The sequence below is a fragment of the Photobacterium chitinilyticum genome, assembly GCF_004104355.1.
Taxonomy (GTDB): Bacteria; Pseudomonadota; Gammaproteobacteria; order Enterobacterales; family Vibrionaceae; genus Photobacterium; species Photobacterium chitinilyticum.
The window spans coordinates 1-57671 of the sequence record NZ_RJLM01000004.1 but is presented as its reverse complement, the minus strand read 5'-3'; the positions used below and the strand labels follow the sequence as shown (position 1 = coordinate 57671).

Here is a 57671-nt window from a genome sequence, read left to right as displayed (position 1 = left end):
TCGACAAATCAGAAAACGATGAACTTACTCGACTAGGCAGTAATGAAAGCCGTGCATTAAGCCTGCTTATTGTCGATCCTGGTGCGATCATTACCCGTACCCGGCTACATGACTATGTATGGCGAGAGCAAGGCTTTGAAGTTGATGACTCTAGCCTGACTCAGGCAATATCCACGCTTCGCAAAGCGCTGAAAGACTCTACAAAATCACCAGAATTTATCAAGACAGTGCCAAAGCGCGGCTATCAGATGATTGCCAATGTCAACGAATTTGCTGACAACCCTATACTTGTCGAAGCACCAATAAACAACATCGATACTGACGCGGTTACCTCAGAACCTGGCGGTAGTGATCTTGCGCTGGACAGTCTTAATACGGCTTCCAATATCAGCCAATTTAAAGCAGAAAACATCTCTGCTGTAAGTAAAAAAGGGTCAAAAACAGCCATCTTGAAACTGCTGGCTTTGGTGGTTGCCTGTCTCTTACCGCTGCTGGTTAACATGAGCTTCCCACCTAAGTCTGAGGCATTTAAGCCCTTGTTGACCGTTAATGGCGTTCAGGTGCTGACACCGATAAAGCATCCTGACATTGTGCTGTGGAAAACGATGATTTCTAGCTGTGTGGAAACCTATCTTGAGCATCATCAAGGCGATGCCCGCCCGCTCGAAGTAATTGCAACAGGTGGCCAAAGCAACCAGTTATGGTTGAACTATATCCACGCGACCTCGGTGCCGGGCGAAAATGTCACTCTACGTTTACTCACTAGCCATGAGGATAATACCAAGCTATGTCAGTAAAAAATAAAAACAGCCATTTGCCGACCTTTTTTAAGCAATATTGGGCGCTTATCATTTTGACAATGTCGGCCATTTTCAGCTCCTGGCTTTATTTCTCCAGTGACTACAAGCAAGAGCAGCTGCTGATGTCCCGTGAATGGCAATCAACCTCTGTTAGTCGTATTGAATCCATGCAATTGGATCAACTAGGTATGTTACGCCGTGTCGAACAGAGCAGCCATGTCGTCTACCTGCCGAATAAGACCTATTCGCGTATTACCTTGCTGAAGCTGTTTAGCGACAGTGACAAACCTCTTACCCTGCATATCTCCGAATCAGGCAATTGGGATATCAGCGGCGGCTATCTGCTCACTGAGCCGCTCGAGTTCAAGGATATTACCTCCGGACAAAACGAAGACTTCCAAAATCACCACTTGACGATTGTAAAGCAGGTATTCCGCATGGATGCCCAGCAAAGCCGCCGTATTGATATCATTAATAAAAAATCACTACTGCTTACCAGCCTCACTTACGGCTCGAATATTCTTTATTCGCTGTAAAACCTTGGCAGTGAGTACCCAGATTCAAATTGAGAGTTTCAAAGAAAAAAGGGGAAGCGCAAGCTTCCCCAAAAAAACAATGAACATTCCTTGCGATAAAATTACTTAAAAATACACTCTCATACCGATGGTGAATGCACTGTCATCACTTCCAGCCGTTTCATCATCAAAACTCTGATCGGCATATTCCGCATAAGAAACGACGCTGTCATTTAGCCAGTAGTCAGCACCAATAGTGTACTGGTTCAGCTTGTCGTCTTGGGTATCAAAGTCTACGTAGTCATAGACGCCGTACAGACCGATCCCGACAGGCAGATCGTAGCGGGCCATCGCACCGATACCGGTTTGCTCGTCTCCCGCAAAATCATAGTCTGAGTACATTGCCGCTAGTGACAAACCTTGAACCTGGTAGGTTGCGTTCAGGGTCCAAGAAGTATCGTCGTCACCTCCGTAAGTCACATCCCTCTCGGTACGCTCGGAGTACGTGTAGGTAGCCGACAAACCAAGACCAAAATCAGACTCCCAGGCAACACCTGCGGCGTATGCCTGATCAATTTCAACGTCGCCAATCGCTGGTTCGTCATCGAATTCCTGACCGGTATGGTACTGCGCCATCACTGTCAGCCCATTGACATCAATTTTGTACTGAATACCGTTAGTCAACCGATCGGTTGCAGACCAGTCATTCTTGATATTGGCAGTACCGCCGTATTCCCAAGTGATATCGTACTGACCAGCGATTGAATCCTGGATCGCTGACATGCGGCCGATACGAACCTCACCGAAATTGCCGCCAACAGCTACCGAGCCGAACTTCAGAAAGTTGTCATCGTCGTTGCCGTCACCATCTTCCGGGATAAGATTCATTTCATACAGTACATCTCCATTGACGTACATGTTATTGTCCAGGAAGTAAGTCAATCCCAGACCTAGCTCCGTCCCCTCTCCAGTGAACGTACTGTCCGCTCCCATATGACCATTATCAGTTGTTTCATAACGGGCACGGAGGTTACCGTATGCATTAACTGAAAGCTCATCTGATTTATAGACTTCTGCCGCCATTGCCGATGCGCTCGCGACAATGGAACCAATTACTGCTGCTACTACTGTCTTTTTCATATCAACTCCTAATAACCTGCATATGCTTTTGGGCATGAATGTCAGGTGATGGTATTTGTATTTTTATTCCATGCCTTGATTACCTAATCGCAGCCTGTTCACCACTCGGCGTGATGAAATCGGTACGTTCAAATAACCTCCCTGGCATTTCTGCTCTATCCGAGATGACAATATTAAATACCGAATAACAATGAGTTATGAAGAAAAACAGCCTTAAATGTTATTTATATAGTTATTGTTAGAAAATAACCTGAGGTAAAAACTAAAATCGACTACAAATAACTCAAGCAGCTAAAAGTAAAGATATAACCTATTGAATTTAATGAGTTTGATTTATTATAAACAAAAAAATACCAACTAACGGTTATAACCGTCAGTTGGTATTGATCTCGCTTGATTAATATATAATCACACGAGTACTTTAATAAAGCTTATGCCGCCCGGCAATCGAATGAGACAGTGTCGTGCCATCCACGAGCTCCAACTCACCGCCAACGGGAACACCGTGTGCAATGCGGGTCGCTGGGATATCATACTCGCTGCAAAGTTCGGCAATATAATGTGCAGTTGCCTCCCCTTCGACTGTCGGGTTCGTCGCCAAGATAAGCTCGGTTATCGGTTCGTTCTGCAATCGAAATTCCAGGGTGTCCAAGCCAATATCTGACGGACCAATACCGTCAAGCGGTGACAGATGCCCCATCAACACAAAATAGCGACCTGAAAACTGTCCAGTCGATTCAACGGCTACAATATCCGCCGGACTTTCAACCACGCAGATTTGACCGTTTTCCTGACGGCGAGGGTTCGCGCAGATCGCACATACATCCTCTTCCGTGAATGTACGACAGCTCTGGCAATGACCGATTTCCGTCATTGCCTTGCCAAGGGCATCAGCTAACTGCAAACCACCCTGGCGATTACGCTGCAACAAACTAAAGGCCATACGCTGTGCTGACTTGGGGCCAACCCCAGGCAGACAACGCAAGGCCTCCATTAGCTGTTCCAGTAGTGGACTGGTACGCATTTGATTAGAATGGCATCTTGAAGCCAGCAGGTAGATTCATACCACCTGTTACACCGGCCATTTTCTCTTTCTGTGCTTCTTCGATACGACGTGCTGCATCATTAAATGCCGCCGCAATCAAATCTTCCAACATATCTTTGTCGTCTTCCATCAAGCTGTCATCCAGCTCAACACGACGTACACTGTGGCTACCAGTCAGAGTCACTTTCACCAGGCCAGCACCAGACTCGCCAGTTACTTCCATGTTTGCGATTTCTTCTTGCATCTTTTGCATGCGCTCTTGCATTTGCTGCGCCTGCTTCATCATGTTGCCCATACCACCTTTACCAAACATATACTCTCTCTCTATTGGTCTGGTTGAAATATATTTGCTTATGTGTAATACAAATCTAGTGTATTACAATGGTCTAATACTCTCTTCATCAAGTACAGCAGCAAAGCGCTGGCAGATAAAGGTTACATTAGGATCACTCATTAAGCTTTGTTTTGCCTGATCAAGCTTTTGATGATAAAGCCCTTCCCGCCACTCTAAAGGCGAGCGGCCTTTGTCACCGAGCTCAATCGATAATTCGATTTCCGTGCCAAGCAATTCGCTTATTGCCTGTGCCAGCTGCTCCCTGGCTTTCGGGTTATCCAAATGACTCTGAGACTGGCGTAAGAACAAAGTCACTTGTTGATTGTCTTGTTCAAACGCTGAATTTAATGCTAATTGTTGGACCATTCGCCCTACATTTAGCTTAGTCACTAAATCTGACCAACTATCCTGATTTGCTGCTTCTTTGACAAGCAATTTCGCCATCTCGGGCGTTTTTTCATGCTCCAACGCCCGCTTTAGCGTGCCCGGCGCAACTTCCTGCTTCACGGTTTCTGGCTCAGGTTGAGCCATCGGCTTCCAGCGGTATTCATCGTCCGGTTTTTTACTCATCTGCATATCAGCAGTTCCCGACGCTGGCATCGCAGAGGCTCCGGCCACCGGAGCTGGCCGACCTTTATGCTTGGTAGCAATTCGGTCTAGCACATTAGTTGCGACTTTTTTAGCTGGCGCCGATTCAGTCTTTTTTACAGTAGGGTGTTCCTCGTGACTGCGCTTGCTCTGGCTTCGCAGCTTGTTTCTTGCTGCTAGCAACCCAGAAGCGGCCGATGACGGCTGAGACAGTGGCATTGACTGAGGTGCTAGCTGAGCCAACTCCTGTGACGAGGGCTGATAGCTACTTTGTTGAGGATGGCTACTCTGTTGGGAATGGCCACCTTGTGAATAGCTATCCTGCGGAGACTGTTCTTGTGGTACAGGCTGTTCAGCAATACGCTGACGTTGTGCTGGCTGCTGTACAGGAGCGGCAGGCTGAGACTGCACCGGCACATGCTGTTGTTGCCCGCCATTCATCTGCGCTTTTAGTGCCTGCACACGTTGCATGCCTTGTTGGCCTTGCAGCAGTGCACCGCTCTGAGGTTGAGATTGATGAGCAGGCTCTGCTGCAGGAACATTAATCGCCTGGGGGCTAATTCCCTGACCGGAGACTGGACGGAAAGCCAACATTCTCAGCAATACCATTTCCAGTCCTGTACGACCATCCGGCGCATAGGTCAGATCCTGGCGCCCTTGCAATGCTATCTGATAACACAGCTGTACTTCCTGCGGCGACACTCGCTTACTTAGCACAATAACACGTTCCGCATCAGGGGCTGCATCATCCAGAGAAGCTGGCAATGCCTGATACATAGCAACACGGTGCAGCTGAGCGGCAAGCTCACGCAATAGGCTGTCCCACTCGACACCGACACCCGCCAGTTCTTCCAGGCATGCCATAGCAGCTTGTGCTTCGCTCTCAGCCATTGCCTCGAGCAAATATAACGCTTGTTCGGTATTTAAGGTGCCAAGCATGGCAGAAACAGAATCAGCCTGAACCTGGCCGTTGCCCAAGGCGATAGCCTGATCGGCAAGGCTCAGCGCATCGCGCATACTGCCTTCCGCGGCACGGGCCAACAAGCTTAATGCTTTAGTTTCATATTCAACTTGTTCCTGCGTTAGCACCTTCTCCAGCTGAGACTGGATCTGGGTATTGTCCAGATGCTTCAAATGGAACTGTAAGCAACGCGATAGAATAGTAACCGGCAGCTTTTGAGGATCGGTTGTTGCCAGAATAAACTTAACGTATTCCGGAGGCTCTTCAAGCGTCTTCAGCAAGGCATTAAAACTATGACGAGACAACATATGTACTTCGTCAATCAGATAAACCTTATAACGCCCACGGGCAGGTTTGTACTGAACGTTATCAAGCAACTCACGGGTATCTTCTACTTTGGTCCGTGATGCCGCATCGATCTCCAGCAAATCGACAAAGCGGCCTTCGTCAATCTCGCGGCAGGTCTCGCACTGGCCACACGGGGTTGCTGTCACCCCCTGTTCGCAGTTCAGCCCTTTGGCAAAAATACGCGCGATGGTTGTTTTACCTACCCCACGAGTACCGCTAAACAGATAGGCGTGATGAAGACGGTTATGGGCAAGTGCATTGGCCAACGCCGTCAGGACATGGGACTGGCCAACAACATCCTCAAATTGATGTGGTCGCCATTTCCGTGCCAGAACCTGATAACTCATGTTAACTAACCTTACAGAATCAAGAACTCAATGCTAGCACAGGGAGGATTTTTGAGCGAGAGGGCGCCGCTGCGAGCGCCCAATGATTAGCCAGATAGAATTCCGGCCAAGAAAATTAATGACCGTCGAAGTCACAAATACTGAATACATTGAGGCCAATAGCTTCCAAACGTTCTTCCCCACCCAGTTCTGGCAGGTTGATTACGAATGCGGCATCTTCGACCACACCGCCAAGGCGGCGAACCAGCTTCGTCGTCGCTTCAATTGTGCCGCCCGTTGCCAGCAAGTCATCAACCAAAAGCACCTTGTCACCTTCGTTAATCGCATCAACATGGATCTCTAGGGTATCTTGGCCGTATTCAAGCTCATAGCTTTCGCCAATCACTTCACGAGGCAATTTGCCAGGCTTACGAACCGGAACGAACCCAACACCCAGTTCCAGTGCTAGTGGCGCACCAAACAAAAAGCCACGGGCTTCGGTGCCAATCACTTTAGTAATACCTTTGTTCTGGTATTTCTCGATCAGAACTTGCATGGTAGCACTATAGGCCGCTGGGTCTTCCATAAGACTAGTAATGTCGCGGAACAAAATTCCAGGCTTAGGGTAATCAGGGATAGATTTAATGCTGCGCTTGATCAAAGCTAGTTTTTCTTGAGTCATAATCGTTTTCCGTGCACCATCTTACGCAAGTGCTGTAGCGCTAATTAAAAAGCCTGTCGCAGAGGTATACCTCAGCAGCAGGCAAATAAATTCCGGAGCAAATAGTATTGATTTTCACAGGCAGGAGCAACTAATACCAAAGGTTCTTTGTCATGAATCAATAGATATCGTTTACATAACGCCACGCTAGGTTACTCGTCGCTTACCTGTTATTTGTTGAAGCTTCCGATAAGCCCGAGTTATCAACCACGGGCAGCCGATTAAACCAAACCAGCAACAGAGTTGCCATTGTAATCAGCATCGCTTTATGCCAAAGCAACGGTACCAAGTAAATTGACAAAATGAAGCTAATCACCATCGTGATATTCGCCCGACGCTTAACAATTCGAGATACAGCCCCGTGCTCATGCCAGTTTTGTAAAATAGGGCCAAAATGCGGATGTTGATGTAGCCAGCGGCTGAGACGAGGAGAACCACGCATAAAACAGGCGCTGGCTAGCAATAAGAAAGGAGTCGTCGGTAGCAGAGGCAAAAAAATGCCAACGACACCCAGAACAACACACAGCCAGCCACAACTTAATAAAATAGCTCGCTTGATGATGTTTTTCATATCCCCTTCCTTACTGGTTGGGATAAGATACCAATCAAAGTAACAATCGTTGGTACTATAGGCTTAGTATCCCTAACCAGGTTAAACTTGCCGGTAGTGTTGGTAGTCCCAATGCAACCAGAAAACCGACGAAATACTTAAAACTATACGGGTCTTTAAAACCGTGCTCCATGGTACGCTTCCTTTATAGGGTATAAATACAACTGACTTGCTTATTGTCCGTAGCTTCTTTGACCACGGCTCGTGAGCGAGCACCACTATATCGGATCAGGAAAGCGACAAAAACCGAGGGAATTTAGGGGTATTCCGCCCATTACTCTATAAAGGTTTGATTCAAATCACAATCAAACAATCAAACCGTCTTAGACTAAATTTATCACTTATAAACATAATACAAAAATATGACAACGTCAGAACGCACCTACCAAGAACTTAAAGATCATTTGGAACAAGAACATACCTTGCTAGCCAAAGAGCTCAAGCATGAAATGTTGCTCAACACCCTCGTTCCATCAGCCACGGCGATAAAGCAGGCCGATCTCAATGAACTGATTATGATGGCAAAATCAGCCTTCATCCCTAACTTATTCGATTTGGCAATGAGAATGGAAAAAGTCGATGCCGCGGTCTGCTCGATCAAGCTGGGCATGTATGGACTATGTGTGGATTGTGAAGAAGAAATTGAACTCAATGAACTGAAGGCGGATCCGGCTCAGCCACGATGCCACTCATGCCGGGCCCATAGCCGTTACCACCATGACTAGTACCATGAATTAGCGGGATATAAAACAAGACTACAGCATATATCTACAGTCTCGTATTCCCGCTATCTCATCGTCCCACCGCATCTATGTTAGCCATGCGCGAACAGTCATCACTCACAGCGCATCCTGGGCTTTCGACCACTGATGGAAAGCAGCCTTTTCTTCTGCATTTGCTTTGCTATACCAAAGTTTTAGCTGTGCCAGTGCATCGCCGGAGATCGTCACTTCGCCCTGTTCGCTGACTTCGACAGTGGCTTGCTCAAGGTCAACGGCATAGCCTTGCTCAAAGGTGATCCCATGCTGGCGGTTATAGTCGGCAACCAGCTCTTCCATATTTTTAAATGCCGCCATGCCTTTACCCTGTAACTCTACATACGGTAAAGCAGATGTCGTCCCATCGCTCAATTCAAGCTGCCATTGTGCACCACGGCCAAAGTGTGCTTTCGCCTGGGAAAGTGTCGTCAAGCGGGGCAATATGATCGTGGCATCGTCATCTGGTACATCCATCTCAAACAAATATGGGCGAGTGGTATACATTGTATTTTTAGAGCCATTTTTCAGTTCGCCGTCATAACGCACCACAACCTGGTGTCTTCCCGGCTGCAGCTCTACCTTTTCAGTTGGTGACCAAAACGATGACTGTACTTTTTTGCCATCAATAACAAGCAGCTCAACATTCTTACTGCTCGATATAGTTGCAGCCTGAAGTCCGCCAGATAGCAGTACGAGCGATAATCCAATTAACTTATTCATTTCACCCCTTGAATTTATAACAAGTATCTCTATAGCGATAAGATAGCAAAAAGCCGCCCTATAAAGGCGGCTTTTTCAAGAAGATTTCTTAGATTGAATCAATCTTAGAAAGAAACTTCCATACCAGCTAGGTAACCGAACTCTGTGTTATCAACATCAGTAGTACCGATTTCGCCGTATACTTTCACGTTAGCGTGCATTTGCTGAGTCACGTTCGCGTAGAAAGTGTTAGCATCTGCGTTTGCACCAGCTACATCGAAATCTAGGTAAGTATAACCAAGAGCAAATGTAGTCTTATCCATTGTGTAAGAACCCGCAAGTGCAGCAGTATCAGCTTCAAGCTTGTCAGCAGAGTTTACAGCATTTTCATACTCAACCTGGCCGAAAGATGCAGCGAAAGCAAATGCACCCATGATGTACTCACCTTCAAGGTTGTAGCCATCAACATCAACAACGCCACCAGTAAATGCGTTACCAAAAATCTTCTCAGCTTTAACGTCAGAGCCAGAGTATAGGTATACACGTGCGTCCAAATCACCGAAACGCGCACCGATACGACCGTCGATGATGCTAGTTTCGTCAGCATTGCCTGCTGGGTTAGTTTCTTTTAGCAGTGCAGAAAGACCTGCGTAGAACTGGCCGTTGTCGAATACGTACTTAACAGTTTGGTCGCCTTGTGCCTGAACAAAGTCAAGACCGTCACCGCCTAGCTCTACATCTTTACCGATGCCAGAGTCATCAGCGATTAGGTACTGACGACCGAAAGTAATCGTACCGAAATCATTGCTGCTGAAACCAACCCATAGTTCGTCGTTCTTAACTGCGCCTTCATCTTTTTCAGCATCTTCAAAGTTAAAAGCTAGGCCAGAAACTGCATTTAGATTATTTGAAACTGGAACAGTTACGTTGAATGCTAGGTCACCGTCATCTAGACGGAACTTTGAATCGCTGTTTTCTGCATAACCTTGGATGTACTGAACTTCAGCGGCACCTGCCACGTCAACTACAACGCCATCTTGGTCATATAGGTTAACGCCTGCTTGTGCAGAACCTGCTGCTAGTACTGCTAGTGCTAGAAGTGTCTTTTTCATGATATCCACTGCCTTTTCTTATTTAGACGGGAATTCCTGTTTCCAGAATTCCTTTTCTTTATAATCCCCCGACTTCTAATCCTCTCTTAACATAAAGAAAGATAAAAACCGAAGGTAAGTAACTTGTGGGGCTCATCCTGACAGATGATTTATCCCTATGTCAAATCATCTAAAGACAACATCAAAAAACCTCAAAACACTTTACTTTCAATAACATACAACCAATACCAATTATTTCATTATCATTAATATGCACCACAGCATGCTATTGCCACATTTCTCACTAACAACAAAATCAACACAAAAAACCTAAAAAGAGCAAAAAAATACAATAGTGCAGAATAAAACACTACCCTAGGTCGGGTTATGTGGTTAATCCCTTGTTTATAAACAACTAGCTTAGCCGTTCAGGTTAGGTTCAATCTTATTTCGTGACCAAGATCTCATTTTTTTTATAAATTTCTCCAGAACACGCTACCGCTCACATTTAGAGGTTCGTGCTATAATGCAGCTCCCTGCCCTTATGAAGTTTCAGTTATGTTACACAGCCAGATAAAAAGTGATATCAAACAATGCTATGAGAACCTGGGAGCCCAGCTTGATAACTTTATTCCCAGACGCGCGCAAAACTATCTGGTCGCTGAAATCGCCAAGACCCTAGCCGGAGAATACCACCCCAAACATCGCATGCTGGTCGCAGAAGCAGGGACGGGGATCGGTAAATCCCTCGCATATCTGCTGGGCGGGATCCCCTTTGCTCTGTTCAATAACAAAAAAATACTGATATCAACGGCAACCGTGGCACTGCAGGAACAGCTCATCAACAAAGATTTACCTTTGTTCAATCAAATTTTTCCTAAAGAATTCAGTTTTATCCTCGCCAAGGGCAGGCAGCGATACTGCTGCACACATAAACTGGAAGCTTGCTGTATTACAGATAAAGATCAACAGGTTGTGCTTTGGGAAGAAAAACCTAAAAAGTCGGATTTAGAACTTTTAAAGCGCATGCTGAAGGCCAGTGAAGCCCAGAAATGGGACGGAGACCGTGATAGCTGGCCAACCGCTATACCCAATCATATCTGGCAACAAATCGTGGCGGATAAGCACAGCTGCCATGCCGGACTGCCCAAACACCGTAGCTGCCCGTTTGCCAAGGCCCGAGAACACCTCGAGAAAGCCGATGTCATCGTGGCCAACCATGCATTGCTGATGGCTGATATTGAACTTGGTGGCGGTATTATCCTACCGGAACCTGAGCAAACAATTTACGTCATCGACGAAGCGCACCACCTGCCCCAGGTAGCGCGAGATTTCTCGTCAGCAGCCGCCAGCCTAAAAGGTGCAGCCAACTGGTTAGAAAAACTGAACCAGTCCGTCGGTAAACTGGCAGAATTAGCGGATTATAAAAAATCGGGCCGTTTTCAAACGGCCCTTAATGAAACTATCGCCCATTTAATACCGTCACTGCGACAAATTGCAGCCAATATTGACCCTGCCCAGTTTAATAAAGATGGCATCTATCGGTTTGAACATGGTGAGCTTCCTGAATGGTTAGTAGAGGAAGCAAAAAGCTGTAAAGAAGCCAGTAAAAAGACCTTGCAGTCACTGGGAAAGGTTCATGATCTTATTGCCGAGCGAACCAAGGATAATGAAATCTTGCCTCGGCTGGGAGAGCAAGCACTTGCTGAGTCCGGTTTTTATCTACAACGACTAGAAAACCTGGAAAAAGTCTGGACGTTAATGGCGCAGCCCAATAAAGATAAAGGCGCACCACTCGCCCGATGGATTGAAAAGAATCCCGAGCGTGAAGGCGACTACATCATAGAGGTTTCTCCGCTCGAGGTGGGTTATCGACTGGATCAGCTGCTTTGGAGCCGTGCAGCAGGGTCTATTTTGGTCTCCGCCACCCTCAGAGCGCTAAATCAGTTTGACTATTTCTGCCGTCAAGCCGGTATCTTTGAAAAGGACAGTACTAGGTTTCTGGCTTTGGCTTCACCGTTTGACTACCCAAACAATGCCCGTTTGGTGATCCCTGCCATGCAGCTTGAACCGCAGGCCGACAAATTTACCGATCTACTGATCAAAACCTTGCCTGAATACCTCGAAGGCGAGAAATCCAGCTTGGTGTTGTTTTCTTCTTACTGGCAGATGAACAAGGTTGCTGAAGAATTACGTCCGCTAATGAAGAAAAACAAGTGGGAACTGTTGATACAAGGGGAAGAATCAAGAAACCTCACCCTAAAAAAACATAAAGAGAATTGCCAAAAAGGTAAAGCCAGCATTCTGTTCGGAACCGGAAGCTTTTCAGAAGGTCTTGATTTACCCGGTGATTTATTAACAAACCTGATTATTACCAAAATCCCTTTCGCAGTTCCGACCTCGCCGGTAGAGGAAGCTCATGCCGAATATATCGAGAGCCGTGGCGGAAATCCGTTTATGCAAATTTCGGTACCAGAGGCCAGTAAAAAACTGATCCAATCAGCGGGACGCCTACTGCGCAAGGAACAAGATTCTGGTAGAGTCGTGCTGCTTGACCGCCGGGTGATCAGCCGACGCTACGGCAAGGCGCTACTCGATTCATTACCACCTTTTAAACGTGTCATTGAATACTCCTAAACAAAACCGATAATCAAGAATAACGATAAATGATAGAAATGATTGAACCGAGTATGCTAATCATACTTGGTCTTGTTGCTTTAGCTGCCGGGTTTATTGATGCCGTCGCCGGAGGAGGAGGAATGCTAACCGTTCCTGCTCTGCTCTCTATCGGGCTACCACCGCATATCGCACTGGGAACCAACAAACTGGCAGCAACATTTGCGTCATCAACTGCCGCCTGGACCTACTATAGAAAACAGTTATTTTCTCCCGCTTTTTGGCGCTTGTCGTTCGTCGCAACCCTCATCGGCGCCATTAGCGGCACCTTAGTCGTTGATCTAATCAGTACCGCCTGGCTGGAAAAAGTACTCCCCCTGATCATTTTGACGGTCGCGGTGTACACCATTTGGCACCCGCAGCCAAAAGGGAGTTCTCAACGCCTTCCCACGCCATGTAAAAAGCTTACGCGAAAGCAATGGAGCCAAGGCACCACGCTAGGCTTTTATGACGGTGTTGCTGGGCCGGGAACCGGTGCATTCTGGACTGTCTCCAATATGGCGCTATATCGGTTAGATATCCTGAGGGCGTCAGGACTGGCCAAAGCAATGAACTTCACCAGTAACGTGACTTCACTGATCACCTTTATCGTTCTTGGTCATATTAATTTCGCCCTTGGCCTTACTATGGGCGTATGCTTGATGTTAGGTGCCTATATCGGTGCCCATTCTGCAATTCGGTTTGGCGCTAAGTTTATTCGCCCGGTTTTTGTCACCGTGGTTATTGTGCTAGCGGTTAAACTTGCCTGGCAAGCCTGGTTCTAACCCGAGAAAAGATGATGCCTGATTTAAAACGTCTAGAAAACATACTCGAGCAACTGGCCCATGATGCCGCTCAAATTGACCGTAAGCGAGGTGAGGCATCGCGTCCGCTATTTGACGAACAACTTTTTTTCTGCCGCAGCAAACTGCTGACTCCTTGCGTAACAGAAGTACGCAGCGAGATTACCGCACTAAGAAACGAACGAAAAGCCGGTAAACTGCAAGCATCACGGACTCAGCATATCTGTGAAAAGGTTGTCGCTCAAATCCAGGCAATCCAGCGCGAGCTCGCCACTTTGCAAATTCGAAAAAACGAACCCAAGCGCAGGCAAGGTTGGCGACGCCCGATCCATGAAATGTATCAGGATCTAGCCCAGCACCAAGACTGGGAACGAAGACTTGCTGCTATGCAGAGGGACAAGGAAATGATGTTAAACCGTTGTTCTACCCTTGCCGAGCAGCAAAAACTGCAAAAAGAAATACTGGCTCTTGAAGGACGCCTAACTCGCTGCCGTGCATCGCTGGCCAAGATAGAAAAGGACATAAGCCTTCGGGAACGAAAAGGATAACTGATGCTGCCCCTGGTCTACCACCCCATCTATTCTCAGCTTGAACTACCAGCCGAACATCGCTACCCCATCTCGAAATATCGTCGGCTGTATCAATACCTGATCGACGAGATGAAGCTAGATCAACAAGACGGGATCCTGTTCTACCAACCCGAGGCCATTGGCGCCGACGAACTAAAGAGCCTCCATCACCCCGATTATATTGAAGCTCTGTTTAACAATACCCTGCCCGCAGCAAAGATGCGCCGTATTGGCTTTCCGTGGAGCCACCAATTAATCAAACGTACGCTCATGTCTACTGCAGGCACCCGGCTAACCGTCGATCTGGCAAGCCAGCATGGAATCGGAATCCACCTCAGTGGCGGGTATCATCATGCACACCACGATTTTGGCAGTGGCTTTTGCCTCGTCAACGATCTGGCTTTTGCTGCCAAATATGCCCTAACGCTTGATAACATCGATAAAGTAATGATCGTCGACTGTGATGTTCATCAGGGCGATGGTACGGCAACCCTGCTCAGTGATGATGACAGCATCATTACTTTCTCGGTTCACTGCGACAAGAACTTCCCGGCACGCAAACCGGCTTCCGATATCGATTTGGCCTTGCCCAAACATACAACAACAAACGATTACCTAGAAACGTTTGAGATCATATTAAATTTAGCCCTAGCCCAGCACCAACCTGATTTCATCATCTATGATGCAGGTGTCGATATCCACCAGCATGACGAGCTAGGCTATTTTGATGTCTGCCTCGATGGCATCTATCGACGTGATCACCTGGTTCTTAGTCGCTGCAAGCAAGCCGAGATACCAATTGCGGCAGTTGTGGGCGGCGGGTATAGGCAAGATCACCAACAACTGGTTGAATTACACGCCCAGTTAATTCAAGCGGCTATAACTGTTTATCGTTCTGAGTAATTCGTTCTCGGACAGACTATGCTAAACTTCGCAGTTCAATCGTCAGCCCAAAATAAAAAGTGATAAAATAATAATGAAAAACGATAATTCAACTCCGTCACTAGATGATGCACCAAAAGATATTAAACTCGCGGTTGATCTTATTTATCTATTTGAAAGTAATGAAATACCACCTGACGTTGCACTGTCGGCGCTAAAAATTGTGGCTCAGGATCTCAAAGCCCAAATGAATAAAGAGAACCCAGAAAAACAAGATGAATAACGGTTAAATTTCAACCGCTTTACTCCTCGAATTCTGCCGCTATCAACAACAGGCCAGCCTCATGATATAAAGGCACTTTCGTATATATCCATTGCATATATCCGTCCTGCATCAGCCTCCTCTTGCACCGTCATATAAATGACGGCCCAACCAAATATCGTCAATTAAATATCAAACTCCGACTTTAAAAAAATAATAATCATATATTAGAGCTATGAGATTTAATTTATGTATAAATATACCTAGAATACGGACTGCTTATATTATTATTAGATCTCTAACTACTTATTTGATTATTAATTCCACCGCCAAGGAGTATCTCATGAAGAGGGAATTTAAAGTTGCTGCACTTGCCGCAGCAATTACACTGTCAGGCTGTGCATCCGATTCAGATTCAACGGCTAGCCTCCCTTTGGAAACAAACCAGTCTCAAACTGCAATACAAATTGATGGAATGAAGCAATCAATTGATTTAGCTGAAGAAACACTTAGTTCATCTTATAAAGCAGAACTCGATTGGTTTGCTTCAATTCAAATCCGTGATGCAAAAAAAGCCTTGGCCGAGGCCAAAGAATATTATGCAGAATTTGAACTAGACCCATCCGAAGCCAACAGCAGCAGCGGCTTCTTTAGTTCCAAGACAAACCTTCAGGCCGCAGAAGAAGGCATTGCTCAATTTAAGGTGCATATCAGCAAGGCTGAATCCATTCGTACCGAGGTATTAACCATTTTAGAAGATGCTTTTGGTTACCGAGAGCAACTAGCAGCCATCAATGCAGCAAAATACTACCCAAAAACAGCCAAACAGCTCGAGCAAAATATTAAAAGGCTTGTTGACTATGTAGCCAATGAAGCTGCGGATAAAGCCATTAATGCTCAACCGGAGTTAATCCGGAAACAACGAGCACTGGAAGTCAAAACAGTGACTCGTATCTACTTATCTGATGCACAAAAAGAACTTAAACGCCTTAAAATAGCGAACGTAAGTATGCATGCGCCTGAAACCTTAGCCCGTGCTGCTGCAGCCGTGACAGCAGCCCAGGCCTTCATTGCTGCAGAGCCGCGTGCTACTGCACAGATCATCGACAAAGCCGATGAAGCAATGTTCTCGCTTAAGCACGCTCAGCAAATTTCGAACGTTGTGAAAAAACTAAAGGCAATGCCTGAAAAAGATTACGAACGCCATGTATTGAGCTACGAGAAGATTTTATTAGAGATCACCCTCGCTCTTGGTGCTGAAGATATGCGAGATCAAGCCATCAGCAAACAGGGTAAGAACCTCGTCAACCACATTAAAGGCAACCTTCAGGGCGAACAAGAAACAATGCTTGCCCAGCAAAAAGTCCGCAGCGAACTCATTGATGAAAAAGCCCATACCGCGATGCTAGAAAAAGAAATCGCCAAACTATCGGCCCAACTTCTTGCGACTAAGCAGGCACCAGCTGCTACGGTTGAAAAAGTCGCACCGATAAAAAATGCAACCGTTGCAGAAGAAGCCGATACGACTACGGTGACAACTGCCACAACAAATGAAGCAAGTTAGTCATACTGCCTAACCAGATAAACATTGGTCGGGAAAGACAATCCCCACAACGCCCCTTCATACCTAGGGGCGTTTCTTTTATAACCATTAATACTCATGCATTTAAGATTATGGCTATAATTCAACAAAGAGCCTTGACCTTCCCCCTAGGGAAGAGTTTACAGTTTTCCCCGTAACCCCAATGTAATCGTAATGGTTTTAATGGCATATCGAAATAGCACATACAATTTGCTAGCTCTAATTCTGGTATTGATGATCAGCCTGATCACCAAGCCAGTACTCGGTATATCTGTACATAAAATGAACATGGTTACAACGCCATCCACAACATCTCAGATGCCTCTGATGTCTCACCAACACCCCGTTACAGCCAGTGAAGAAGTCGCGAGCAATAACTGCCACCAGCCTGCCCATTTGCTATCCGAAGCACCGTCCGAATGCTGCGCTAATACCGATTCAGTAACATCGTCCTGCTCTGACTGTGATCTGACACATTGCCAGCCTTACAGTAGCTATTTGCCAATCGGCAATGAGGCATTTTCTGATTTTCCGCATGACCGCCTTATACCTCAACTGACACCTGTCCATCCTGTATCCCGAACAGAAACCTTGTTCCGTCCACCGATCCTGTAAATACCTCTCCGCCAATTAATACACGCAACTATCTGATCAGTGATATAGGCGATTTATCGCCGCTTACTGCCAGTTAGCCAGCCTATTAACTCTTACTCTTTGTAGTGGATGTATTTATGCAAAAACGCATACTGCCCCGTGTACTGGGTGTAGCGCTGATTGCGGCATGGGCACCAACTGCCGCCGCAACACCAAAGCTAAACAGCCTCATTGACTGGGCTCTCGAAAACGACACCGGCAAACAACAGCTCCAATACCAAGCCGATGCTATGGTCGATATGGGTATCGCCTCCAGCCAATGGATGGATCCCAAGCTCAAGGTCGGCGTCGGCGGACTGCCGGTTGACAGCTTTACCTTCGACGACGATCCCATGACCAATATTTCTGTCGGGCTGATGCAGCAATTCGGTCGTGGCAACACCTTGGCGCTGCAACAAAAACAAAGCTCGCAGCAAGCCAATAGCCTGCGCGAGAAAATGGGAGTTCGCGAGCTAGATGTCAAAAGTGCCATAACCACCCGATGGATAGAGCTAGCCTATCAGCAGCAGGCCCATCAGCTATTGCGCCAGAACCAGGCGCTATTTAAAGAACTGGAACATTTCCTTGGTACCAACTACGGGGTCGGTGCAAATCAGGCTCAGGATATCATTCAGGCACAGTTACAAATCAGCCGAATGGATGAAAAGCTGCAAGCCAACGAACAAATGCAACAACGACTCCGAGCACAGCTTTCAGAATGGTTAGGCAACCAAGCAACCGAAGTCACCGTCGATGGCTACCCACAGTGGTCTTCCCTCACCGCTTATCTATCGACGACACCCACAGATAACTATCAGGTACTGGCGGCCCACCCATCAGTACGTATGGTTGATGAGCTGATCGAAAGCGCCGAGACTGGCGTCGACATTGCCAACGAGTCTTACCAACCTCAGTTTGGTATTGAAGTCATGTACGGCTATCGGCAGGCAAATGGTATGAACGGGCAACCTGCCTCCGATCTGGTCAGTGCTTTTCTGACATTGGATCTGCCCCTCTTTACCGACAAGCGTCAGGACAAAAAACTGTCTTCGGCCCAATACCAGCTAGGTGCAGCCAAGTCACAGCGTGATCTGATGCTCAAGCAAATGAATGCAAAAGTGAGTGCATTATTAATCGACCGCAGCAATATCGAGCAGCGTTTAGCCCGTTACCAACGCTCGCTGTTACGTCAGGCCAAGGAAAAAACCCGCGCAATCGAGCGCGGCTACCAGAACAATACCAGTCAGCTAGACGAATACATCCGTGCAGCCAGTGAAGAACTCACTATCGAACTTGAACAAGCTCGGCTCAATACCGATCTACAACTGGCCAATAGCAATCTCGCCTACATGCTGAACAAATATTAGGACAGACAATGAAACAATCACTCACTATTGCTGTACTGGCACTCGCTGTCGGCGGCGCTTTGGGCTACTACGCGGCAACTCAGACACATTCAAACGAAGGTCAGGCCGCGAATGCCGACAGTAACGAACCTTTATACTGGGTCGCCCCAATGGATCCCAATTACCAACGCGACAAGCCGGGCAAATCACCGATGGGTATGGACTTGATCCCGGTGTATGAGGACGATCTAACGGGAGGAAATAAGGAAGAAGCAGGCACAGTATCGGTATCACCGGCTGTTGAAAATAGCCTTGGCGTCAAAACCGTACAAACTAGTCTGCAAAAACTCGTGCCTGAAATCGACACCGTTGGTTACGTCACTTTCGACGAGAGCCAACTATGGCAAATCAACAGCCGTATCAGTGGCTGGATCCAAAAGCTCAATGTGAATGCTATTGGCGAGAAGGTCAAGAAGGGTGATGTCCTGTTTAAAATTTATTCACCAGATTTAGTTCGTGCACAGGAAGAGTTACTCAATGCCAAGCGCATAGGCAAAGCCGTATTGGTGAAAGGAGCCAAAGAGCGCCTCAGATCTCTTGGGGTAGATAACAGCCAAATCAATGACGTGCTTCGCCGTGGAAAGGCCAAGCAAAATATAGCCGTCAAAGCACCTGCAGACGGGGTGATAGCCACCCTTAACGTTCGTAACGGTGCGTATCTTTCCCCTCAACAGACAGTGATAAGCGGCGGCTCGCTTGATAATGTCTGGGTGGATGCCGAAGTGTTCGAACGTCAGGCCCACTGGATTAAGTCAGGCACCAATGCCGACATGAAGATTGATGCCCTGCCAGGCAAAGCGTGGCAAGGCAAGGTTGATTACATCTACCCGATCTTGGATCCCAAGACTCGTACCCTGCGCGTTCGGCTCAAATTTCCGAACCCGGATGGTGAACTCAAGCCTAACATGTTTGCTAGCCTGACCATGGTGCCGCGTAGTAACGAAAGCGTTATTGCCATACCGGATCAGGCAGTGATCCGCTCGGGCAATATGACCCGCGTGGTATTGGCACTGGGTGAAGGAAAATATCGTTCAGCCCGGATCGAAACAGGCCGCATTGCTGGCGGAATGGTAGAAGTCGTCCGCGGCCTGACAGCGCAAGACAACGTGGTGACATCGGCTCACTTTCTGCTTGATTCAGAATCGAGCCAGAATGCCGACTTGAGCCGTATCGCAGGAGTTCAACCAGCAGAACCAAACAATAATACAGTCATCGCAACCGGTGTGATCCGCAATATCATGCCAGACCACAACATGCTGACTATCGAGCATGCTCCCATAGCTCAATGGAACTGGCCGGCCATGACCATGGACTTCACTGTCAGTGACAGCAGCAATTTGCGCCAATTAGAAAATGGCCAATCCATTCGCTTCATTCTAGAAAAAAATGACGATGGCAAATTTGCCGTCAGCCAAGTTGAACCCTCCTTGCCAGAAGAGAATTTTAATCAAAACAAAGTGGATCATAGCAAAATGGACCATGACGCAATGAACGATAGCACTAAGGAAGGTGCACAATGATTGGATCGATAATCCGCTGGTCGATCAAAAATCGCATTCTGGTTCTCATCGCCACTGTCTTTCTAGTTGCGGCAGGCTTGTACAGCGTCAAGAAAACTCCGGTTGATGCCATACCAGACTTGTCCGATGTGCAGGTCATTATCAAGACCAGCTATCCGGGCCAGGCTCCTCAGGTAGTTGAAGATCAAGTCACCTACCCGTTGACCACCGCTATGCTGGCAGTGCCGGGTGCAGAAACCGTCCGGGGCTATTCATTCTTCGGTGATTCCTATGTCTATATTATCTTCAATGATAATACCGACATGTACTGGGCCCGCTCGCGGGTATTGGAATACCTAAGCCAGGTAGCACCGAACCTACCTTCAAGTGCCAAGCCGACACTGGGACCGGATGCGACGGGTGTGGGCTGGATTTACAGCTATGTCCTCACGGACAAGACAGGCCAGCATGATCTGAGTGAACTGACGAGCCTGCAAGACTGGTTCCTAAAATACGAGCTTCAAACTGTTGACGGTGTCTCTGAAATCGCCACCGTCGGCGGCATGGTCAAGCAATACCAGGTACAAATTGATCCTGCCAAACTACGGGCCTATGACCTGACCCTGCAACAGATCAATATGGCCATTCAGGCGGGAAACCAGGAAGCTGGGGCATCAGTCGTCGAAGTGGCCGAAGCAGAGCATATGGTTCGCGCTACCGGCTATGTCTCTGACGTCGAGGATTTGAAGAACCTGCCGCTAAAAGTCACCGCCAAAGGTACTCCGTTACTGTTGGGAGATATCGCTGACATTAATCTCGGGCCGCAAATGCGCCGCGGGATCTCAGAGCTGAACGGTGAAGGAGAAGCTGTCGGCGGCGTGATCGTGATGCGGTTCGGCGAGAATGCCAGAGAAGTCATCGAAAGCGTCAAAGCCAAACTGGCCGATCTTCAGCGCAGCCTGCCTGAAGGCGTAGAAATTGTCCCGACCTACGATCGCTCAAGCCTGATCGACCGTGCCGTAGAGAACCTGTATGAGAAGCTGCTGGAAGAATTTATTGTGGTCGCCGTGGTGTGTGCCCTCTTCCTGTTCCATTTCCGCTCATCACTGGTGGTAATGATCAGCTTGCCGATCGGCATTCTCAGCGCATTTATTGTGATGCACTGGCAGGGCATTAACGCCAATATCATGTCTCTGGGGGGGATCGCTATTGCCATCGGCGCCATGGTCGACGGTGCCATCGTGATGATCGAAAACGTGCACAAGCATATCGAGCGTACACCGTTGACTGACAAAAACCGCTGGCAGGTGATCGGAAAAGCCGCAGAAGAAGTTGGTACGCCGCTGTTCTTCTCACTGATCATTATCACCTTGAGTTTTGTACCGGTATTCGCTCTTGAAGGCCAGGAAGGCAAGATGTTCTCGCCGTTGGCCTTCACCAAGACCTACGCCATGGCAGCCTCTGCGGGATTAGCCATCACGTTAGTCCCTGTTTTGATGGGCTACTTTATCCGAGGCAAGATACTGCCTGAACATAAGAATCCCGTTAACCGTGCCGTTGTCGGCCTATACCGCCCGCTGTTGAATTTAAGCACGAGGTTCCCGAAAACCATTATCGTGATTGCTATCGCGCTTATGGCCTCCGCCTACTATCCAATGCAAAAAATGGGCAGTGAGTTCATTCCGCCACTGGATGAAGGCGATCTAATGTACATGCCAACCACCTACCCTGGCATTTCGATTGGTAAGGCGCGAGAGCTGTTACAGCAGACTGACAAGCTGATCAAAACGATCCCTGAGGTAAAAACTGTCTGGGGCAAGATTGGCCGGGCGAATACCGCAACCGATCCAGCGCCGCTGACGATGATTGAAACCATTATTCAGTTCAAACCGCACGAAGAATGGCGAGAAGGCGTAACCAAAGGGAGTCTTCGCCGCGAGCTGGATCAGCTGATCCAATTCCCGGGGCTGACCAATGCCTGGGTAATGCCCATCAAAACCCGGATCGATATGTTGGCCACAGGTATCAAGACCCCAATAGGGATCAAGATAGCTGGGCCTGAACTGAAGCAGATAGAAGACATCGGAACCCAGCTGGAAACGTTGCTGAAAGATGTTCAAGGCACGGCATCTGTCTATGCTGAACGTGTAGCCGGTGGCCGCTATATCACGATGGAGATTAAACGCCGAGAAGCGGCGCGTTATGGACTGAGCATCAAAGATATCCAGCAGGTGATCAGCACTGCCATTGGCGGAATGAATGTGGGTGAGTCCATCGAAGGACTGGAGCGTTACCCAATTAACGTTCGCTACCCGCAAAGCTACCGTGACTCACTTGTCAAACTGCAAAATCTGCCTCTAGTCACACCAAACGGTGCCCGTATCGCTTTGGCCGATGTTGCCGATGTCCGTTTTGAAGACGGCCCCCCGATGATCAAAACCGAAAATGCCCGTCCCAACGGTTGGGTATTTATCGATATCGATGGTCGGGATCTGGGGTCTTATGTTAAAGACGCCCAGCAAAAAGTCGCTCAGCATCTCAACCTGCCGGCAGGCTACTCGCTGATCTGGTCTGGACAGTATGAATATATGGAGCGTGCCAAGGCGCGACTAATCGTTGTCGTGCCCGCAACCATCGCCATTATCATGATGCTGCTTTACATGAGTTTCCGCCGGGCAGGTGAAGTACTAATGATTATGGGGACACTTCCTCTTGCTATGGTCGGTGGCCTGTGGCTGATGGAAATACTCGGCTATAACTTCTCGATTGCCGTTGGTGTCGGCTTTATTGCCTTGGCCGGAGTCGCGGTAGAAATCGGGGTGATCATGCTGGTATATCTCAACCAGGCCTGGAAGTTCCGACAGCTTGAAGCCGAGCATCTGAACAAACCTTTGACCAAAGCCGATCTGGCAGACGCCATCAAGGAAGGTGCGGGGCTCCGTGTCCGTCCGGTGATGATGACTGTAGCAACAGTGGTCATTGGCCTGATCCCGATTATGTATGGATCAGGTACCGGCTCGGAAGTCATGCAACGTATCGCCGCGCCGATGATTGGAGGCATGGTTTCCGCCTTGCTACTAACACTGGTTGTCCTGCCCGCGGTATTCAAGCTGTGGAAAGAAGTCAGCCATCAGCTAAAACACTAAACGCGCTTTTTCGTGAAGAAGAACAATTGAAAGGAGCATTAAATGAATAAATATCAACTACTACCTATAGGGCTACTATTCGCAGCTAGCGCAGTATTTGCCAGTGGTCAGCACGAAGGAATGAGCCATAGCCAAATGGAGCATGGCGACATGGATCACAACAACATGCAGCATCACGGAAAAATGGCCTCTGCCGTTGGTATGCCAGCCCCCGCAGAACAGGCGACACAGACGGTCAATGTCAGCCTGACTGACGACATGAAAATGAAGTTTTCGCCAACGTTGAATATCAAGCAAGGTGATATCGTCCGCTTTGTGATTACCAATACTGGCCAAATGCCCCATGAGTTTTCAATCGGCAGTATTGACGAGCAAGACAAGCACCGTGCCATGATGCGCTCAATGCCAGATATGCAGCACTCGGACGGCACAACCATCACACTGCAATCAGGTGAAACTGCAGAGATGGGCTGGCATTTCATGGGTCAGAACTTCGTTGAGTTTTCCTGCAATATTCCGGGGCACGCTGAAGCAGGAATGAAGATGAACACTATCCTGCGCTAGAAACAAAGGGAGCGACAGCTGTCGCTCCCTTTGTTATACCCTCAAGCCTTATCTTGGCGCACTACCTGATACACCGCGATATTCGCCGTAATCAAGGCCCTCACCACTTCGGGAACCACTTGGATCGGAAGCTGCACATCATAACCGAATGCTTGTTTGTTCAGGCTTCGAATACCTTCCTCTGTCAAAAACTCAAGCAGCACCTTCAGCGCCATATCTTCATACTCACCGACCTCAAAATAGACGCGGTACAAATCCTCAGAATAGTCCCTTGGCGTCCCAGCAATAACAGATGGGCCCTCTTCTGCCTGATCGTCATGCACATTCATTGTTCTATTCTCTTATCTATCCATTTACCAATCATTTTATCGTCTTGATACCAAGACATTATAAAATTTATCTTGATATCCAAACTACATAATGAAAATATAATTTGGATATCAAACTATAATAACTTCAAACGACTTCACACGAGGCAGCACGGTGCATTCCCAAACTATTAGCCAATGGCAACATTCACATAATTTCGTATCAACAAACCCCAAAGGAGAAAAGCGTACCCATTGGGTACTGTGGCTCACCATTATCACCATGGTGGCAGAAATTACCGCCGGAAGCCTGTATGGCTCGATGGCATTACTTGCTGACGGCTGGCACATGGGTACCCACGCCGCCGCTTTTATGATCACCATCTTCGCCTACCGGTATGCACGTAAACATGCCGACAACAGAGCCTTTTCATTCGGAACCGGGAAGGTCAGCGTGTTAGGCGGCTTTACCAGCGCCATAGCCTTAGGGCTAGTCGCGCTACTGATGCTCGTCGAATCGGTCCAACGCCTGTTCTCGCCCGAGACCATACATTTTAACGAAGCAATTTTCGTTGCCGTTATCGGTCTTACCGTCAACATTGCAAGTGTATTCCTGCTTAAAGACGATCATCACCATTCTCATGACCACAGCCATAGCCATAGCCATAGCCACGATCATCACCACCATCACGACCACAACCTAAAAGCGGCCTATTTTCACGTTCTTGCCGATGCGCTCACCTCTGTGCTGGCCATTGTCGCCCTGCTGTTCGGGAAGTATTACGGCCTGCACTGGCTTGATGCCATCATGGGGATTGTCGGTGCCGTAATTATTACCCGCTGGGCATGGGGACTCATGAAGCAAACCAGCCCGATCTTGCTCGACGGCAATATTGATGAAGTTTACCAACAACACATTATCGACACCCTTGAAGCCGATGCTGATAGCAAAGTCAGTGATATACATATCTGGAAAGTCAGCGCCAATCATTATGCCGCCATGATCTCATTGGTTACCCATGCCCCGAAACCGGCGCAGGATTACAAGCAATTACTGAAAAATTTCGATAAACTCAGTCACCTGACCATTGAAGTGAACAGGTGTCAGGACTAAAACTGACAACGGATATTTAATGAAAGAGATTGAACAGTTAAACCATACAATTATTGAGTTTTACGAGAAACTCTCATCCTGGGAACAGTCTGTCGTGCGCGACAAGGGCTTTACCCTGCCTCAGGTACATATCGTCGAAATTCTCGGGGCACATGGTGCTATGCGCATGAAAGAGCTGGCAGACAAGATTGGCGTTACCACCGGCACCTTAACTGTTCAGGTTGATAAAATGGTCAAAAGCGAATTGATTCAACGTCGACCACATGAATCAGATCGCCGCTCAATCCTGGTTGATCTAACACAGAAAGGGACGGCGATGTATCATGAGCACGATAATCTGCACCTTGCCCTAACGCAGGATATCACTGTCGGCCTGGATAAGACTGAGCGCAAGAACCTGCTGAGTTACCTGTTGAAAATAAACAAAGAGTTTTAATGGCAGATTAAACAAAAATCCATCAGCGCAGGCCAAAGCCTGCGCTGTTATTGACTTCCTATCGTGTTGTTGGCATATAGCTGCTTATATTTCGACGGGAAACGGTGGGCGGTATCAGTAAAGACACCATCAACCCCCCAATTGAACAGTTGGTTGGCACGAGCCAAATCATTCACGGTATACACATTGATCTTATAGCCAGCAGCTTTAAACCGAGCAACCATCGTCTGGGTCAGGTTGTTATCTTGCGGATGGATATATTCAGCTTCACAAACCTGCAAAATTGATTCCCAGTCATCCCCAAGGCCAGTACTTTCAAACAAGCAGGCAACAACCGTTTGCGGGTGGCGACGCTTGAATTCCGCCAAGGCAAGATGATTAAAACTAGACACAATCAACTCCCGCCCAGTATCCAGTTGTTCCAACGCCGCGATTACATTGCCAATCAGTTTATCTGTCATTTCCCAGCCAGCTGTACACGACTTTATCTCGACGTTGATATTGAGCTCATGCTGATTGACCAGCGCAATCAACTGCTCAAAAGTCGGAAGTGGCTCGCCAATGAAATCATCATGGAACCAGCTTCCCGCATCAATAGCGGCCAGATCAGCGGTGACCAGCTCATACAGACTTCCGCTGCGGTCGGTACAGCGGTCCAGCGTATCATCATGGGACACAACCACAGTGCCATCAGCCAGAATATCGACATCGCATTCAATCCACTTGATCCCGTACTGCCGACATAGTGCAAAAGCAGCTAGTGTATTTTCAGGAGCCAGAGCTGACATACCACGGTGCGCGAATAGAGTTTTCATTTATGATTCCGCCGGGTTAATGGATAGATTTATCACTTGGGGAATATACCGAAGCCAAGTATTCACCATTGTGACATGGCAAGAAATATTTAGAATCTCAAACGATATTTTAGAACAAGCATGCCCCCAAAATACCAAAGAAACTGATATTGGCTTGAGTAGGGCTTGATTCCAGCACGATAAGACTTACAATTCCGAACTTACTCATATTATTTGGATTAGCGGATACCACTTCGCTGGCAACAACAAAGCATCTTTGGATTTATCAGCATGAGCAACAAAATGTACAGCGAGTACAACCCTGTTTTTACTTCTTCATTTCTCCATCCTAGGTATTGGCTAACCTGGCTTGGTCTTCCGTTTGCTCTATTGTTGTCCCTGCTCCCGCACCGTATACGAGTAGCAATGGCGACCCGTCTTGCCAAGTTTTTTGTATCCAAGAACAACAGCGCCAAGAGGCGGGCACTTATCAATATCCAACTGTGCTTCCCTGAGTTTAGCGCCCAGCAACAGCTTGATCTGCTTGAGCGCTCTTACGCAACAGCTGGCACGGTTCTGCTTGGCTTTGCCCAGCCATTCCTCAAAGGACGTAACTTCGTCATCAATAGCCATGATGTTATCGGCGAGCACTACCTTCGAGAGCTTCAACAGCAAAATAAAAATATTATTATGCTAGTACCGCACAACTGGGCCATTGATTTTACTGCGCTCTACTTTGCGGCAAAAGACATGCCGATGGTCGCAATGATCCGCCCGCAGAAAAACCCGATAGCCGACTGGTTGATGAACCTACAGCGCATGCAATTCGGCGGCCGTATCTATACACGCAGCCAAGGCATCAAGCCCTACCTAAAATCGATCAAGGAAGGCTATCTGGCTTATTACCTGCCAGATGAAGACCACGGCGCGCAGCAAAGTGTTTTTGCCCCATTTTTTGGCAACGAAAAAGCGACCGTGAAGGGTGTCGGAAAACTGGCCAAGCTTGCCAATGCCGCCGTCCTGCCGGTTTTCCCGTCCTTTAATATGGAAACCGGGCGCTATGAGATCAATATCCAGGCACCTCTCACCGACTTCCCGTCTGGCAATGAATACGATGACGCCTGTTACATGAATAAAGTGCTGGAAGAAATGATCAGAAAACAGCCGGAACAGTACATGTGGGTAATGAGTATTCTGCGCCACCTGCCTGACGGCAGCCAGCGCTACTAATAAACATCTTATAAGAAATATTGACAACTCACGATGCAAACCAAAAGGCTCACCTCGGGTGAGCCTTTCTCTCTATCACATAAACATTAGCGCAGTTCACTCAACCACACTCACCCGCATACCGTCTTCAACCTGTTGAACAGCCTCCAGCAACTGCTCGACATTCACCTCACTTGGCACTTCGACCGTTAGTTCGGCAAAAAACAGAGCCTGACCTAGATCCGGAACACCGACGCGATAATTTTCTATTTTGACAATATCGATCCCGATATCATCCAAGATATTGGTAATGTCGTTCACAATTCCCGGGCGATCGCTCGATTCGACCTTAAGCTTCAGCGGCTCAACCGTGCCCTTTGACACCAGCTGAGGCGAATCAATAATACGTACATTTAGGTCCGTTAAGCCGGTAAATGCCTGCTTAAGCATTGCTACTGTTTCAGCCGGAATATCGACCTTGATAAGGCCAACGATCTGGTTATCCAAACGGTTAATTTTACTGACTAACCACTTGCCCCCCAGCTCATGGGTTTTCGCCGCAAGTTGATTAATCAATTGAGGGTGATCCTGACCCGCAATGGTTATTGTCAACTGAGTATTCATAAGCCATCCCCTCTGTAAATACATCATGTATCAACGCATTGTAACCAGACGAAAAATTGCAGGTCACCTATTCAGACTAGCAAGCAACCCGTACTCCTGCAGTGACTCAGTTCATACTACCCATGCATATTTCCCTACAATTTATGTAACAATTTCGCATATTACTGTTTTCCAATAGCTCGTTGCACTAGAAGTTATTTCCCATGCAAACAAAAATGCCAGTCAGTTCTCACTGGCTGGCATTTCTAATTGTGTTAACACTCAATAATAGGCTTAACTTGCAGTTCGATATTTTTCCAGAATCCGGCCCAAAGACTGGGACGCATCAGACAGTTCCTGCACACTGGCAACCGACTGCTCGGTAGCAGAGCGAATGACGCTAGATTGATTGCGAATGTCATGGAGCTCAGAGGCAATATCATTGGCAACCGCGGTTTGCTGCTCCGCCGCCGTCGCAATCTGAGCACTCATGTCCATGACCGTCTTGGATGACTCGGCGATGTAATTCACATCCGCGCCAATTTCAGTGATCATCTCGCGGCTCTGATAGGCCTGCTCCAATGTCTCTGACGTAATTTTAGAGATACCGTTGGTTTCGGCCTGAAGCTTGTCGATCATCGACTGGATCTCGACCGTTGCCTGCTGGGTACGCCCAGCCAAAGTACGAACCTCATCGGCAACAACGGCAAAGCCGCGGCCTTGTTCGCCGGCCCGTGCCGCTTCAATCGCCGCATTCAATGCCAGCAAGTTTGTCTGCTCAGAAATAGCATTGATGGTGGTGATCACTTCGTTGATCTCGGTGGCTTTTTCATTCAGGCTGCTAACGGTGGCAGATGCAGCATCGGTCTGCTCTGACAACTTAGTCACGACAACAATGGCATTTTGAACTTTCTCATTGCTCTGTTGAAGCTTTTCGGTATCAGCATCAAATTGATCCGTGGTTTGCACGGCAATGTTGGCTATATCTTTAGCCGAAGCCGTCATCTCTTCCATCGCTGTCGCCACAGAATCGACCGAGGCATATTGCTGGTTGATCTGCTGCTCAGAATTTTGCGCTTCCTGGCCAAACGTCGCGGCAGTATTGTGCAGAGTGGCCGAACTTCCTTTTACGGTTTCCACCAGCTCGCTGAGCGTATCCATCGTACGGTCGAGCTCAAAACCGATGATGCCGAACTCGTCCCGGCCAACGTGGAATCCCAGACGAGAAGTCAGATCACCTTCGGCGATCCGGCGTGTTGCCTGGTGCATAACCCACAATGCGCCGCCGAGGAAGGTGGCCAGCCAATAACAAATCAGTGCTATCGGTGCCAGGGTCAATAAAGAATAAATAAAGTGAGAGAAAGCCTGACCTTTGGCTTCGGCTTCAGCAGCTCCGGCAGGTTGGCTCAACACTGCGTAGCCTCTACCCTGAACCGGTGTAGACGCCGTGATCAGATCATTTTCACGCGTAGATCCAGCCGCAGAGGAAACCAGCTTAATATTTTGCTTCGCCAGCGCCTGTTCTTGTTCTTGAGTAGTAAGTCCGGCTGCCTGCAGCGCATTGACCGACGCTTCGACTTGCGCCTCAACGCGCAGAACAGAGGCCACTTCGATACGAGATAGTGCAGAATAATACTGACTGCCTGACACACCAACAACGACTACGGCTATTGCCAAAAACAATGCCCAGAATTTGTCATTGATAGACATTTTGATAAACAGACGATCAACGGTCCTGAATTCAACTTCTCTCATCGTGATACCATGTAATAAGCTCAAAACGTTATGGTAACAGTTGCTGGTAATTGTTGTGATATACAACAGGGAATTTATTGACGGGGCTAACATTATTTTCAAGGAATATAGATCGTGGTCACAATATTGCCATTAGGCATGCCTTTTCGGCATATTGCGCAAAAATGACCATCTACACAGCTTGCCTTTTTATCAACGTAATTTAGCCACCTTTTACAACAAGAAAGGTTTCTTGTGTAAAGACAAAATACCTAATTATTTAATTCTCCCCCTATGTGACACAGATCACCATCCTCAACGTATTTTGAATTATTTTTCACTCATAATAACGTCCAACTTTCCAAGCCGTACACCTAGCGACACCCAGGACATAAAGATGAAAGAAATTGCATTTCGCTGGATAGATAAACATCTCATCAATGTAACAATTAGAGAGAACTTTCTAATCCTATTTTTTGCCCCGCTCCTTGCCATCATCATTGTAAGCGCCACCCTGATTGATGCGGCGGAAGACCAACAAAACCAGATACTGCAACAAGAAATGGAAACTGTCGCGACCCTTATCTCTCAGGCCAATTTAAGCCAAAGTGACGTAAGCCGCATCTTAGCAGGAAGCAACATTCAAGTTGGTTCTAACGGCAAGCTTACCGCTCAAGTAGCAGATACTGGCTATACCTTAACGATTACCGAACAACCCAACCTACTTTCTGCTCTCACAATTAGTCACTCTGCTATTATTGCTGCGGCATGTCTTTTCATTATTATGTGCCTCTACTACATCATGACCTTTATGGGCGGTGCTCTTTACAATATCTATGATGCGGTGACACGTCTGGCTGACGGTGATCTTTCTTACCGAATTAACCATTCTCCGGCACGAAATGACTTTAACCTGATCGCCAGAACAGTCGACCGTGTTTCTGAACGCGAGCACAAACTGGTTATTGCGACTCAGGAAGCCATTGCGCTAATCCAGCAAATCAGCTCCGAACTTCGCCAGCGCAGTCAGGACAATGAAGCCTTAACCTTACAACAACAAGAACGCATCGACTCTCTGGCCAGTGCTACTGAACAAATGGCCGGCTCCGTTCGCGAGGTAGCCAGCCATGCCCATGACACATCAAGCCAGACTAACGAGGCGACACAGCTGACAACCCAGGGCCAAACCCAAGTAACGACCACGCTCTCTGCTATAAATCAGCTAGGCACAGAGATTAAATCGGCCTCACAGGCCGTTGAGAAATTAGACAGTAACACTGCCCAGATCGGTGATGTCGTCACCACGATTAGTGCTATCTCGGAACAAACTAACTTGCTGGCACTTAACGCAGCCATTGAAGCAGCCCGAGCAGGTGAGCAAGGTCGCGGCTTTGCCGTCGTTGCCGATGAAGTCCGCACTCTGGCCGGTCGTACCCAGAATGCGACAGTAGAAATTCAACAAATGATTGAAGCACTGCAGAACAACAGCCAGAGCTTGATGAAAGTAATGCACCACACGGTAGGCAATGCCGAATCCAGCGGGAAAATGATGAGTTCGGTTAGCCAGGATATTGACCAGATTTCAGAAAAAAACCAGTCTATTGCCGGCCGGAGTATCGAAATCGCCGCAGCCGCTGAAGAACAAGGGGCAGTTGCTGACAGCATCGCCTCGGATGTAGAGCAGGTTCGGGAACAGTCTCGCCGGGTTGCAGACATGGTGACGCAGTCTACCGAAGAGATCCACCGTCTCTACCAACAGGCCGATGTACTGGAAAACTTGATGAAGGATTTGAAAGTATAATTTCCGGAACTATGCATACTAAGCCATATATATTTGGATGATAGAACTCTTATTGGGCAATCAAATGCCTGATAAGAGCTTCTACTCTCAAATTACTCTTACCAGTTCAACGGAAAATCAACATAAGCTCGGACAAATGTGTCGTTGTCCCATGGCAAAATAGGAAGGTAATCCGGGTCGTCTTTTGGTCTATTATCATAAGGATCCAGGTTATATTCCGTATGCTCAATGTCAAACACAAGCAAGCCCCCTTCAAACCAACTCCCCTCAAGCCAACGTTTTGCGTTATAAGTGAATGCCATGACATATTTATTTTGCAGCCAGTCATCACCATCATGCCATTGCTGGGCCGAAATGCTCAGATCAGCGTTCTCGCCTACATCTATACGCGTATAAACCTGCACAGAAGCCGCAGATGTTTCATTCCTCAAACCGCCGCGACCATAACCACGATTTCTGGGAACATCATCGTCAATCTCCAAAAAGTAGTAGCCTACAGAAGCATTGACGCCAATGACATATGCCTGATTATTCCAGCCAATATTGACACCCGGCATGAGTTTCTGCAGCTTCTCTACAGAACTAACTGTATTTCGCCTGTCATCAAGCCCTACAAACCAATCGATGAAGACACGTTCAGATAAATCAGCAAGCTTTCCTTCAGCGACAAAGTCAGACTGAAACCAAATCGGAATATGGTCAGGATCCAGCTCGTCATTATCAATATCAAAATAGGTGTTAATACGCCCGCTCAGAAAAACACTCGATTCGGTGGTATGCGAGACAAAAAAACCGACTCCGGCACCAAAGGTGTGCGAATCAGCTTGCTCAACAATAAAATCATGCGCGCCTAAAGTCATACGCCATTCCACGGCATAAACCGTTGATGCAAAACAAAGGAACGGAAGAGAGAAGACAAACAGCAAGCTTTTGATTTTATTGCCATACATGATACAACTCGTTTCATCGTATTATGCAACCAAAGCTAGGCCACCCCTGATAATAACGCAAATATCTACCACGTCGAAAATGAGAAATGCACCTAGCTGCGTAGAAGATATGGCACTGTTTTGGCGGCGAAACAAGCCGGGGCAGTCAACCAGAACAACTATTAATCCAGATTGGCAGACAAGGTTTAGGGGAAAATTCACACATAAAAAAAGCTGCGTGAGAGCTCAACGCAGCTTTTCTTTGAAACAGGCTAACTAGTTAAATACCAGCGCGTTTCAACAAGCCGGTCATCAATGCAGAACTGCCTTTCACCTGCTTGGACTTATTCTTAAACTCACGAGCCAGAGCCGCATCATGAATCTCATTAGAGATATAAATCATCGCCTGGTACATATCACGTGGTGTTTTGATGCGAGCAGTGTCGTTCAGCGGACTAATGATCTTAACAACATCACTACCCTTTTTCTTGTTGGCATTGGCGTACTCAAGTACAGAGTCCAGCAACTTATCCAAATCAAGTACAAACTCAGAGCTCTCAATACCCTGCTTTTGTATCTCTTTCAGGTTTCTCTTTCTTACCTGCTTGATGATGAATGCAGGCGTATTAAGTTTTCTATAGCCAAAGAAACCAGCAAGAACCAGTAAGACAGCACCACCTGCGACATACCCCCAAACAGAACCTGAAGATTCGACAACCGGCTGAACCACTTCGGCAGCTTTTGTAACAGACGCTGGTACATCAGACATATTTGTAACCTTTTACTTAACTAAAACGGGACTTCTGGGACATTATGCACGTAGCCATCGAAGGACTATGCGTTTTATCAAGATTTAGATCAAATAGAGTGACAGAGGTCAAAATTTTGACAATTAAGCTGGCCGTAGTGGCTTCCTAAACCAAGATAACCTCAATGCCTTTGTCACGTAGATTGGCAACAACATCAGGGTTTGCATCTTTGCCAGTTACCAATACATCAATACGCTCAGCATTACAGAACAACATACCGGCACGTTGGCCAACTTTGCTGCTATCGGCCAGCACAGCCAGCTTACCGACATGATTTAGCATTTTCTGCTCGGCCATCGCCGTCAGCATATCCATTTTGTAAAGGCCGTCTGCCGTAATACCCTTGCCACTGGTAAACATCCAGTGACCGGCATAAAGCGACGATATTTCATCTTGCGGGGCCAACGTAATTGACTGCGTTTTGTTGTACTGACCACCAATGATCACAACACCATCATGCTCTTCCTCAATCAGGTAATTTGCGAGTGGAAAGTAATTGGTGATCACTTGGATATCCTGGCCACAGATTTCTTGCCCAAGCAGGAATGCCGTTGAGCCACAGTTGATCACGACACTTTCACCAGGCTGGCACAACGCTGCCGCAGCCTGCGCGATTCTTACTTTCTCATCAATATTTGATGCATGGTGAATATTAAAAGGAGACCAAAAGGTTTTCTCCTGGGCGATAGCCTCTGCACCGTTGCGCACTTTTCGTATTTTCCCAGAATCGTTTAACTTGTTGATATCACGACGTGCTGTAGCCGGTGAAATATCAAACTCTTCAATAAGGTTGGCAACCGTTACATGCCGCTTATGGTGCAACAATTCAAGGATAGCGCCATGTCTTTGTGCTTCTGTCATACCACACCCTAATTTCTTTCAATGATTAAAAATGATTATTCCCTGATTCTATAATCGTAAAATTGAGATGAAAAGGGGATAATATGAATTATTGAATGATTTTAAGACTCACGCAGCAGACAAATCCCCTCAGCATAGGATTTGTCTGCTGCAATGAACTGAACAGCTCTTATTGAAGCTCTTATTGAATAGACATTTGGCTCGAACTGGATGATTAAACGAGATTGAAGCCGGACTGATTGGCTAAATCCGCCAAACGGGCTTTGGCGCCCCTGATATTCTCAGCCCAGTGCTCGTCCTGTGCCCACATCTCAATAACCAAAGGTGCAGCGTAGTCAATCTGTGCCAGTGTTTTAAATATCGCACTGAAATCAACCTGCCCCTCGCCGATCACCAGATCCCTAAACTGCCCCTTACAGGTATCAGACACCTTGAGGGTATCTTTTAAGTGGATCTGAACAATATGATCACGACTAAGCTTCAGCTCTGTGCAGGTATCATAATTCCAACCGGTGATATTACCGACATCTGGGTAGGCCATAAAATAAGGCGATGGAATTTCACGTTTCAATACCTCGAATTTACTGAGGGAATTAAGATATGGCGTGTCCATAATTTCAACGCCAAGCATCACCCCTGCCCGCTCAGCCATTTTTGCTGACGCCTTCATTCCCTCGATAAAACGCTGGTGAGTGATATCGTTTTGAGGCTCATAATAAACATCATACCCAGCCAACTGAATGCATCTCACACCCAGTTTATAGGCGAGATTGATTGCCTTCTCCATAATAACGTAAGCTTCTTTGCGTGTTGCTTCGTCTTCAGAGCCAAATGGAAATTTGCGGTGAGCACTCAGACACATGGAATGCAGCGGCATTCCATATTTTTCACATAGGTGACGCAAGGTATAAATCTCTTTATCGCTCCAATCAAGGCGAGAACGACGCTCATCAGATTCATCGACAGAAATTTCAACAAAGTCAAAGCCCAGCTCTTTGGCATTCGTTAGCCTTTCTTCCCAGGATAATTCATTAGGCATGGCCTTTTCATATATCCCCAAACGGAATTTTTTATCAAAGTTGTGCATATTTCCCCCTGTTGTATTTAATCAGTTGCTCACGCGCTAAAGTAAGTTGAGATGATATCGGCGATGCCCTGTCCGTCGTTTCCTTCAGGAGTCAATATATCTGCCGCGCGCTTGACGACATCGTCTGCATTGGCCATTGCCACTCCAATACCGGCCAATTCGATCATCGATATATCGTTGTGGTTATCGCCAATAGCAATAACCTCAGATGGCTTTATGCCGATGGTTTGAATATATTCAGCAAGCCTAGCACCCTTGGTATTGCCCTTGTTGGCAAAATCAATACGGTTAGACCATGACTTTTCCCCGGAAAATTCATCTTGAATAAATGGCAATTGAGTAAATGATTCGATCTGCTCGATATCCCCTTCTACAACGAACTTCCAAATATAATCATTTTGTTCCAGCTCATGCTCAAACGAAGCAATACGCCTGATCTCTGGTTTAATCGCTGCGGGAAAGTCCTCAGCCCATGCCTCCAATGCCTTCATATATTCAATCGGGTTTTCAGATGAAAATGTCATAGCATCCGTTACATACATCACCATATTTAACCGGTGCTGACGGGCGAGCTGAAGAAACTGCTTGGCTTTATCTTTGGGCAAAGCATTTTCTTTAACTATCAACTCATTATTGAAGTCATAAATATAAGTACCGTTACAGCTAATAATCGGGGTATCTAGCCCCAACTCGTGATGATATGGCTTGGCGGCCGTGTGGTGTCTGCCAGTTACCAGCAAAACGACGACATCATCTTTGATCCGCTGAATTTCTTTATTAACCTGCGGCAATATTTCATGCTGCGAAGTGAGCGTCGTACCATCCAGATCGAGAGCTAATAATTTATATTTCACGGGTTCACCTTGTCTGACTCTAATAACAGTAAGCAACATGCCAGTTATGGCCGGCTATATACCTCAGGGGTAAAAAGAAGGGCTACCCTCCAACATACGATGCGAACCGAAAACAGGAAGATAGCCCAGTATTTTTACCCGAGTGTTAAGCCAATTACCTTATAGGAAGGCCTTATACGGCAGTTCCGGCTCATCTGTGTAGATATCGCGGAAACCGCGGAAGTGTTGGTAATGCATACGGCCCTTGTCTGTCGGGTACGTATACTTGCCGCCGACCTGCCAGAAGAACGGGGCAAAGCCATATTGCAGACGCTCTTTCTTCATGTTCCACAAGACTTCAATTTCACGAGGATCATTTTGGAAATTGGCCCAGATATCATGGTGGAAAGGAACAACCACTTCACAATCCAGCGCTTCACCTGCGCGAAGAATGTCAGAAGCCGTCATCTTATCCGTGACCCCACGAGGGTTTTCCCCGTAAGAAAGAAGCGCGACATCGATCTTATGATCGTTACCGTGTTTCGCGTAGTAGTTGGAGTAGTGAGAGTCACCAGAGTGGTATAGCGAACCGCCCGTCGTTTCGATGAGATAGTTAACGGCGCGATCATCCATACCGTCCAGGATGGCTTTGTCATAAGAAGACGTACCTTCAGGCAGCGTCACAAGCGCGGTACGGTCGAAGGAATCAAGCACTTTAATCAGTGCGTCACCCACTTGGATTTCATCGCCCACTTTAGCAACGATGCAACGCTCTTCTGGAACACCCCAGCCAGTCCATAGATCGACACACGCCTGCGGACCAATGAATTTAACGTGGTCGCCGCAGTTTTGCAGCACAGCAGCCGCTACGTTTACGTCGATATGATCAGCGTGGTCGTGAGAGGCAAGCACCGCATCGATTTCTTTGATTGCAAACGGGTCCATAGGGAAAATTGAAGTACGAAGGTTTGGCTGTAGTTCACGAACACCGCCCATCCGCATCATCTGATGTTGGTTTTTCATTAATGCGTTTTGTTGGGTCTTCTTGCCTGTGCCACACCAGAAATCCATAGAGATATTGGTGTTGCCTTCAGTTTTTAACCAAACACCGGTACACCCCAGCCACCACATAGAGAACGTACCAGGTTGAACTTCAGTTTTTTCAATTTCTTCGTTTAACCAAGTACCCCACTCTGGGAATGTATTTAAAATCCACGATTCACGGGTAATTTCATTTACTTTGCTCATTACAGTAACCTTTCGTTTTGGGATGTAATCAACCAAAAAGTGTTGTTGTCCGAAGTCACCTTTCGACTGAAATTTTTAAACCAAGACAACGTCGATGCCTTGCTGTTGAAGCTGTTTCACCACATCAGGATCTGCTGCCCTACCTGTTATCACCACATCTAGTTGCTCGGAGGACGCAAACAGCAAGCCCGCTTTCTGGCCCACTTTTGAGCTATCCACCAAGGCAACCAACTTGCTGACCTGGTTAAGCATTTTGTGCTCAGCCATTGCCGAGAGCATATCCATCTTGTAGAGCCCTTCGGCCGTCAGGCCTTTGCCACTGGTAAACATGTAATGACCAGCGTAGAACGATGTCATCTCCTGATGCGGCGCAAGAATTAAGCTGCGTGTTTTATGGTACTGCCCACCGACAATCACCACGCCATCATGGTCCTGCCCGATGAGGTATCTCATCAAAGGAAAGTAATTAGTGATCACCTGAATGTCGCGACCACAAATCTCTTTTCCCAGTAAGAAGGCAGTAGAACCACAATTAATCACGATACTGTCACCAGGTGCGCACATGTTGGCGGCATAATGCGAAATACGTACCTTCTCATCATGATTGAGTGTTTGGTGAATATTCATTGGCGACCAGTAGGCGCGCTGATGATCAACCACCTGAGCACCATTACGTACTTTCTTTAGCTTTCCCTTCTCATCTAACTTGTTGATATCTCTTCTCGCTGTTGCGGGGGAGACGCCAAACTTGTTAATCAGACTTGAAACAGTGATCGAGCCTTTCTGATTAAGAAGATCCAGTAACGCATTGTGGCGCTGTGACTCAGTCATATCTCTTACTCACTCTATGACAACTCATGACACAGGCCGACTATAACAATCACAAAAATGATTAGCAATGATTATTGTGAGCATTTTGTGATTAAACGCTAATTTACTGGCAATAGATATTTTACATGAAAGGACGAAACAACAAAATAGTTTAAAAACAACAAGTTATAAGAAGATCGTCATATTAATCGACCTCGGTGATAAATATGGCAGCGGTGATGCAATGATGAGGAGATCTGAATTAGTCGTTTTAAAAATTGATATCGATCAATATTGACGCAATATACACGAGATCACTCTCACACAAAATCACAAATGGTCTTTTTGTGATTATTTATGATTGCTATGGTGATTACGCGAACAGAGAACAGGTAGATAGAACAGAGAATAAGAAACGGCAAATAAGCCTATCACCCCCATTTACATGAAGCGACGGAGCATCATAATGGAAACCCTATACGACATATTCTATATATTTTACAGCCAGGTCATGACCAAAGCGCCGCTACTCCTCGGCCTAGTGACATGTATTGGCTACTTCCTATTAAAGCGTGATAACACCACTATCCTTAAAGGCACAATCAAAACGATTGTCGGCTTTATGCTGGTTCAAGTCGGTGCCGGAACCTTGGTAAAAGGCTTTAAGCCCGTTATCGAGAAACTGTCCGAATACCACAACCTAACCGGCTCTGTCATTGACCCCTACACCACAATGATGGCCACCATGGAAACCATGGGCGAGAACTATTCCTGGGTTGGATACGCCGTATTAATGGCATTGGGTATTAATATCCTGCTAGTAGTATTCCGCCGCTTCACGGGTATTCGCACCATCATGCTGACTGGCCACATCATGTTCCAGCAGGCGGGTTTGGTCGCCGTGTTCTACTTCGTTCTTGGCGCATCCATGTGGGAAACCATCATCTATTCGGCAATATTGATGGCGCTATACTGGGGGATCTCCTCCAACATCATGTTCAAGCCAACGGAAGAAGTGACTGGCGGTGCCGGGTTCTCTATCGGTCACCAGCAGCAAATTGCCTCTTGGATTGCGACTAAAATCGCACCAAAACTGGGCAATAAGGACGACAGCGTCGACCATATTGAGCTGCCTAAGTGGCTTCATATCTTCCATGACAGCATTGCGGCAACAGCCATCGTAATGACACTGTTCTTCGGTATCATTCTGCTTTCATTTGGCCTGGATAACCTGCAAGCCATGGCCGGTAAAACCCATTGGAGTATTTACATTCTCGAGACTGGCCTGAAATTCGCCGTAGCTATTCAGGTAATTGTTGCCGGTGTGCGGATGTTTGTTGCCGAGCTGTCTGAAGCATTCAAAGGGATCTCCGAGCGTGTTATTCCTAATGCCGTGCTGGCGATTGACTGTGCAGCCATCTACGCTTTCTCACCGAATGCCATGGTATTTGGCTTTATGTGGGGTGCCATCGGCCAATTCGCTGCCGTTCTAGCCATGCTCGCCTTCGATGCACCTATTATGATCATCCCAGGCTTTATCCCGATGTTCTTCTCGAACGCCACTATCGGTGTATTCGCCAACCACTTTGGCGGCTGGAAAGCGGTCATGAAGATCTGTTTCGTAATGGGGATCATCGAGGTTGTCGGTTCTGCCTGGGCGATTCATCTATTCAGCCAGTACGGCACTGAATTTAACGGCTGGATGGGTATGGCTGACTGGGCTCTGGTATTCCCGCCAATCATGCAAGGGCTGTCATCTTCATCCATGTTCTTCTTTGTCCTACTGGCTCTGGCAGGCGTCTACATGTTCTTCGCCTCTAAGACTCTACGTGCCGAAGAAGATGCCGAGGCAGCTGCCGCGGCGACAGCCAGTGCAACAATTACAACCGATACAAACAGCGAACGAGTAGCAGACATTGCCGACCAGGCTATTGCAAGCTCCGAAGGACGCGCCATACGTATCCTTGCAGTATGTGGCAATGGTCAGGGCTCATCCATGATGATGAAAATGAAAATTGGCAAGTATCTGGAGAAGAAAGGGATCCCTCATGTAATGGACTCGTGTGCAGTCTCTGACTACAAGTCGAAACTGGCCAGTACTGACATTATCGTTTCATCAAAACACTTGGCGGGCGAGATGGACGCAGGCGAAGGCAAGTTTGTCCTCGGTGTCCAGAATATGCTGAACCCGAATTCATTTGGCGATGAACTATTAGGCCTTATCAACAAAAACCTTGCTGACTAATAAAAACAACACCACGAGCTATTAGAAATATCCTGCCAACCGACAGGTTGGCAGGAACTGGAGAAGAGCAATGAACTTTAAACAATCACTCATCGAAAATAACTCAGTTAACCTACAGGCTGACGCTACAACCTGGCGGGAAGCTATTAAGCTGGGCACCGACATGCTAATTGCATCAGGCGCTGTTGAACAAAGCTATCACGATGCAATCATCTGCAGCGTAGAAAAGCTGGGCGCATATATTGTTATTGCTCCTAACTTCGCCATGCCCCACGCGCGCCCGGAAGATGGTGTTAACCGCACAGCTTTTGCGTTGGTTACGCTAAAAGAGCCGGTGTACTTTGAAGGTGAAGATGAGCCGGTTGATGTGATGGTTACTTTAGCGGGCAGCTGCTCGGACGAGCATATGGAAGGTCTGATGGAGGTCACCCAGGTACTGGAAGACGACGACAGTGAAACTGGTGTCGATCTTGACAAACTCCGCGCCTGTCGCAGCAAAGAAGATGTCTATGCGGTGATTGATGCTGCGCTTGTTGAGGACTAATTGGGAAGCATGCCCAATAAGAGAGTTATTATGTTTAAAGCACTGAAAGAAAAAGTACTGGAAGCAAACCTCTTGCTACCAAAATATGATTTGGTCACATTTACCTGGGGTAATGTTTCCGAAATTGATCGCGAAAATGGTGTCATTGCGATTAAGCCGTCAGGTGTTGAGTATGATGTTATGAGCGCCGACGATATTGTTATTGTCGACTTAGACGGCCGAGTTCTTGAAGGAGCACTCAACCCATCAAGTGATACGGCAACCCATATAGAGCTATATAAAGCATTCAGCTCCGTTGGCGGTATTGTTCATACCCACTCAAGAAATGCAACGGTATGGGCACAGGCCGGATTAGATATTCCAGCACTGGGTACTACGCATGCTGATTACTTTTATGGTGATATTCCCTGTACCCGTCAGCTAACCCCTACGGAAATTGAAACGGAATACGAAAAAAATACCGGGCTGGTGATCATTGAAGAATTCAGCCGACGAGATATTGATCCCAAGGCAGTACCTAGCGCAATTGTCTCTGGCCATGCGCCTTTCTCATGGGGAAAAAATGCTCATGATGCTGTCCATAATTCGGTGGTACTGGAAGAAGTCGCGGCGATGGCACTAGCAACCCGCTCACTAAATAGCGGAATTAAAGTACAGCAAGAACTATCGGATAAGCATTACAATCGCAAGCATGGTAAGAATGCGTATTATGGGCAGAAATAACAGTTAGATTATTTCTATTCCTTAATGATTTAAGTAAAAAATATATCGTTCTATCTTAGATAGTCTCTAACTATCGACATTATTACGTCGTCATAATGCTGAAAATAAATTTCAATTTGTTATTTGGAAGATGAACCAATCATTATTTGAATAACGTTACTCACTTTAAACTATTGAGAGAAATAATCATGACTAAGCCATTAATCCAAATTGCGCTTGATTCTACCGATCTAGATACAGCCGTATCAGTTGCCAATAATGTCGAGAGCTTCGTTGATGTTATCGAGGTCGGTACTATTCTTGCGTTTGCCGAAGGAATGAAGGCTGTACGAACTCTTCGCGCTAGCCACCCTGATCATATTATTGTCTGCGACATGAAAACCACTGATGGCGGTGCTATTTTGGCGCGTATGGCATTTGAGGCCGGTGCTAACTGGCTTACCGTTTCCGCCGCAGCGCACATTGCAACCATTGAAGCGTGTAAAAAGATTGCAGATGAGCTCGGCGGTGAAATCCAGATCGAGCTATACGGCAACTGGACCCTTGAAGATGCTCAGGCGTGGGTTGATCTTGGCATCAAGCAAGCCATTTACCACCGCTCACGCGATGCTGAACTTGCAGGTGTTAGCTGGACAGACAGCGACATCAATCGTATGCGCGTCCTTTCCGAACTCGGCCTGGAAGTCTCCATCACGGGCGGTATAGTGCCACAGGACATTCATCTGTTTGAGGGGATCAAGGCAAAAACCTTTATCGCAGGCCGTGCATTGGCCAATGATACCGGTAAAGAAACCGCAGAAGCACTGCGCACCGAAATTAATAAATACTGGTAATCAATACTAGCAACAAATAAGAGTGTATCCCCATAGGGGAACACTCTGTAGCACCCTCCTATCTCTTGGCCTGCTCCCACAGGCCTTTTTTATTAAGCAAGAGGCCATCATGCTCGCTGGGATCACTACGTTAAAAAATAATACTTATAACCAAACGCCTGTATCCAAAAACCAGCACCTGCCGATACCGCGCTATAGTATCGGAAAAAATAAATTCGAAACTGAAATGATCCGGTTCTATCGTGCCCGCGACAAGGTTCAATGCCACCTGGAACAACTTAGAGATCAGACGGCCGAAAATAATGACCGAAAGCAAGCCCAAGTATTCGAACTTTATATTCAGCTATTAACCAATCACGACGTTGAAACAGCAACCAATGATGCTGTCGCTGACGGACTTAATATTGAAGCCGCCGCGCTCGATGCATTAGATAAATATACGGATTTGCTAATATTGCTCGATAATAAAAGGTTTGCCCAGCAAGACAGATACATCAAAGAGCTCAATCATAAACTACTGTGGCACCTGGCACAGGTATAAATAAGTTATCCCAAAAAATGATTAACAATGATTGCAGTGACAAATGGGTGATTATGACAGATAACATCACGATGAGACAAATTGAAACTGGTTGAATATAATCTAACGGCTCCCAGATAACTAAAGCCTCACTCAAGAAAAAGGCATCTAAAAACCCACACACGACGGATACTCATTCAACTTTTGCCACTATTATTTATAATAATATCACTTAAGTGATCGCGATCACCTTCATCGCAGGACAAGCGAGATCGTTTCCACAAAAAATCACATGTTGCCTTCTTGTGATTATATGTGATTGTTATGGTAACTCCCGAAACGAAATAGTGACTCGCCGCTGACGCCTTTCGTTTGAGCAGAGAGACGGAGCCTCATAATGGAAACCCTGTACGACATCTTCTATATATTTTATAGCCAGGTGATGACCAAAGCGCCGCTTCTTCTCGGGCTAGTCACATGTATTGGTTACTTCCTGTTAAAACGTAACTACACCACCATTGTACAAGGCACAATCAAAACGATCGTCGGTTTTATGCTGGTACAGGTGGGCGCAGGTACGCTGGTTGCGGGCTTTAAGCCGGTTATCGAGAAGATGTCCGAATACCATAACCTCACCGGCTCGGTCATTGACCCCTACACCACCATGATGGCCACCATGGAAACCATGGGAGAGAACTACTCCTGGGTTGGGTACGCAGTACTGCTGGCCTTGGCAATTAACATTCTGCTCGTGGTCTTCCGTCGTATCACGGGGATCCGCACCATCATGTTGACTGGTCATATTATGTTCCAGCAAACAGGTTTGATTGCGGTCTTTTATTTCATCCTCGGCGCTTCGATGTGGGAAACCATTATCTACTCAGCGGTGTTAATGGCGCTGTACTGGGGCATCTCCTCTAACATTATGTTCAAGCCCACCCAGGAGGTCACCGGAGGAGCCGGCTTCTCTATCGGCCACCAGCAGCAGGTTGCCTCTTGGATTGCCACCAAAGTAGCCCCCAAACTGGGAGACAAAAAAGACAGCGTAGACAAAATCAAGCTGCCTCAATGGCTTCATATCTTCCACGACAGCATTGCTGCTACCGCCATCGTAATGACGGTATTTTTCAGCATCATTCTGCTTTCTTTTGGCCTGGATAAACTGCAAGCCATGGCAGGTAGTACTCACTGGACCATTTACATTTTTGAAACCGGAATGAAATTCGCTGTCGCCATTCAGATAATCGTTGTTGGCGTACGCCTGTTTGTTGCCGAGCTGTCTGAAGCATTCAAGGGGATCTCCGAGCGTGTGATCCCAAATGCCGTCCTGGCGATAGACTGCGCTGCAATTTATGCCTTCTCACCCAATGCCATGGTATTTGGCTTTATGTGGGGGGCCATCGGTCAGTTTACCGCGGTACTGGCCATGCTGGCCTTTGACTCCCCTATCATGATCATTCCCGGCTTTATCCCGATGTTCTTCTCGAACGCCACCATTGGTGTCTTTGCCAATCACTTTGGTGGCTGGAAAGCGGTCATAAAAATCTGCTTTGTCATGGGGATCATCGAAGTCACCGGCTCTGCCTGGGCAATTAACCTATTCGGCCAGCACGGCACTGAATTCAACGGCTGGATGGGAATGGCTGACTGGGCACTGGTCTTCCCACCCATCATGCAGGGGCTCTCCTCTTCATCCCTGTTCTTCTTTCTGTTGCTGGCGCTGGCAGGCATCTATATGTTCTTCGCATCCAAAAAACTTCGCGCCGAAGAAGATGCTGAAGCCGCAATAACCATTAAACCCAACGGCAGTGGTGCACAATTAACTGAAAATACTACGCAGACAGACGTAAACCCAGAAGATCGCGCAGTCCGTATCCTTGCGGTGTGCGGGAATGGCCAGGGTTCCTCCATGATCATGAAGATGAAAATTGGTAATTACCTGGAAAGTATAAATATCCCTCACATAATGGACTCATGTGCAATCGCTGATTACAAATCCAAGTTGGCCAGTACAGACATTATCGTATCTTCAAGGCACCTTGCCGGAGAAATGCAGGTCAGTGAAGGCAAATCTATATTGGGCGTCCGGAACATGCTAGACCCGACTTCCTTTGGCAATGAACTGCTCGATCTTATTAACGACAAATTAAATAGCCGACAGGTGGAAAACCACTTATATAAAAGAGTGAACTTCAGGCAATCGCTCATCGAAAACAATTCAATTATGCTTCAGGCTAATGCCGCCAGCTGGGAACAGGCCATCAAGCTGGGTACCGACATGCTAATTACCTCTGGTGCTGTTGAGCAACGCTATCACGACACGATAATTCGCAGCGTGGAAAAGCTGGGGCCTTACATTGTTATTGCACCCAATTTCGCTATGCCTCATGCCCGCCCGGAAGATGGCGTTAACCGAACTGCCTTTTCCCTCGTGACGTTAAAAGAGCCGGTGTACTTTGAAGGTGAAGCAGAACCGGTTGATGTGATGATTACCCTCGCCGGCAGTTCATCCGATGAACATATGCAAGGCCTGACGGAAGTCACCCGGGTACTGGAAGACGAAGACAGTGAAACAGGCATCGATCTGGATAAGATCCGTGCCTGTCGCAGCAACGAAGATGTCTATGCAGTCATTGATGCCGCTCTTGACGGTGCATAATGTAGATCAGCTATGGGGATTTAAGGCGTTCTCACCAATTTAAAACCGCCTTCTTCTTTCATCACTCGAACATTAAACCCCTTCTCTTTCAACGCGTCATAATTATGTCCAGCAATTGAGGGCCAAACCGCAAGCGCCGACAACCGCGAATCTCCCGTATTCACCAACCGGTGAGCAATAAACCCGCCAATATGATGAATACTCCCCGGAAAGACTTTTTCGACCGTTACGGACCCATTTTGAGCCTGTAGGATAAGCAAGCCCTCTCCCACACTTCCAAAATAGTATTCGGCTTGTTCTATACGCTCATGAAAATGCCCTCGGGTCATGAAAAACTCATCCCCCACACAACCCGCCTCAACATGCGAGACACCGAAATTAAGCTCACCTTCAGCAGATTCTGTTGGCAGCATCTCAACACGATAGACAACGGTGTTTCCCGGTAGCGACTCATAGGCCGCTTGATTGGCAAAAATGCCGTTCAATGCGGATAGCTGTGTTGCTTTCTCGACGAGGTTTTCCGTGCTTATCTTACCTGTCACGTAATTGATGCTGGGGGGTGTTGATACGTCCATATGTTGTCCTTACTTTGCAATTCTGAGCAATTCAGAAAAGGCCAAAAATAGGTGATAGAAAGTACTCGCTGGCGAGTTCTTTTGTAATGGCAGCCCATGGCTATCGAGCTGATCAAACCAAAGCCCCTTTTTCGCCGGATTCAGATAAGCACTGAAAATCGCCTCAACGGCCTGGCAGACACGTTGTTCCCGTTCCGGAGATGGATTGCGCTCCCATAGCGCTATCTGAGCTTTAAGGTATTCGGTTTGGCACCATAACCTGGATGTTGAACGAAATACCTCCCCACTATTTTTCACCTCATCTCGAACCAACCCGTTGTCGTTGTGCCCATACGCCGAGACAAAACGATTCAATTTTGCGATGTAAGCTGACACATCGATCCCTGCCAGCTTTTGATAATGATGTAGCAACCAAATCCATTCGTAATGATGTCCAGGATCAACAAGATTACTTAGGGTGTGTTTAGGAGCTAGCTGGTTATCAAAGAATTCACACAAATACTCATCTTGCATAAAGCGCTCAGAGAACAAGGTAAAAATATTACTTGCACGTTCCAGCCATTGAGCATCATCGGTATGTTCATAGCACACCATCAACGCTTCAAATAAGTGCATGTGTGGATTCTGGCAGCGTAACGAAAGATAATGTGTTGATGAGTAGAACCCACCATTTTCAGCGTCTGCCAATTCACGCTGAAACCATTGATAGATAGCTTCCATTTTATTTAGGCTGGTTTGCTCTTTCGTCAAACGGTAATGCCATGCGTAACCCAATAACGCAAAGGCATGTTCGTAAGCGTTGGCCTCATCATTTTTAATATTCAGCTCATCATCAACCGAAAAAACAAAAGTCTCTCTGTTGGTTTGAAAGCGGGGGAACCCAACATGAACGGCTTGCTCAATCGCTTGGCGAGCATCAACAAAGCCAAGCTCTGTGGCATGCGCATAAACATATAGTTGTCGAGGTTGAACACGAAAGCGGATCACATTTTCTTGGTATACGCGACCATCTTGATAAATGCCTTCGGGGAAAACACCCGCCTTTTCATCAAAAGCGTTTTGCCAACGAGGAAGGGCGTGCTCAGAAAGCCATACCTGACAGCGTTTCGCTTGCTGTTGAATGGTATTCATAATGATATCTCTAAGTTTAGAAGGGAGTAGAGAGAGCCATAGCTCTCTCTTTACTTGCTCGCCTTAAAAGAGGCCAACCGCCACCCCGATGGCAGAGATAACAACCAAAGACAGCATGGCTTTTACCGGGCTCAGGTTTTTCTTCGCCATCGCGTACCAGGTTCCAAGCACAATCACTAGCGGCATCAGCTTAGGAAAAATACCGTCAAGCATCGCCTGAACATTGATATCCACACCATCACTGGTCACAAACTCCAGCCCCGTACCAAGGTTGACATAGCTCGCAGCCACGCCCCCCATGACAAACACCCCCAGCAACGAGAGTGCTTCCCGGATCTTGGTGGATTTGTGGCTTACCAGTACCTCTACTGAGCCCGTCCCCATCTTATACCCCTTCATAAACAAGGTATAAGAGCCGACAATAACGATGGCATTAAAAACAAAGATGTAAAAAAGCGGTCCAAGCATACTGCCACCAGCAGCCAGGGCCATACCGATACTCAGCAAAATAGGAACAAGCATGCCGGGCACCATAGAATCACCAATACCGGCAATCGGCCCCATCAAGCCAACTTTCAACGTATTAATGGTTTCGCCATCAATTGGCTCGCCATTAGCTTTCTTTTCTTCTAGACCCACCGCCATACCGCTGATGATGGCACCAAGCTGTGGCTCAGTATTATAGAAAGAGGAGTGGCGCTTCATTGCCTCCTGACGTTTCTCTTTATTGGGGTATAGCTTTTTCAATGCCGGCATCATTCCAAGGCAAAAACCGAATGACTCCAGACGCTCGAAACTCATTGATGACAGGTTGTACATCATCCATGAACGCCAACATTTAGTGAGATCTTTCTTATCTAACGAGATCTTGGCATTAATATCCGTGTTGAGTTGGTCATGTTTCGTAGTCATTAGAATTCATCCTCATCGTCATCCATCACTTGATTGGGCGTTGCAGTCGCAGGTTGTGGATCCGGCTTGTAGTTGTAATGCAATAGCGCAAACAGCGCCCCGATCATCACAAGGCCAACCATGTTGAGGTTCAAAAAGACAATACCGACAAAACCAACAAGGAAGTAAATCAGCATCGACGTTTCTTTGATAATTTGTTTTAGCAAAATGGCGATACCAACAGCTGGCAAGATGCCGCCGAGTACCGTCATGGTATTGATAACCAGCTCTGGCAAACTTGCCATGAAACCTTCAATGTACTGATTGCCAAAATAGACCGCGATAAAGGTAGGAATGAAGCGCATCAAAAAGTTGGTGATCTGAGGATAAATGGCGGTATTCATATATACCCCCTTGTCATCACCATCATCTACCGACAAGTCGGCACGGTGATTCCAATAAGAGTTCAATACCATCATGAAGTTAAAAATAATGGTGCCAGCAATACCAATCGTTGCCGCAATGGCCACCGCGACTTCGACACCCTGCCCCGACATAATACCGAGAGCAACAGCCGGGTAAGCCACAAAGTTAAGATCGGCAGGCATCGAGCCGCCCGGTGTTACCATCGCAATGTAGACAGCCTGAACAGCCACCCCCACCATGATACCCGTCTGAATATCGCCTAATACTATGCCGACTAGCATTCCGGAAACCAATGGTCGGCTTAAGGTGTACCAGCCACCGGTAAGACCTAGCAACCAAGGCGTTGATAACGCACCGAGATAACACAGTATCCCGATGACGACTGCTTCAAAAAACATAATCTGTTCCTTCTAATCACGTTAAAGAGTTTGAACCGCTATTAATTGTTTATTTTTTTCTGTGCGGTCTCCCAGTTGTAGGCACTGGCATCCGGCACGAGTCGGAAATCAATTTGATGCCCCAATCGAGACAAGTACTCAAAAGCCGCCACTTCGTCCGGATTGACACTCTGATTGTTTCCTATTGTTACTGTTCCTTCTCGGGCACTCATTGGGCCGACATTAATCTTCCCATTGAGGTTGGAAATATCGATACCGGCTTCGCAGATTCTTTGCAGCGTGACCGGCGATTTGGCAATAACAAAATATTTCTTATCACTCGCAATCACTTTCGGCAGTTTGGCAACCGCCGTATCTGCATCGAATAACCAGACTTTCACATCGGTCACCGCTCCCTTCATTACCTGAGAGAGCAATGGGTCAGCAGCGACAGCATCGTCGATGGCAACAATGCCATCACACGGTAACTCTTTCGCCCAGCGGGTCATTAGCTGGCCGTGAATCACCCGATCATCGATTCTTACAAATGAAATAGTCATGCTTGCTCCTTAAAAATCGTCGTCTTGTTCAACACTCACCGGCTTTGCAACCACGATTGTGTTGAGAGCTTCTTGTTGTAATGTCTGCGCAACGGATGCAGGATCTGATTCGTCCACATAATCAGCCGTCATCAGTAACGTCGGAAAATTAATGCCCGTCACTACTTCGACAGGAACAGGGAAACTGTCATCAAATGCGTAGGTACAGGCTATGTTATAAGGGGTGCCGCATTCCAGATCACAGAGCACTACAATGCCCTCGACTTGGCCGGCTATATCTCGAATATCAGTATCAAAATCTTGTTTGAACTGTGCGATACCGCCCTCTTCGGTAAGCGATACACCCGATGTATTTTGAAGTTCACCAAACACCATTTTTGCGCTTGAGATTAGAGCGTCAGCCAGTGGCCCATGAGTTGCGATTAAAAAGTGCAGCATAATTAACCTCTTACGTATGCTTTAATGGTTGCGATTTCTGTCCCCTCACTCGCACCATGCGGCTGAATAATGTATTCACCCACTTGAGCCGGAATGACAAAGGTTTCTGCATAATGAACAACAAATGGAACAAATAGATTGCCCGGGCTCAATACCAGCGCCTCTTTACCTTCAACTAAATTCAGAACATTGACGTTCCCCTCGGTATTGTGACGAACAGGTTGACTGAACCAATGGCGACGCGTTTCGATAAACTCTCGCTCATGGAGTCCCGTCTTCTCTTCACGCCACCCTTCTCCTTCGGCAATAGGCGTAATGGCATTCACCAGATGCTCTGCACACCATTCCGTATTACGATCCCAATCAATGACTTCTTTACCGTGATCAAGATGCACCGGACGAGGCTGACCATCCAACCCAAGACGTTCCCAATCCCAGAGTTTGAATGTGAAAATATACGGCGTGGCACTAATTTCTAATACCATCGAATTCGAACCTGAACAATGAACGGTGCCAGCAGGGATCAAAAAGTGATCATGTTTCTTCGCCGGGAATTGATTGATAAAGCGTTCGTCATCAAAAGGCTTTTCTCCTCGCTGTGCCGCTTCAAGATCGGCCATCATCTCATCGGGTTTAGTGCCCGTTTTCGTGCCCAGATACACACTCGCATCATCGCCGACATCAAGCATGTAATAGCTCTCGTCTTGGGTATAATGCATCCCAAACTCTTGTTGAATATATTCGGTCAGCGGATGTACCTGAAGGCTGAGGTGCTGGCCTTCCATGGTATCGAGGAAATCAAAGCGAATCGGAAATTCCGCCCCAAAGCGGGCATGTACTTCTTCTCCGAGTAATCGCTTGGGTTGAAGTAGCACAAGATCTTGCGAAGGGACTTCAACGGTTACATCATCGTATTTAAGCAAAAGACTATTTTCTTCCGGCACGCAGTCAAAACACCAAGCGTAGTTTGGCTTCGATTCATCTAAAGCACAGACTTCCTTCATCCACTGCCCTCCCCAGACTCCGGGATCGAAAAATGGCACAAGACGAAAAGGCTGCTGCACGGTTTGCTCCAAACCCGCCATGAACGCTTCACCCGTCACCATTTTCGGCATAAATGCAGCGTTGGTATCCAGCAGAAAGTCCGCTTGAGGCAATAATTTCGTTTTATAACGATCGAAGACACGCCACTCAATGAAAAATGCGCGCTTGTAGCGACGCAATACATCTTCATCGGTATTTTCAACACCCCAATTACCCAACTCACCACGACGAAAACGTTGCTGGATCTCCCACCGGGCAAGATCGGCATAGATGAACGTATCACCATCAGCAAATAGCCTTGCCCCATGGCCGTAAACCACAATTAAGCCATCCGTTGCATTTTCAATTTGATGTCTGGTTTCGGCGAGCTTTTCGGCGTCAAAAAACTCATGCAATTTATGCGGCGCAATCACCCCAAATACACGATCATTGGTGATGTTACGCTCTAGCATTTCGAAGATGTGTTCTTCGCCATATTTTGCCTCATCCGTAAAGACTATGTGGCTAGGCTTTAGCGGCATGATGAGCTGATCTAGCAACTCGTTGTGATCAACGCCGTGATACGTATCGACAACCAAAACATGTTTCTGGTTGCCACTCACTCGTTGCTTAACCTGTACAACAATCGCAGCCCAATCTTGCCAAGCTTGATTGGCAAATCCTTTAATTTCCACACAAGGAAATTTGTCATAATTCGAGTTGCCAGCTAGATACTTCATACATCACCCTTGGTTAACCTGTTGGTAATATATTAATCAGCAAGCGTGTTTTTCATCAAATAGGTTAACGTGTTTAACCCTTCATTTATCATTTCATAACCCTTTGAATACGCCAGTTTATCGACATTGGTCACAGTTATTTGCCGTTTTTTTGCTCAAATTAGGTTATACGATTAATCGCATTGTTAACTAAAATGTAGGGACGTTTATGTCAAAGCCTACCATTGCTGATGTGGCCAAATATTGCAGCGTTTCAACTGCAACGGTCTCAATGGTTTTAACCAATAAGGGACGAATTTCAGAAGCGACTCGCTGTAAAGTACTGCAAGCAATTGAAGAACTTGGTTATGTTTATAACCAAGCAGCAGCCAATTTACGGCATAAGAGAAGCAATCTTGTTGGTTTGGTCATTCCGGATATCACCAACCCCTTTTATTCCGAGATGATTGCAGGGCTAAGCCACTACTTAGAACAGCAAAATACGTTACTGTTTTTGGCCAACGCCGAAGAAAATGTAGAGCGCCAGGATAAGTTTATAGACTCGCTAATTAGTCAAAATGCGGGAGGAATGGTGATGTGCCCAGCCACGGATACCAACGTTGACTACCTTAAAACGGTAAGAGGACGAGGCTTCCCTGTCGTGCTTGCCGTCCGGCCTGTCGGTGAAGGGCAATTTGATTTTGTTGGCACCAATAATTTTTTGGGACTACAGATCGCCACCGAGCACTTGATCCAGCTCGGCCATAAACACATTGCCTTTATCGGTGGACAAGAAAGATCCAAAACTCGCTCTCATCGCTTGGGTGGGTACATGTCGAAACTGATGGAGCATGGCATCCCCTTTAATGAGAAATATATTAGCAGCTGTGGAGCCAGCCGGTCTGAAGGCGCTCTCGAAACCAGGAAGATGCTAGAAGAACACCCTCAAATTACCGCGATTATTGGTTATCAAGATATTGTGGCGTTTGGCGTAATGAGGGCTATCAAAGATCTAGGAATGACGGTAGGCAAGGATATTGCTGTTGTTGGCTTTGATGATGTCCCTGAGGCTGCAGATACTTTTCCATCGCTAACAACCGTATCCGTATGTGCCAAGGAGATCGGCCGGGCAGCCGGTGAAATCATTTTAGCCCGCATGAGCGGCAACGAAGAACCGATAAAAAGCCTGATATTCCCACCTAAGCTCATGATAAGACAGTCTTGCTCAAGCTAAACAAAAAATACACACTTTTGGCCTCAAGGGTAGTACGTTCCCAGTATTGATTTTTAACGACGCTGACACGACGTACACCCTCGACAAGCAGATCGGGAATGAGGATCCAAACGACCCCGCTGTACTTTGCAATACGCATTTTTAAGCGCGCGCCGGGCTGAAAACCAGTCATCCGGTTTTGCAATGATCAAATATCCGTTAAAGCGTTTCACTAATTGTGTCCGGTATTCATTGATGAAACGGCTATCAAAATCAATTTCAAAATACTCTAATGCTTGCTCTATTGAGGTAAAGCTAGCAATTGTCTGTTGAATTTCTGTTCGGCTCATAATCTCAATTAGTGGAGGTCTTTCGACCAGTTTAAGAGAACACGGCTGTTCAGTCATTGATGTAGCACGTGCTTCTTGATAACAACAACTTTCATCGTGCCACTCAGAATGCCCAAAAGCTCAGCAATCCCCCGACACACAACAGAACAGTTAATATTTCTATTCCTCCTCGTTCTGTTTGAATATGCCTCTGGTTTCTTCGGGTTGCATGCCGTTCTGCATTTAAGGTATAACGTGGATAATATATCGGGTTCATAGTGCTACCTGCTCCTCTTCACTCTCAATGCTTATTATCTGAGGACTTACAGGAAAAAAGAACGATATGATGTCTACGCATAGTTCCCCTTTTATTTCAATTATCCACCTTCAACGTCTGAAACAGCTGGATGCCGCTTTTGGTACCACGCGCTCTTTCGTTGACATAAACCAATTGGCAGAAGTTTTTGTTTGCTCTGAACGCAATGCCAGTAAACTCATGAATACGTTGGCATCAAAAGGGTATGTATCATGGACACCAGGCCGTGGACGCGGCAATAAATCAGCCATCACTCTCCCCCAGCCTTTTGATGTGTTATTGCTGAAGCAGCTTGAATCGCAAGTACGTACAGGACAAATCAACGAAGCGTTTGCACATGCCGAACACTTCCAAAAACGCACCGTTCTACAAGAAAAGCTCCCCCTTTGGCTGGATGAAACCAAAGCCGAATTATCCAAAGAAAATACACTGTTATATATTGTGTCGTACCATTTCCCTGAATGGCGACCGACACATGCCCTATCTGCCAGTTCAATTCTGTTCTTAGAAGCCGTATTCGATACGCTGGTGCGCTACGACAAAGAGACAGGAAAGATTCACCCTCACTTAGCGCATCACTATTATGATGAAGGGAATCAGTATTTTTTCCGTTTACGTCCAGACGTGTATTTTCATAACGGCGAAAAATTGGAGCCCAAACACGTTAAAGCCTGTTTTGATTACCGGCGAACCACTACGCACCCATACCATATTTTGTTTCGCCACTTAGACAGCATTGAAACAAAAGGAGATTGGGTTATCTTCAACATGAAGCAGATCGACCCCATCTTTCTTCATTTATTAACCGATATCCATAGTGCTGTATTTTACCCCAGTAAAACCGATCAACCTGAGCAAGCCATCGGCACTGGGGCTTACAGCCTCACCCACCGAGAAAGAGAACATTGGGTACTCACAAAAAACACTCAGTACTTTGGTATCGGCGGTTTGATCGAACGTGCTGAATTTTGGTCAACAAAACACACAGATGCGATCCGTTGCGGTCATGTCTACGAAAAATGTCCAGTTCAACCGGAAGATCGAAAAAACGCGAATAAGGTAGAACAACATGCTTGTGCTGCCCTTGAATTTGTCTGCCATCCGAATAGGTTAAGTAGCAGTGAACGCGCATGGCTGGTTAATATAATTCGCCAGTTTACGATCAAAAATAGCTCATCGATTGCACCATTTGCCAATAGCATCATGCCTTATCATCAAGAAAAAGGCTTTCATCTATTTCAACAAACCATGACAAAACCTACTCGACCAATTTCACTCAAATATCGAAAAGGTGATGAGGGAGATATTACTCCTCTCATTCAGTTTCTGGCAGCCGAAGGAATTGAAGTGGAGTGTCATGTAGTGGACAGAATAGGTCATCCGTGGGATCACGGCGACATCGTTGATATCCATTATACGGGCTATGTCTTTGGCAATAATCTTGCCTTTCAGTATTACGAATGGCTATTAACCAGCAATCTGTTTAAGGTGTGTTTAAACGATGACGAGCGCCTTAACCTACTACGGTTCGTTGATCTATTAATGAATGATAGCAACGACATCATAGACTTCATGGACAAATTGTACCGTGCCGAAGATTGGCTGATCCAAAATTGTCATTACGTTCCTCTCTGGCGCGATCATGCTTTCTATAACACCTCAGAGAAACTTCACGGTAAACAAACTGACAATATGGGTGTGATGTCACTATCAAATCTCTGGCTGGAATAATCTGGCCGGAACCGGTCAAGATAGTCAGAATAACGCTTATAAAGCGTTATCAGGAAAAAGCCAAGAGTAAAAAACAAAGAGTAAACCGCCATTTTACAGGCAAAAAAAAACCGCTCAATAAGCGGTTCTTTTTGCCACTGCATAAGCAGTAACTGAAATTAGTAGCCGAAGCTTGTTGGATAGTGAAAGTCTGCGGTGTAAACAGAACGAACATTCCAGAAGTTTGCAGAAACAAAACCTTTCATAATTATCACCTTCTTAATCAATTACTTTTTGGTTGAACATTGTGAGTTCAGTTGATCTCGGTTCCCTGGAGGCGATTAACGGACTCATCCTTTGAGCATTTTCATCACTTCGTCTGAAGATGTAGCCACTATAGCACAGTGAAATTTAGTTACAACAATTATTAGACATAGATCACAAAAAAACCATTAACGTGATCGATATCACCCGCACGACGTAACTCACTTTCACCTGCAATCCCTAAATCTAGAGATACCACTTTAGTCATAATATCAGGCACAAAGAGTTGAAAGGTTCAGTCATTGGTATAGCGGCTTAATAACTATTTTTTCTATAACGAATCCAAAGCATAGGCGTAAAAATAGCCATAATCAGCGCAGCGAAAATCAGGTTGGTAAAATCTAAAGATGAATCAGGTCGAGAGTAAATAAGAAGACTGCTCAGTATACCTCCCAGCCCTACAGCAAAATGCTGTATTGCGTTTTGCATACTAATCAAAAGCATACGTTATTTTAAAACTTGACTTTATACACTTTTTATGAGTCTAAAAAACATTTGGCAAAAAAAATCTCGGTTTTTGTTGAGCACTTACAGCGTCAACCCAATGTAGATAAAAACACATATTCAAAATGACGGTAGCATTAAGATAATTACTCTTTCTTCAGCATTGGCAAAGCAATACCTGCCCCCTTGAATTGTGCTTAACTAAAAACCGCAGAAAAAAAAAGGCGTTAGCAAAATCTACTCAGCTAGCGCCTTAAATAAATAGAACATCATGTTACGTATAACGAACATGTTTAAGTTTAATGATTACGCTTGGTTTGACTCTGCATCAATGTCGCAATCAGTACAACTTTGTAGTGCGATTTCGTGTTCAAAGACTGCTGCATCGTTACCTTCGGCCAGTAGCTCTGCTATTTCATCCGCTACTTCTTGCTCATCTTTCGCTTCAACTTGATTCGCTAGTTCTTCTTCTGAGTAACCGTAGAAATTCAGCAATAAGTAATCACGCGCTTCGTCTTTAGTACAAGTAACGTTCACCGAAAGATCTGGCTCAACGTTGCCTTGCGCGATAATCGCAGCCACTTGCGCTAGAACATCATCTTTCATCGCAGCAGTTAACCAACCAAGATCAGTGCTTACTGTGGTTTTTTTACAGTTAAAACAAGGAAGTTGATGAAAGTAATATTGAAAATCAGTCATAGGTAATTTCTTCTTTGAGTGTTGTATAGCAAGATTATGCGCATTTTCTAACAAAATACTATCTCAATAAACATTGAAGACTGCATTGCTGTGGATGATTTGGGGCGGGGCGCAGAGCGAGGTAACGCTGATCACTCAGCTAATACTAAAAACATGGTTTATAGACTCAGCACTCTCAAGTTAATCTGTAGTGGCCTAAAAGATAAATGTCGGATAGGCGACACTCGTTACCGAGTGCCGCCCTCCTGAGAACCGTACGTGCAACTTTCACTGCATACGGCTCAAGCCTCCACTAAGGCGTATTACGTTACCCAGCAATCACAATGCAGCTAAGGCAGGTTCAAACCATGAGTTTCGTCCCTGTTTCTTAACCTTACGCTCTTTGAGGAAAGGTTCGTAAAAAGGGTCATAAGGCGTGGCCTTACTCATGATTTTTACATGCCTTTTAATCGGCGTTTT

General features: G+C 46.6%; 55 protein-coding genes and 1 pseudogene (1 of these 56 running past the window's edge). 27 read left to right on the top strand and 29 right to left on the bottom strand.

Annotated features, from left to right (window positions below; all coding sequences use genetic code 11):
* Both EDI28_RS11345 and EDI28_RS11340 read left to right on the top strand, forming a co-directional pair.
* Positions 1–797: the 3' portion of a winged helix-turn-helix domain-containing protein gene (locus EDI28_RS11345; RefSeq protein WP_128783991.1), read on the top strand. Its footprint begins 70 nt before the window's first position; only the last 797 of its 867 coding nucleotides appear in the window; its start codon lies off the left edge, out of view; its stop codon occupies positions 795–797.
* Positions 788–1336 carry a regulatory protein ToxS gene (locus tag EDI28_RS11340; RefSeq protein ID WP_128783990.1) on the top strand — a complete coding sequence of 183 codons (549 nt, stop codon included), beginning with the start codon at positions 788–790 and terminating at the stop codon, positions 1334–1336. The genes EDI28_RS11345 and EDI28_RS11340 overlap by 10 nt, the downstream gene beginning before the upstream one ends.
* 105 nt (positions 1337–1441) lie before the next feature.
* On the opposite strand, the gene EDI28_RS11335 is transcribed toward EDI28_RS11340, so the two are convergent.
* The 6 genes from EDI28_RS11335 to EDI28_RS11310 all read right to left on the bottom strand — a co-directional run bounded on the left by EDI28_RS11335 (position 1442) and on the right by EDI28_RS11310 (position 7349).
* On the bottom strand, positions 1442–2455 hold the full coding sequence (locus EDI28_RS11335; RefSeq protein WP_128783989.1) for a porin: 1014 nt from the start codon (positions 2453–2455) through the stop codon (positions 1442–1444).
* A 421-nt stretch (positions 2456–2876) separates the two neighbouring features.
* Positions 2877–3479, bottom strand: a complete 603-nt coding sequence (recR, locus tag EDI28_RS11330; protein ID WP_128783988.1) for a recombination mediator RecR — start codon at positions 3477–3479, stop codon at positions 2877–2879.
* Positions 3480–3483: 4 nt separating this feature from the next.
* A complete protein-coding gene (locus EDI28_RS11325; protein WP_128783987.1) occupies positions 3484–3813 on the bottom strand; it encodes a YbaB/EbfC family nucleoid-associated protein in 330 nt (109 codons plus the stop codon).
* A 63-nt stretch (positions 3814–3876) separates the two neighbouring features.
* The gene (dnaX, locus tag EDI28_RS11320) at positions 3877–6078 is read right to left on the bottom strand and encodes a DNA polymerase III subunit gamma/tau (RefSeq protein ID WP_128783986.1); all 2202 of its coding nucleotides are present in this window, start codon (positions 6076–6078) and stop codon (positions 3877–3879) included.
* A gap of 115 nt (positions 6079–6193) precedes the next feature.
* Positions 6194–6739 (bottom strand): adenine phosphoribosyltransferase, encoded by a 546-nt coding sequence (gene apt, locus EDI28_RS11315; RefSeq protein ID WP_128783985.1) that lies wholly within the window; start codon positions 6737–6739, stop codon positions 6194–6196.
* Positions 6740–6941: 202 nt separating this feature from the next.
* The gene (locus EDI28_RS11310; RefSeq protein WP_128783984.1) at positions 6942–7349 is read right to left on the bottom strand and encodes a YbaN family protein; all 408 of its coding nucleotides are present in this window, start codon (positions 7347–7349) and stop codon (positions 6942–6944) included.
* Positions 7350–7750: 401 nt separating this feature from the next.
* On the opposite strand from EDI28_RS11310, the gene EDI28_RS11305 reads away from it, so the two are divergent.
* Positions 7751–8113, top strand: coding sequence for a TraR/DksA family transcriptional regulator (locus EDI28_RS11305; protein ID WP_128783983.1), 363 nt, complete (start codon positions 7751–7753; stop codon positions 8111–8113).
* Positions 8114–8227: 114 nt separating this feature from the next.
* Here the strand turns inward: EDI28_RS11305 and EDI28_RS11300 are convergent, their stop codons facing one another.
* Positions 8228–8866 (bottom strand): YccT family protein, encoded by a 639-nt coding sequence (locus EDI28_RS11300; RefSeq protein ID WP_128783982.1) that lies wholly within the window; start codon positions 8864–8866, stop codon positions 8228–8230.
* Between the two features lie 104 nt (positions 8867–8970).
* Positions 8971–9957: a porin gene (locus EDI28_RS11295; RefSeq protein ID WP_128783981.1), complete on the bottom strand. Its 987-nt coding sequence runs from the start codon at positions 9955–9957 to the stop codon at positions 8971–8973.
* A gap of 537 nt (positions 9958–10494) precedes the next feature.
* Here EDI28_RS11295 and dinG point away from each other — a divergent pair.
* The 11 genes from dinG (at position 10495) to EDI28_RS11240 (ending at position 23937) form a co-directional block, all read left to right on the top strand.
* Positions 10495–12573 carry an ATP-dependent DNA helicase DinG gene (dinG, locus tag EDI28_RS11290; RefSeq protein ID WP_128783980.1) on the top strand — a complete coding sequence of 693 codons (2079 nt, stop codon included), beginning with the start codon at positions 10495–10497 and terminating at the stop codon, positions 12571–12573.
* Positions 12574–12602: 29 nt separating this feature from the next.
* Positions 12603–13376, top strand: coding sequence for a sulfite exporter TauE/SafE family protein (locus tag EDI28_RS11285; RefSeq protein ID WP_128783979.1), 774 nt, complete (start codon positions 12603–12605; stop codon positions 13374–13376).
* Between the two features lie 14 nt (positions 13377–13390).
* Complete coding sequence (priC, locus tag EDI28_RS11280; RefSeq protein ID WP_128784329.1) at positions 13391–13942, top strand: primosomal replication protein PriC; 552 nt, start codon at positions 13391–13393, stop codon at positions 13940–13942.
* Positions 13943–13945: 3 nt separating this feature from the next.
* Positions 13946–14866: a histone deacetylase family protein gene (locus EDI28_RS11275; RefSeq protein WP_128783978.1), complete on the top strand. Its 921-nt coding sequence runs from the start codon at positions 13946–13948 to the stop codon at positions 14864–14866.
* A gap of 73 nt (positions 14867–14939) precedes the next feature.
* Positions 14940–15128 (top strand): pleiotropic regulatory protein RsmS, encoded by a 189-nt coding sequence (rsmS, locus tag EDI28_RS11270; RefSeq protein ID WP_128783977.1) that lies wholly within the window; start codon positions 14940–14942, stop codon positions 15126–15128.
* Positions 15129–15342: 214 nt separating this feature from the next.
* Positions 15343–16671, top strand: coding sequence for a hypothetical protein (locus EDI28_RS11265; protein WP_128783976.1), 1329 nt, complete (start codon positions 15343–15345; stop codon positions 16669–16671).
* Between the two features lie 228 nt (positions 16672–16899).
* Complete coding sequence (locus EDI28_RS11260) at positions 16900–17304, top strand: hypothetical protein (protein ID WP_128783975.1); 405 nt, start codon at positions 16900–16902, stop codon at positions 17302–17304.
* A gap of 116 nt (positions 17305–17420) precedes the next feature.
* Complete coding sequence (locus EDI28_RS11255; protein WP_128783974.1) at positions 17421–18689, top strand: TolC family protein; 1269 nt, start codon at positions 17421–17423, stop codon at positions 18687–18689.
* A gap of 8 nt (positions 18690–18697) precedes the next feature.
* Positions 18698–20248: an efflux RND transporter periplasmic adaptor subunit gene (locus EDI28_RS11250; protein WP_128783973.1), complete on the top strand. Its 1551-nt coding sequence runs from the start codon at positions 18698–18700 to the stop codon at positions 20246–20248.
* On the top strand, positions 20245–23373 hold the full coding sequence (locus EDI28_RS11245) for an efflux RND transporter permease subunit (RefSeq protein ID WP_128783972.1): 3129 nt from the start codon (positions 20245–20247) through the stop codon (positions 23371–23373). Before EDI28_RS11250 ends, EDI28_RS11245 begins: the two co-directional genes overlap by 4 nt.
* A 42-nt stretch (positions 23374–23415) precedes the next feature.
* On the top strand, positions 23416–23937 hold the full coding sequence (locus EDI28_RS11240; protein WP_128783971.1) for a cupredoxin domain-containing protein: 522 nt from the start codon (positions 23416–23418) through the stop codon (positions 23935–23937).
* Positions 23938–23978: 41 nt separating this feature from the next.
* Here EDI28_RS11240 and EDI28_RS11235 read toward each other — a convergent pair whose 3' ends face one another.
* Positions 23979–24266, bottom strand: a complete 288-nt coding sequence (locus EDI28_RS11235; protein WP_128783970.1) for a hypothetical protein — start codon at positions 24264–24266, stop codon at positions 23979–23981.
* Between the two features lie 169 nt (positions 24267–24435).
* Between EDI28_RS11235 and dmeF the strand changes: the two genes are divergently transcribed.
* Complete coding sequence (gene dmeF, locus EDI28_RS11230) at positions 24436–25359, top strand: CDF family Co(II)/Ni(II) efflux transporter DmeF (RefSeq protein WP_199287426.1); 924 nt, start codon at positions 24436–24438, stop codon at positions 25357–25359.
* A 19-nt stretch (positions 25360–25378) separates the two neighbouring features.
* Complete coding sequence (locus tag EDI28_RS11225; RefSeq protein ID WP_128783968.1) at positions 25379–25795, top strand: MarR family winged helix-turn-helix transcriptional regulator; 417 nt, start codon at positions 25379–25381, stop codon at positions 25793–25795.
* Between the two features lie 47 nt (positions 25796–25842).
* Here the strand turns inward: EDI28_RS11225 and EDI28_RS11220 are convergent, their stop codons facing one another.
* The gene (locus EDI28_RS11220) at positions 25843–26610 is read right to left on the bottom strand and encodes a glycerophosphoryl diester phosphodiesterase (protein WP_128783967.1); all 768 of its coding nucleotides are present in this window, start codon (positions 26608–26610) and stop codon (positions 25843–25845) included.
* 270 nt (positions 26611–26880) lie between these two features.
* On the opposite strand from EDI28_RS11220, the gene lpxM reads away from it, so the two are divergent.
* Complete coding sequence (lpxM, locus tag EDI28_RS11215; RefSeq protein ID WP_128783966.1) at positions 26881–27819, top strand: lauroyl-Kdo(2)-lipid IV(A) myristoyltransferase; 939 nt, start codon at positions 26881–26883, stop codon at positions 27817–27819.
* Positions 27820–27915: 96 nt separating this feature from the next.
* Here the strand turns inward: lpxM and EDI28_RS11210 are convergent, their stop codons facing one another.
* Together EDI28_RS11210 and EDI28_RS11205 are read right to left on the bottom strand one after the other, a co-directional pair.
* A complete protein-coding gene (locus tag EDI28_RS11210; RefSeq protein ID WP_128783965.1) occupies positions 27916–28422 on the bottom strand; it encodes a glycine cleavage system transcriptional repressor in 507 nt (168 codons plus the stop codon).
* A gap of 273 nt (positions 28423–28695) precedes the next feature.
* Positions 28696–30156 carry a methyl-accepting chemotaxis protein gene (locus EDI28_RS11205; RefSeq protein ID WP_128783964.1) on the bottom strand — a complete coding sequence of 487 codons (1461 nt, stop codon included), beginning with the start codon at positions 30154–30156 and terminating at the stop codon, positions 28696–28698.
* Positions 30157–30532: 376 nt separating this feature from the next.
* Here EDI28_RS11205 and EDI28_RS11200 point away from each other — a divergent pair, with 376 nt between their 5' ends.
* Positions 30533–31936: a methyl-accepting chemotaxis protein gene (locus EDI28_RS11200; RefSeq protein WP_128783963.1), complete on the top strand. Its 1404-nt coding sequence runs from the start codon at positions 30533–30535 to the stop codon at positions 31934–31936.
* A gap of 98 nt (positions 31937–32034) precedes the next feature.
* Here EDI28_RS11200 and EDI28_RS11195 read toward each other — a convergent pair whose 3' ends face one another.
* The 7 genes from EDI28_RS11195 to ulaR (EDI28_RS11165) all read right to left on the bottom strand — a co-directional run bounded on the left by EDI28_RS11195 (position 32035) and on the right by ulaR (EDI28_RS11165) (position 38534).
* Positions 32035–32886 (bottom strand): hypothetical protein, encoded by an 852-nt coding sequence (locus EDI28_RS11195; protein WP_199287419.1) that lies wholly within the window; start codon positions 32884–32886, stop codon positions 32035–32037.
* Positions 32887–33145: 259 nt separating this feature from the next.
* Positions 33146–33634, bottom strand: a complete 489-nt coding sequence (locus tag EDI28_RS11190; RefSeq protein ID WP_128783962.1) for a hypothetical protein — start codon at positions 33632–33634, stop codon at positions 33146–33148.
* 145 nt (positions 33635–33779) lie between these two features.
* On the bottom strand, positions 33780–34535 hold the full coding sequence (gene ulaR / locus EDI28_RS11185) for an HTH-type transcriptional regulator UlaR (protein ID WP_128783961.1): 756 nt from the start codon (positions 34533–34535) through the stop codon (positions 33780–33782).
* 214 nt (positions 34536–34749) lie between these two features.
* Positions 34750–35622 carry an L-ribulose-5-phosphate 3-epimerase gene (locus EDI28_RS11180; protein ID WP_128783960.1) on the bottom strand — a complete coding sequence of 291 codons (873 nt, stop codon included), beginning with the start codon at positions 35620–35622 and terminating at the stop codon, positions 34750–34752.
* Positions 35623–35651: 29 nt separating this feature from the next.
* The gene (locus tag EDI28_RS11175; RefSeq protein WP_233353357.1) at positions 35652–36476 is read right to left on the bottom strand and encodes a Cof-type HAD-IIB family hydrolase; all 825 of its coding nucleotides are present in this window, start codon (positions 36474–36476) and stop codon (positions 35652–35654) included.
* A 159-nt stretch (positions 36477–36635) separates the two neighbouring features.
* On the bottom strand, positions 36636–37703 hold the full coding sequence (gene ulaG, locus EDI28_RS11170; protein WP_128783958.1) for an L-ascorbate 6-phosphate lactonase: 1068 nt from the start codon (positions 37701–37703) through the stop codon (positions 36636–36638).
* A 75-nt stretch (positions 37704–37778) separates the two neighbouring features.
* Positions 37779–38534 carry an HTH-type transcriptional regulator UlaR gene (gene ulaR / locus EDI28_RS11165; protein WP_128783957.1) on the bottom strand — a complete coding sequence of 252 codons (756 nt, stop codon included), beginning with the start codon at positions 38532–38534 and terminating at the stop codon, positions 37779–37781.
* A 445-nt stretch (positions 38535–38979) separates the two neighbouring features.
* Here ulaR (EDI28_RS11165) and EDI28_RS11160 point away from each other — a divergent pair, with 445 nt between their 5' ends.
* The 6 genes from EDI28_RS11160 to EDI28_RS11135 all read left to right on the top strand — a co-directional run bounded on the left by EDI28_RS11160 (position 38980) and on the right by EDI28_RS11135 (position 46037).
* On the top strand, positions 38980–40758 hold the full coding sequence (locus EDI28_RS11160) for a PTS ascorbate-specific subunit IIBC (protein WP_128783956.1): 1779 nt from the start codon (positions 38980–38982) through the stop codon (positions 40756–40758).
* Positions 40759–40828: 70 nt separating this feature from the next.
* Entirely contained in the window at positions 40829–41302 is a 474-nt protein-coding gene (locus EDI28_RS11155) for a PTS sugar transporter subunit IIA (protein ID WP_128783955.1), read from the top strand.
* Positions 41303–41332: 30 nt separating this feature from the next.
* Positions 41333–42025, top strand: a complete 693-nt coding sequence (locus EDI28_RS11150) for an L-ribulose-5-phosphate 4-epimerase (RefSeq protein WP_128783954.1) — start codon at positions 41333–41335, stop codon at positions 42023–42025.
* Positions 42026–42213: 188 nt separating this feature from the next.
* Complete coding sequence (locus EDI28_RS11145) at positions 42214–42858, top strand: 3-keto-L-gulonate-6-phosphate decarboxylase UlaD (RefSeq protein WP_128783953.1); 645 nt, start codon at positions 42214–42216, stop codon at positions 42856–42858.
* Between the two features lie 109 nt (positions 42859–42967).
* Positions 42968–43399 (top strand): phosphoenolpyruvate-utilizing N-terminal domain-containing protein, encoded by a 432-nt coding sequence (locus EDI28_RS11140; protein ID WP_128783952.1) that lies wholly within the window; start codon positions 42968–42970, stop codon positions 43397–43399.
* 376 nt (positions 43400–43775) lie between these two features.
* Positions 43776–46037: a PTS ascorbate-specific subunit IIBC gene (locus EDI28_RS11135; protein ID WP_128783951.1), complete on the top strand. Its 2262-nt coding sequence runs from the start codon at positions 43776–43778 to the stop codon at positions 46035–46037.
* A 20-nt stretch (positions 46038–46057) separates the two neighbouring features.
* Here EDI28_RS11135 and EDI28_RS11130 read toward each other — a convergent pair whose 3' ends face one another.
* The 7 genes from EDI28_RS11130 to EDI28_RS11100 form a co-directional block, all read right to left on the bottom strand.
* A complete protein-coding gene (locus tag EDI28_RS11130; RefSeq protein ID WP_128783950.1) occupies positions 46058–46612 on the bottom strand; it encodes a glucose-6-phosphate isomerase family protein in 555 nt (184 codons plus the stop codon).
* Between the two features lie 9 nt (positions 46613–46621).
* Complete coding sequence (locus tag EDI28_RS11125) at positions 46622–47743, bottom strand: AGE family epimerase/isomerase (RefSeq protein ID WP_128783949.1); 1122 nt, start codon at positions 47741–47743, stop codon at positions 46622–46624.
* Between the two features lie 63 nt (positions 47744–47806).
* Entirely contained in the window at positions 47807–48655 is an 849-nt protein-coding gene (locus tag EDI28_RS11120) for a PTS system mannose/fructose/sorbose family transporter subunit IID (protein ID WP_128783948.1), read from the bottom strand.
* Positions 48655–49458, bottom strand: coding sequence for a PTS mannose/fructose/sorbose/N-acetylgalactosamine transporter subunit IIC (locus tag EDI28_RS11115; protein WP_128783947.1), 804 nt, complete (start codon positions 49456–49458; stop codon positions 48655–48657). The genes EDI28_RS11120 and EDI28_RS11115 overlap by 1 nt, the downstream gene beginning before the upstream one ends.
* 41 nt (positions 49459–49499) lie before the next feature.
* Positions 49500–49997, bottom strand: a complete 498-nt coding sequence (locus EDI28_RS11110) for a PTS sugar transporter subunit IIB (protein WP_128783946.1) — start codon at positions 49995–49997, stop codon at positions 49500–49502.
* 9 nt (positions 49998–50006) lie between these two features.
* Entirely contained in the window at positions 50007–50435 is a 429-nt protein-coding gene (locus tag EDI28_RS11105) for a PTS sugar transporter subunit IIA (protein ID WP_128783945.1), read from the bottom strand.
* Positions 50436–50437: 2 nt separating this feature from the next.
* Positions 50438–52198, bottom strand: coding sequence for a class I mannose-6-phosphate isomerase (locus tag EDI28_RS11100; RefSeq protein ID WP_128783944.1), 1761 nt, complete (start codon positions 52196–52198; stop codon positions 50438–50440).
* 208 nt (positions 52199–52406) lie between these two features.
* Between EDI28_RS11100 and EDI28_RS11095 the strand changes: the two genes are divergently transcribed.
* Positions 52407–53411 carry a LacI family DNA-binding transcriptional regulator gene (locus EDI28_RS11095; RefSeq protein WP_128783943.1) on the top strand — a complete coding sequence of 335 codons (1005 nt, stop codon included), beginning with the start codon at positions 52407–52409 and terminating at the stop codon, positions 53409–53411.
* 53 nt (positions 53412–53464) lie between these two features.
* Here EDI28_RS11095 and EDI28_RS11090 read toward each other — a convergent pair whose 3' ends face one another.
* Positions 53465–53740, bottom strand: a complete 276-nt coding sequence (locus tag EDI28_RS11090; protein ID WP_128783942.1) for a nitrogenase-stabilizing/protective protein NifW — start codon at positions 53738–53740, stop codon at positions 53465–53467.
* A gap of 322 nt (positions 53741–54062) precedes the next feature.
* On the opposite strand from EDI28_RS11090, the gene EDI28_RS11085 reads away from it, so the two are divergent.
* Positions 54063–55766: an SgrR family transcriptional regulator gene (locus tag EDI28_RS11085; protein WP_128783941.1), complete on the top strand. Its 1704-nt coding sequence runs from the start codon at positions 54063–54065 to the stop codon at positions 55764–55766.
* Between the two features lie 158 nt (positions 55767–55924).
* Here EDI28_RS11085 and vcdP read toward each other — a convergent pair whose 3' ends face one another.
* Entirely contained in the window at positions 55925–56011 is an 87-nt protein-coding gene (vcdP, locus tag EDI28_RS28090; RefSeq protein WP_500048344.1) for a small protein VcdP, read from the bottom strand.
* A gap of 514 nt (positions 56012–56525) precedes the next feature.
* Between vcdP and EDI28_RS27325 the strand changes: the two are divergent.
* Positions 56526–56642: pseudogene (locus EDI28_RS27325) on the top strand (LysR family transcriptional regulator); the annotation flags it as partial.
* Positions 56643–56819: 177 nt separating this feature from the next.
* On the opposite strand, the gene EDI28_RS11075 reads toward EDI28_RS27325, so the two are convergent.
* Complete coding sequence (locus tag EDI28_RS11075; RefSeq protein ID WP_128783940.1) at positions 56820–57212, bottom strand: hypothetical protein; 393 nt, start codon at positions 57210–57212, stop codon at positions 56820–56822.
* Positions 57213–57671: the final 459 nt, after the last annotated feature.

Coding starts and splice junctions, on each gene's coding strand:
- EDI28_RS11340 (WP_128783990.1), top strand. CDS start 788: ATGTCAGTAAAAAATAAAAACAGCCATTTGCCGACCTTTTTTAAGCAA.
- EDI28_RS11335 (WP_128783989.1), bottom strand. CDS start 2,455: ATGAAAAAGACAGTAGTAGCAGCAGTAATTGGTTCCATTGTCGCGAGC.
- recR (WP_128783988.1), bottom strand. CDS start 3,479: ATGCGTACCAGTCCACTACTGGAACAGCTAATGGAGGCCTTGCGTTGT.
- EDI28_RS11325 (WP_128783987.1), bottom strand. CDS start 3,813: ATGTTTGGTAAAGGTGGTATGGGCAACATGATGAAGCAGGCGCAGCAA.
- dnaX (WP_128783986.1), bottom strand. CDS start 6,078: ATGAGTTATCAGGTTCTGGCACGGAAATGGCGACCACATCAATTTGAG.
- apt (WP_128783985.1), bottom strand. CDS start 6,739: ATGACTCAAGAAAAACTAGCTTTGATCAAGCGCAGCATTAAATCTATC.
- EDI28_RS11310 (WP_128783984.1), bottom strand. CDS start 7,349: ATGAAAAACATCATCAAGCGAGCTATTTTATTAAGTTGTGGCTGGCTG.
- EDI28_RS11305 (WP_128783983.1), top strand. CDS start 7,751: ATGACAACGTCAGAACGCACCTACCAAGAACTTAAAGATCATTTGGAA.
- EDI28_RS11300 (WP_128783982.1), bottom strand. CDS start 8,866: ATGAATAAGTTAATTGGATTATCGCTCGTACTGCTATCTGGCGGACTT.
- EDI28_RS11295 (WP_128783981.1), bottom strand. CDS start 9,957: ATGAAAAAGACACTTCTAGCACTAGCAGTACTAGCAGCAGGTTCTGCA.
- dinG (WP_128783980.1), top strand. CDS start 10,495: ATGTTACACAGCCAGATAAAAAGTGATATCAAACAATGCTATGAGAAC.
- EDI28_RS11285 (WP_128783979.1), top strand. CDS start 12,603: ATGATAGAAATGATTGAACCGAGTATGCTAATCATACTTGGTCTTGTT.
- priC (WP_128784329.1), top strand. CDS start 13,391: ATGCCTGATTTAAAACGTCTAGAAAACATACTCGAGCAACTGGCCCAT.
- EDI28_RS11275 (WP_128783978.1), top strand. CDS start 13,946: ATGCTGCCCCTGGTCTACCACCCCATCTATTCTCAGCTTGAACTACCA.
- rsmS (WP_128783977.1), top strand. CDS start 14,940: ATGAAAAACGATAATTCAACTCCGTCACTAGATGATGCACCAAAAGAT.
- EDI28_RS11265 (WP_128783976.1), top strand. CDS start 15,343: ATGAGATTTAATTTATGTATAAATATACCTAGAATACGGACTGCTTAT.
- EDI28_RS11255 (WP_128783974.1), top strand. CDS start 17,421: ATGCAAAAACGCATACTGCCCCGTGTACTGGGTGTAGCGCTGATTGCG.
- EDI28_RS11250 (WP_128783973.1), top strand. CDS start 18,698: ATGAAACAATCACTCACTATTGCTGTACTGGCACTCGCTGTCGGCGGC.
- EDI28_RS11245 (WP_128783972.1), top strand. CDS start 20,245: ATGATTGGATCGATAATCCGCTGGTCGATCAAAAATCGCATTCTGGTT.
- EDI28_RS11240 (WP_128783971.1), top strand. CDS start 23,416: ATGAATAAATATCAACTACTACCTATAGGGCTACTATTCGCAGCTAGC.
- EDI28_RS11235 (WP_128783970.1), bottom strand. CDS start 24,266: ATGAATGTGCATGACGATCAGGCAGAAGAGGGCCCATCTGTTATTGCT.
- EDI28_RS11225 (WP_128783968.1), top strand. CDS start 25,379: ATGAAAGAGATTGAACAGTTAAACCATACAATTATTGAGTTTTACGAG.
- EDI28_RS11220 (WP_128783967.1), bottom strand. CDS start 26,610: ATGAAAACTCTATTCGCGCACCGTGGTATGTCAGCTCTGGCTCCTGAA.
- lpxM (WP_128783966.1), top strand. CDS start 26,881: ATGAGCAACAAAATGTACAGCGAGTACAACCCTGTTTTTACTTCTTCA.
- EDI28_RS11210 (WP_128783965.1), bottom strand. CDS start 28,422: ATGAATACTCAGTTGACAATAACCATTGCGGGTCAGGATCACCCTCAA.
- EDI28_RS11205 (WP_128783964.1), bottom strand. CDS start 30,156: ATGAGAGAAGTTGAATTCAGGACCGTTGATCGTCTGTTTATCAAAATG.
- EDI28_RS11200 (WP_128783963.1), top strand. CDS start 30,533: ATGAAAGAAATTGCATTTCGCTGGATAGATAAACATCTCATCAATGTA.
- EDI28_RS11195 (WP_199287419.1), bottom strand. CDS start 32,886: ATGTATGGCAATAAAATCAAAAGCTTGCTGTTTGTCTTCTCTCTTCCG.
- EDI28_RS11190 (WP_128783962.1), bottom strand. CDS start 33,634: ATGTCTGATGTACCAGCGTCTGTTACAAAAGCTGCCGAAGTGGTTCAG.
- ulaR (WP_128783961.1), bottom strand. CDS start 34,535: ATGACAGAAGCACAAAGACATGGCGCTATCCTTGAATTGTTGCACCAT.
- EDI28_RS11180 (WP_128783960.1), bottom strand. CDS start 35,622: ATGCACAACTTTGATAAAAAATTCCGTTTGGGGATATATGAAAAGGCC.
- ulaG (WP_128783958.1), bottom strand. CDS start 37,703: ATGAGCAAAGTAAATGAAATTACCCGTGAATCGTGGATTTTAAATACA.
- ulaR (WP_128783957.1), bottom strand. CDS start 38,534: ATGACTGAGTCACAGCGCCACAATGCGTTACTGGATCTTCTTAATCAG.
- EDI28_RS11160 (WP_128783956.1), top strand. CDS start 38,980: ATGGAAACCCTATACGACATATTCTATATATTTTACAGCCAGGTCATG.
- EDI28_RS11155 (WP_128783955.1), top strand. CDS start 40,829: ATGAACTTTAAACAATCACTCATCGAAAATAACTCAGTTAACCTACAG.
- EDI28_RS11150 (WP_128783954.1), top strand. CDS start 41,333: ATGTTTAAAGCACTGAAAGAAAAAGTACTGGAAGCAAACCTCTTGCTA.
- EDI28_RS11145 (WP_128783953.1), top strand. CDS start 42,214: ATGACTAAGCCATTAATCCAAATTGCGCTTGATTCTACCGATCTAGAT.
- EDI28_RS11140 (WP_128783952.1), top strand. CDS start 42,968: ATGCTCGCTGGGATCACTACGTTAAAAAATAATACTTATAACCAAACG.
- EDI28_RS11135 (WP_128783951.1), top strand. CDS start 43,776: ATGGAAACCCTGTACGACATCTTCTATATATTTTATAGCCAGGTGATG.
- EDI28_RS11130 (WP_128783950.1), bottom strand. CDS start 46,612: ATGGACGTATCAACACCCCCCAGCATCAATTACGTGACAGGTAAGATA.
- EDI28_RS11125 (WP_128783949.1), bottom strand. CDS start 47,743: ATGAATACCATTCAACAGCAAGCGAAACGCTGTCAGGTATGGCTTTCT.
- EDI28_RS11120 (WP_128783948.1), bottom strand. CDS start 48,655: ATGACTACGAAACATGACCAACTCAACACGGATATTAATGCCAAGATC.
- EDI28_RS11115 (WP_128783947.1), bottom strand. CDS start 49,458: ATGTTTTTTGAAGCAGTCGTCATCGGGATACTGTGTTATCTCGGTGCG.
- EDI28_RS11110 (WP_128783946.1), bottom strand. CDS start 49,997: ATGACTATTTCATTTGTAAGAATCGATGATCGGGTGATTCACGGCCAG.
- EDI28_RS11105 (WP_128783945.1), bottom strand. CDS start 50,435: ATGCTGCACTTTTTAATCGCAACTCATGGGCCACTGGCTGACGCTCTA.
- EDI28_RS11100 (WP_128783944.1), bottom strand. CDS start 52,198: ATGAAGTATCTAGCTGGCAACTCGAATTATGACAAATTTCCTTGTGTG.
- EDI28_RS11095 (WP_128783943.1), top strand. CDS start 52,407: ATGTCAAAGCCTACCATTGCTGATGTGGCCAAATATTGCAGCGTTTCA.
- EDI28_RS11090 (WP_128783942.1), bottom strand. CDS start 53,740: ATGAGCCGAACAGAAATTCAACAGACAATTGCTAGCTTTACCTCAATA.
- EDI28_RS11085 (WP_128783941.1), top strand. CDS start 54,063: ATGATGTCTACGCATAGTTCCCCTTTTATTTCAATTATCCACCTTCAA.
- vcdP (WP_500048344.1), bottom strand. CDS start 56,011: ATGAAAGGTTTTGTTTCTGCAAACTTCTGGAATGTTCGTTCTGTTTAC.
- EDI28_RS11075 (WP_128783940.1), bottom strand. CDS start 57,212: ATGACTGATTTTCAATATTACTTTCATCAACTTCCTTGTTTTAACTGT.